Origin of the sequence: Limnohabitans sp. (genome assembly GCF_040401495.1) — a bacterium.
Classification (GTDB): Bacteria; Pseudomonadota; Gammaproteobacteria; order Burkholderiales; family Burkholderiaceae_C; genus Limnohabitans.
This window is the reverse complement of record NZ_JBBAOI010000016.1, coordinates 1-50182: the sequence shown is the minus strand read 5'-3', so window position 1 is coordinate 50182 and position 50182 is coordinate 1. Positions and strand designations below refer to the sequence as shown.

58 protein-coding genes are annotated in these 50182 nt (G+C 51.8%); 34 read left to right on the top strand and 24 right to left on the bottom strand.

Annotated features, from left to right (window positions below; genetic code table 11):
* Positions 1–49 precede the first annotated feature (49 nt).
* The gene (locus AC9UEO_RS10265; protein ID WP_509532822.1) at positions 50–706 is read left to right on the top strand and encodes a hypothetical protein; all 657 of its coding nucleotides are present in this window, start codon (positions 50–52) and stop codon (positions 704–706) included.
* Between the two features lie 7 nt (positions 707–713).
* On the opposite strand, the gene AC9UEO_RS10260 is transcribed toward AC9UEO_RS10265, so the two are convergent.
* Positions 714–2054, bottom strand: a complete 1341-nt coding sequence (locus AC9UEO_RS10260; RefSeq protein WP_509532820.1) for an NAD(P)H-dependent oxidoreductase — start codon at positions 2052–2054, stop codon at positions 714–716.
* On the bottom strand, positions 2051–2932 hold the full coding sequence (locus tag AC9UEO_RS10255; RefSeq protein ID WP_509532817.1) for a phytanoyl-CoA dioxygenase family protein: 882 nt from the start codon (positions 2930–2932) through the stop codon (positions 2051–2053). The genes AC9UEO_RS10260 and AC9UEO_RS10255 overlap by 4 nt, the downstream gene beginning before the upstream one ends.
* A 132-nt stretch (positions 2933–3064) precedes the next feature.
* On the opposite strand from AC9UEO_RS10255, the gene AC9UEO_RS10250 reads away from it, so the two are divergent.
* Positions 3065–3502: a tetratricopeptide repeat protein gene (locus AC9UEO_RS10250; protein WP_509532814.1), complete on the top strand. Its 438-nt coding sequence runs from the start codon at positions 3065–3067 to the stop codon at positions 3500–3502.
* Here the strand turns inward: AC9UEO_RS10250 and AC9UEO_RS10245 are convergent.
* On the bottom strand, positions 3492–3971 hold the full coding sequence (locus AC9UEO_RS10245; RefSeq protein WP_509532811.1) for an Lrp/AsnC family transcriptional regulator: 480 nt from the start codon (positions 3969–3971) through the stop codon (positions 3492–3494). The two genes, AC9UEO_RS10250 and AC9UEO_RS10245, sit on opposite strands and share 11 nt — an antisense overlap.
* A 106-nt stretch (positions 3972–4077) precedes the next feature.
* On the opposite strand from AC9UEO_RS10245, the gene mdeB reads away from it, so the two are divergent.
* On the top strand, positions 4078–6705 hold the full coding sequence (gene mdeB, locus AC9UEO_RS10240; protein WP_509532809.1) for an alpha-ketoglutarate dehydrogenase: 2628 nt from the start codon (positions 4078–4080) through the stop codon (positions 6703–6705).
* Here mdeB and serC read toward each other — a convergent pair.
* A complete protein-coding gene (gene serC / locus AC9UEO_RS10235; RefSeq protein WP_509532806.1) occupies positions 6696–7778 on the bottom strand; it encodes a 3-phosphoserine/phosphohydroxythreonine transaminase in 1083 nt (360 codons plus the stop codon). The genes mdeB and serC overlap by 10 nt on opposite strands.
* Before the next feature lie 5 nt (positions 7779–7783).
* Complete coding sequence (locus AC9UEO_RS10230; protein ID WP_509532803.1) at positions 7784–8785, bottom strand: MerR family transcriptional regulator; 1002 nt, start codon at positions 8783–8785, stop codon at positions 7784–7786.
* 174 nt (positions 8786–8959) lie between these two features.
* On the opposite strand from AC9UEO_RS10230, the gene AC9UEO_RS10225 reads away from it, so the two are divergent.
* The 9 genes from AC9UEO_RS10225 (at position 8960) to AC9UEO_RS10185 (ending at position 17640) form a co-directional block, all read left to right on the top strand.
* Positions 8960–9484 (top strand): RrF2 family transcriptional regulator, encoded by a 525-nt coding sequence (locus tag AC9UEO_RS10225; RefSeq protein ID WP_509532801.1) that lies wholly within the window; start codon positions 8960–8962, stop codon positions 9482–9484.
* Positions 9485–9551: 67 nt separating this feature from the next.
* Positions 9552–10385, top strand: a complete 834-nt coding sequence (locus tag AC9UEO_RS10220; RefSeq protein ID WP_509532798.1) for an ion transporter — start codon at positions 9552–9554, stop codon at positions 10383–10385.
* A 32-nt stretch (positions 10386–10417) separates the two neighbouring features.
* Positions 10418–11329, top strand: a complete 912-nt coding sequence (locus AC9UEO_RS10215; protein ID WP_509532795.1) for an oxygenase MpaB family protein — start codon at positions 10418–10420, stop codon at positions 11327–11329.
* 190 nt (positions 11330–11519) lie between these two features.
* The gene (locus AC9UEO_RS10210) at positions 11520–12941 is read left to right on the top strand and encodes a circularly permuted type 2 ATP-grasp protein (RefSeq protein WP_509532793.1); all 1422 of its coding nucleotides are present in this window, start codon (positions 11520–11522) and stop codon (positions 12939–12941) included.
* Positions 12941–13891, top strand: a complete 951-nt coding sequence (locus AC9UEO_RS10205) for an alpha-E domain-containing protein (RefSeq protein ID WP_509532790.1) — start codon at positions 12941–12943, stop codon at positions 13889–13891. Before AC9UEO_RS10210 ends, AC9UEO_RS10205 begins: the two co-directional genes overlap by 1 nt.
* Entirely contained in the window at positions 13888–14691 is an 804-nt protein-coding gene (locus AC9UEO_RS10200) for a transglutaminase family protein (RefSeq protein WP_509532788.1), read from the top strand. Before AC9UEO_RS10205 ends, AC9UEO_RS10200 begins: the two co-directional genes overlap by 4 nt.
* A gap of 24 nt (positions 14692–14715) precedes the next feature.
* Positions 14716–15429 carry a proteasome-type protease gene (locus AC9UEO_RS10195; RefSeq protein WP_509532785.1) on the top strand — a complete coding sequence of 238 codons (714 nt, stop codon included), beginning with the start codon at positions 14716–14718 and terminating at the stop codon, positions 15427–15429.
* Positions 15430–15457: 28 nt separating this feature from the next.
* Complete coding sequence (gene puuE, locus AC9UEO_RS10190; RefSeq protein ID WP_509532783.1) at positions 15458–16399, top strand: allantoinase PuuE; 942 nt, start codon at positions 15458–15460, stop codon at positions 16397–16399.
* The gene (locus tag AC9UEO_RS10185) at positions 16396–17640 is read left to right on the top strand and encodes a M20 family metallopeptidase (protein ID WP_509532780.1); all 1245 of its coding nucleotides are present in this window, start codon (positions 16396–16398) and stop codon (positions 17638–17640) included. Before puuE ends, AC9UEO_RS10185 begins: the two co-directional genes overlap by 4 nt.
* A 10-nt stretch (positions 17641–17650) precedes the next feature.
* Here AC9UEO_RS10185 and AC9UEO_RS10180 read toward each other — a convergent pair whose 3' ends face one another.
* The 6 genes from AC9UEO_RS10180 to AC9UEO_RS10155 all read right to left on the bottom strand — a co-directional run bounded on the left by AC9UEO_RS10180 (position 17651) and on the right by AC9UEO_RS10155 (position 23280).
* The gene (locus tag AC9UEO_RS10180; RefSeq protein ID WP_509532777.1) at positions 17651–18388 is read right to left on the bottom strand and encodes an aspartate/glutamate racemase family protein; all 738 of its coding nucleotides are present in this window, start codon (positions 18386–18388) and stop codon (positions 17651–17653) included.
* A gap of 6 nt (positions 18389–18394) precedes the next feature.
* Complete coding sequence (locus AC9UEO_RS10175; RefSeq protein ID WP_509532774.1) at positions 18395–19111, bottom strand: GntR family transcriptional regulator; 717 nt, start codon at positions 19109–19111, stop codon at positions 18395–18397.
* Positions 19108–19992 carry an ABC transporter permease gene (locus AC9UEO_RS10170; RefSeq protein WP_509532771.1) on the bottom strand — a complete coding sequence of 295 codons (885 nt, stop codon included), beginning with the start codon at positions 19990–19992 and terminating at the stop codon, positions 19108–19110. Before AC9UEO_RS10170 ends, AC9UEO_RS10175 begins: the two co-directional genes overlap by 4 nt.
* Before the next feature lie 3 nt (positions 19993–19995).
* Positions 19996–20907 carry an ABC transporter permease gene (locus tag AC9UEO_RS10165; protein ID WP_509532768.1) on the bottom strand — a complete coding sequence of 304 codons (912 nt, stop codon included), beginning with the start codon at positions 20905–20907 and terminating at the stop codon, positions 19996–19998.
* 17 nt (positions 20908–20924) lie between these two features.
* Entirely contained in the window at positions 20925–22199 is a 1275-nt protein-coding gene (locus tag AC9UEO_RS10160; protein ID WP_509532766.1) for an ABC transporter substrate-binding protein, read from the bottom strand.
* A gap of 61 nt (positions 22200–22260) precedes the next feature.
* Complete coding sequence (locus tag AC9UEO_RS10155) at positions 22261–23280, bottom strand: ABC transporter ATP-binding protein (RefSeq protein WP_509532763.1); 1020 nt, start codon at positions 23278–23280, stop codon at positions 22261–22263.
* Positions 23281–23506: 226 nt separating this feature from the next.
* Between AC9UEO_RS10155 and upp the strand changes: the two genes are divergently transcribed.
* The 7 genes from upp to AC9UEO_RS10120 are packed head-to-tail and all read left to right on the top strand — an operon-like array spanning position 23507 to position 28080.
* On the top strand, positions 23507–24145 hold the full coding sequence (gene upp / locus AC9UEO_RS10150; RefSeq protein ID WP_509532761.1) for a uracil phosphoribosyltransferase: 639 nt from the start codon (positions 23507–23509) through the stop codon (positions 24143–24145).
* The gene (locus AC9UEO_RS10145) at positions 24145–25023 is read left to right on the top strand and encodes an HpcH/HpaI aldolase/citrate lyase family protein (RefSeq protein ID WP_509532758.1); all 879 of its coding nucleotides are present in this window, start codon (positions 24145–24147) and stop codon (positions 25021–25023) included. Before upp ends, AC9UEO_RS10145 begins: the two co-directional genes overlap by 1 nt.
* The gene (locus tag AC9UEO_RS10140; protein ID WP_509532755.1) at positions 25023–25490 is read left to right on the top strand and encodes a MaoC family dehydratase; all 468 of its coding nucleotides are present in this window, start codon (positions 25023–25025) and stop codon (positions 25488–25490) included. The genes AC9UEO_RS10145 and AC9UEO_RS10140 overlap by 1 nt, the downstream gene beginning before the upstream one ends.
* Positions 25487–26194 (top strand): fumarylacetoacetate hydrolase family protein, encoded by a 708-nt coding sequence (locus AC9UEO_RS10135; protein ID WP_509532753.1) that lies wholly within the window; start codon positions 25487–25489, stop codon positions 26192–26194. Before AC9UEO_RS10140 ends, AC9UEO_RS10135 begins: the two co-directional genes overlap by 4 nt.
* Positions 26191–26472: a cupin domain-containing protein gene (locus tag AC9UEO_RS10130; protein WP_509532750.1), complete on the top strand. Its 282-nt coding sequence runs from the start codon at positions 26191–26193 to the stop codon at positions 26470–26472. The genes AC9UEO_RS10135 and AC9UEO_RS10130 overlap by 4 nt, the downstream gene beginning before the upstream one ends.
* On the top strand, positions 26448–27443 hold the full coding sequence (locus AC9UEO_RS10125) for an ABC transporter substrate-binding protein (protein WP_509532747.1): 996 nt from the start codon (positions 26448–26450) through the stop codon (positions 27441–27443). The genes AC9UEO_RS10130 and AC9UEO_RS10125 overlap by 25 nt, the downstream gene beginning before the upstream one ends.
* Positions 27424–28080, top strand: a complete 657-nt coding sequence (locus tag AC9UEO_RS10120) for a YqiA/YcfP family alpha/beta fold hydrolase (protein WP_509532744.1) — start codon at positions 27424–27426, stop codon at positions 28078–28080. The genes AC9UEO_RS10125 and AC9UEO_RS10120 overlap by 20 nt, the downstream gene beginning before the upstream one ends.
* Positions 28081–28127: 47 nt before the next feature.
* On the opposite strand, the gene AC9UEO_RS10115 is transcribed toward AC9UEO_RS10120, so the two are convergent.
* From AC9UEO_RS10115 to AC9UEO_RS10100, 4 genes are all read right to left on the bottom strand, one after another.
* Positions 28128–28961 (bottom strand): hypothetical protein, encoded by an 834-nt coding sequence (locus tag AC9UEO_RS10115; RefSeq protein WP_509532742.1) that lies wholly within the window; start codon positions 28959–28961, stop codon positions 28128–28130.
* A 130-nt stretch (positions 28962–29091) separates the two neighbouring features.
* Positions 29092–30462: a sensor histidine kinase gene (locus tag AC9UEO_RS10110; RefSeq protein WP_509532739.1), complete on the bottom strand. Its 1371-nt coding sequence runs from the start codon at positions 30460–30462 to the stop codon at positions 29092–29094.
* A gap of 23 nt (positions 30463–30485) precedes the next feature.
* On the bottom strand, positions 30486–31175 hold the full coding sequence (locus AC9UEO_RS10105; protein ID WP_509532736.1) for a response regulator transcription factor: 690 nt from the start codon (positions 31173–31175) through the stop codon (positions 30486–30488).
* Positions 31176–31185: 10 nt separating this feature from the next.
* The gene (locus AC9UEO_RS10100; protein ID WP_509532734.1) at positions 31186–32880 is read right to left on the bottom strand and encodes an N-acyl-D-amino-acid deacylase family protein; all 1695 of its coding nucleotides are present in this window, start codon (positions 32878–32880) and stop codon (positions 31186–31188) included.
* Between AC9UEO_RS10100 and AC9UEO_RS10095 the strand changes: the two genes are divergently transcribed.
* On the top strand, positions 32879–33241 hold the full coding sequence (locus tag AC9UEO_RS10095) for a hypothetical protein (RefSeq protein WP_509532731.1): 363 nt from the start codon (positions 32879–32881) through the stop codon (positions 33239–33241). The genes AC9UEO_RS10100 and AC9UEO_RS10095 overlap by 2 nt on opposite strands.
* Before the next feature lie 19 nt (positions 33242–33260).
* On the opposite strand, the gene AC9UEO_RS10090 is transcribed toward AC9UEO_RS10095, so the two are convergent.
* Positions 33261–34439, bottom strand: coding sequence for an acetyl-CoA C-acetyltransferase (locus tag AC9UEO_RS10090; RefSeq protein ID WP_509532728.1), 1179 nt, complete (start codon positions 34437–34439; stop codon positions 33261–33263).
* Between the two features lie 121 nt (positions 34440–34560).
* Here AC9UEO_RS10090 and AC9UEO_RS10085 point away from each other — a divergent pair, with 121 nt between their 5' ends.
* Positions 34561–34836, top strand: coding sequence for a YlcI/YnfO family protein (locus AC9UEO_RS10085; protein WP_509532725.1), 276 nt, complete (start codon positions 34561–34563; stop codon positions 34834–34836).
* On the top strand, positions 34833–35228 hold the full coding sequence (locus AC9UEO_RS10080) for a type II toxin-antitoxin system VapC family toxin (RefSeq protein ID WP_509532722.1): 396 nt from the start codon (positions 34833–34835) through the stop codon (positions 35226–35228). The genes AC9UEO_RS10085 and AC9UEO_RS10080 overlap by 4 nt, the downstream gene beginning before the upstream one ends.
* Positions 35229–35287: 59 nt before the next feature.
* Here the strand turns inward: AC9UEO_RS10080 and AC9UEO_RS10075 are convergent, their stop codons facing one another.
* Genes AC9UEO_RS10075 through AC9UEO_RS10065 form a run of 3 tightly spaced genes read right to left on the bottom strand, consistent with a single transcriptional unit; the run spans position 35288 to position 36555 of the window.
* Complete coding sequence (locus AC9UEO_RS10075; protein WP_509532719.1) at positions 35288–35500, bottom strand: YgaP family membrane protein; 213 nt, start codon at positions 35498–35500, stop codon at positions 35288–35290.
* A 28-nt stretch (positions 35501–35528) separates the two neighbouring features.
* Positions 35529–35666: a thioredoxin family protein gene (locus AC9UEO_RS10070; RefSeq protein ID WP_509532717.1), complete on the bottom strand. Its 138-nt coding sequence runs from the start codon at positions 35664–35666 to the stop codon at positions 35529–35531.
* A gap of 13 nt (positions 35667–35679) precedes the next feature.
* Positions 35680–36555: an MBL fold metallo-hydrolase gene (locus AC9UEO_RS10065; RefSeq protein WP_509532714.1), complete on the bottom strand. Its 876-nt coding sequence runs from the start codon at positions 36553–36555 to the stop codon at positions 35680–35682.
* Between the two features lie 101 nt (positions 36556–36656).
* Between AC9UEO_RS10065 and AC9UEO_RS10060 the strand changes: the two genes are divergently transcribed.
* The 8 genes from AC9UEO_RS10060 to AC9UEO_RS10025 all read left to right on the top strand — a co-directional run bounded on the left by AC9UEO_RS10060 (position 36657) and on the right by AC9UEO_RS10025 (position 44247).
* Positions 36657–36986 carry an ArsR/SmtB family transcription factor gene (locus AC9UEO_RS10060; RefSeq protein ID WP_509532711.1) on the top strand — a complete coding sequence of 110 codons (330 nt, stop codon included), beginning with the start codon at positions 36657–36659 and terminating at the stop codon, positions 36984–36986.
* On the top strand, positions 36983–37426 hold the full coding sequence (locus AC9UEO_RS10055) for a YeeE/YedE family protein (protein ID WP_509532709.1): 444 nt from the start codon (positions 36983–36985) through the stop codon (positions 37424–37426). The genes AC9UEO_RS10060 and AC9UEO_RS10055 overlap by 4 nt, the downstream gene beginning before the upstream one ends.
* 5 nt (positions 37427–37431) lie before the next feature.
* Positions 37432–37878, top strand: a complete 447-nt coding sequence (locus AC9UEO_RS10050) for a DUF6691 family protein (RefSeq protein ID WP_509532707.1) — start codon at positions 37432–37434, stop codon at positions 37876–37878.
* Positions 37875–39602, top strand: a complete 1728-nt coding sequence (locus tag AC9UEO_RS10045; protein ID WP_509532704.1) for a SulP family inorganic anion transporter — start codon at positions 37875–37877, stop codon at positions 39600–39602. Before AC9UEO_RS10050 ends, AC9UEO_RS10045 begins: the two co-directional genes overlap by 4 nt.
* A 61-nt stretch (positions 39603–39663) precedes the next feature.
* Positions 39664–40710, top strand: coding sequence for an NAD(P)-dependent alcohol dehydrogenase (locus AC9UEO_RS10040; protein WP_509532701.1), 1047 nt, complete (start codon positions 39664–39666; stop codon positions 40708–40710).
* 12 nt (positions 40711–40722) lie between these two features.
* Positions 40723–41601, top strand: coding sequence for a crotonase/enoyl-CoA hydratase family protein (locus AC9UEO_RS10035; protein WP_509532699.1), 879 nt, complete (start codon positions 40723–40725; stop codon positions 41599–41601).
* A 15-nt stretch (positions 41602–41616) separates the two neighbouring features.
* A complete protein-coding gene (locus AC9UEO_RS10030; RefSeq protein WP_509532696.1) occupies positions 41617–43254 on the top strand; it encodes an acyl-CoA synthetase in 1638 nt (545 codons plus the stop codon).
* 21 nt (positions 43255–43275) lie between these two features.
* Complete coding sequence (locus AC9UEO_RS10025) at positions 43276–44247, top strand: NAD-dependent epimerase/dehydratase family protein (RefSeq protein WP_509532693.1); 972 nt, start codon at positions 43276–43278, stop codon at positions 44245–44247.
* A 1-nt stretch (position 44248) separates the two neighbouring features.
* Here the strand turns inward: AC9UEO_RS10025 and AC9UEO_RS10020 are convergent, their stop codons facing one another.
* Positions 44249–45085: an alpha/beta hydrolase gene (locus AC9UEO_RS10020; protein ID WP_509532690.1), complete on the bottom strand. Its 837-nt coding sequence runs from the start codon at positions 45083–45085 to the stop codon at positions 44249–44251.
* A 171-nt stretch (positions 45086–45256) separates the two neighbouring features.
* Between AC9UEO_RS10020 and AC9UEO_RS10015 the strand changes: the two genes are divergently transcribed.
* Together AC9UEO_RS10015 and AC9UEO_RS10010 are read left to right on the top strand one after the other, a co-directional pair.
* Positions 45257–46060 (top strand): hypothetical protein, encoded by an 804-nt coding sequence (locus AC9UEO_RS10015; protein WP_509532687.1) that lies wholly within the window; start codon positions 45257–45259, stop codon positions 46058–46060.
* A 100-nt stretch (positions 46061–46160) separates the two neighbouring features.
* A complete protein-coding gene (locus tag AC9UEO_RS10010) occupies positions 46161–46655 on the top strand; it encodes a CvpA family protein (protein WP_509532685.1) in 495 nt (164 codons plus the stop codon).
* Here AC9UEO_RS10010 and AC9UEO_RS10005 read toward each other — a convergent pair.
* From AC9UEO_RS10005 to AC9UEO_RS09995, 3 genes are read right to left on the bottom strand one after another with little or no spacing between them, the layout of a single operon-like run.
* A complete protein-coding gene (locus AC9UEO_RS10005; RefSeq protein ID WP_509532682.1) occupies positions 46648–46851 on the bottom strand; it encodes a hypothetical protein in 204 nt (67 codons plus the stop codon). The genes AC9UEO_RS10010 and AC9UEO_RS10005 overlap by 8 nt on opposite strands.
* 9 nt (positions 46852–46860) lie before the next feature.
* Positions 46861–48063 (bottom strand): pyridoxal phosphate-dependent aminotransferase, encoded by a 1203-nt coding sequence (locus tag AC9UEO_RS10000; RefSeq protein ID WP_509532679.1) that lies wholly within the window; start codon positions 48061–48063, stop codon positions 46861–46863.
* Between the two features lie 2 nt (positions 48064–48065).
* Complete coding sequence (locus tag AC9UEO_RS09995) at positions 48066–48359, bottom strand: DUF1330 domain-containing protein (protein WP_509532676.1); 294 nt, start codon at positions 48357–48359, stop codon at positions 48066–48068.
* 100 nt (positions 48360–48459) lie between these two features.
* Between AC9UEO_RS09995 and AC9UEO_RS09990 the strand changes: the two genes are divergently transcribed.
* Positions 48460–48726: a hypothetical protein gene (locus AC9UEO_RS09990; protein WP_509532674.1), complete on the top strand. Its 267-nt coding sequence runs from the start codon at positions 48460–48462 to the stop codon at positions 48724–48726.
* Here AC9UEO_RS09990 and AC9UEO_RS09985 read toward each other — a convergent pair whose 3' ends face one another.
* On the bottom strand, positions 48727–48987 hold the full coding sequence (locus AC9UEO_RS09985; RefSeq protein WP_509532671.1) for a DUF423 domain-containing protein: 261 nt from the start codon (positions 48985–48987) through the stop codon (positions 48727–48729).
* Between the two features lie 33 nt (positions 48988–49020).
* Here AC9UEO_RS09985 and earP point away from each other — a divergent pair, with 33 nt between their 5' ends.
* On the top strand, positions 49021–50097 hold the full coding sequence (gene earP, locus AC9UEO_RS09980; protein ID WP_509532668.1) for an elongation factor P maturation arginine rhamnosyltransferase EarP: 1077 nt from the start codon (positions 49021–49023) through the stop codon (positions 50095–50097).
* The last annotated feature ends 85 nt before the right edge of the window (positions 50098–50182 follow it).

The following is a 50182-nucleotide window of genomic DNA, read 5'->3' as shown; positions in this document are numbered from 1 at the left end:
CCTGCCAAAGCCAAATCACATTGATGCACGCAAATTCTGAAAGCACCCCATGATTTGCACCAGTTGCTATTTCATCAACCCAAGCGAAAATGTTTTTTGCCAAAACTGCGGTTCGCAACTGCCGCATGTGCAAAACGAAAAACCCAATATTTCGCCGCTTATTTTGGCCAACACGCTTGACAACAGTTCACTGCTGATCTCGCGTGGCCCTTGGGAAATGCGTCTGGATTTATCCATACCATTTTTGCTGGTGGCTTTGGCCATCTTCCTCTTTAGCGGCAATGCAATTTACGCGTGGGTGGCAGTTGGTCTTGGCTTAGCTTTTGCCTTTTATAAAACTAACGATACGCAGCAGATTATTCGGCAAAGCATTCCAGTTGAACTTATCAACAAAACCATCATTGCCTATGGTCCCGCCAACACGTCCAATCGCTTCACGCTTTCCACGGGTGTTTTGTATTTACTCTCAGACGGCTTGTATTTCAAATCTTTTGACAGCAATGAGGACATCTCTTTTATCCATATCGAGATTTCTTTCACCGAGAGTGCCAAACGAATCAAGGGCTTGTCATTGTTTGCCAACTGGCATGAAATTCAAATGAACAATGGCATGAACGAAAAATTCACCTTCACGGTTCAAAACGGCGGGGAATGGATGCTGCTGATGAAGGTTTTGCGTTCCGAGATGAAGAAAAAATCTTCCTAAGGCCTGCTTAGGCAGCAAAAATATTTTGCATTTCCATTCTGATGCGGTAGGCAGGTAACGTGGTGTCCATGGCCACATCGTCCCAGCACAGGGATTGCCCCTTTTTCACATCACGTATTAACTTCACCTGATGCGCCAAGCCCAAAGGCAGCCCGCCCATGCGTGATGATGTACGGGCGGGGAGCAACTTGCCCCACACGGTGTAACCGCCCTCGCCATCGAGTATTTCTCCCGCTTTCAAATCTCGCTTTGCGGTGGCCACCACATCGGCTTGCCAACCCTGCGCCACACCTGTGGGCTCGCCTCGCAATGCCACACTGGCCACCGACATGCCGACCTCAAGCCCGATCAAATGCCAACGCTTGTACAAAGTGAAATAACGCCCCGTGGGGTCGGTATGCGCGTTGTACTCTTCGAAACAGTTTTTGATGTAATCCGTCTCGGCCTCCACCGTCACCCACACGCCCATTCGAATGTCATAAGGAATGACACGCCCATTGGCTTCGAGTGAAGAAATGACTTCCACCATGCCCTTGTGCTCCAACACACCACCCTCGCTGATGGGGCGTGTCACGAAAGGGATGTCTTCTACGCTGGCCGGTGGGTAGAGCAAGCCATTGCTGGGGACATCCAAACCTGTGGCGTTAGCCACCGCCGTGCTTTCAATAGAAGGTTTAGATCCATCTAAAAAACTATTGAACATTTTGGGGTTCAATCCGCCACGACTGGCTTGCTCTGGGGTGAGTCCGTAGTTGCCCCAAACGGTGTCAGGCGTGGACTCACAAAAATGCGGCAACCATTTGTGACCACGACCCGCCGCCACCACAGGGAAACCGCAGGTGCGAGCCCAATCGACCAAATCGCAAATCAACGCAGGTTGGTCACCAAAGGCCAGCGAATACACCACGCCAGCAAGAGCTGCTTTTCGCGCAAGCAAAGGGCCGCAGAATGCGTCTGCTTCCACCGTCACATTGACGACGTGCTTGCCATGCTCGAACGCAGCAAGGCAATGCTCGACCGCAGCGATGGGGTTGCCGGTGCATTCCACCACCACATCGATGCGCGGGTCACTCACCAAAGAGCGCCAATCTTCTGTGAGGAAAGTCTGTCGTTGCTGGAATGCTTCGTCCAAGGACTTGGCCTGCGATTGATGCTCGCTCCAGCCTACACGGGCCAAATTGGTTTTGGCGCTTGCCAGAGATAAATCAGCAATGCCTGCCAAATGCACCCCAGGGGTTCGCGGAACCTGAGCCAAGTACATGGCGCCAAACTTTCCCGCGCCAATCAGCGCAACGCGTATGGGATTGTTGTCTCGTTCGCGCTGCAGCAGTTGATGGTGCAAACTCATGCGGCTTCTTTGGCTTGGTCAAAAGGGACATCAGTCGTGACCAATGCGCTGGCGGGCAAGCCATTGGCCCAAGGCAAATCCACAGGGTAAGACGTGGATAAGCAATCGTCGGGCAAGCACTCGATGGGGGTGAAGTCTCTGTGCGCAATGAATTCAGGTCGTTTGTGGCGACGAATATGGTTGCTCACCGCACACAAACTCAGGTAGACACTGACACGGTTCCAAGGCGACAAATTGCTAGCAGAGGCATGAACTAAACAGCTGTGAAACAAAATCATCGAGCCTGCAGGGCCCGTGGGGCTGACAATGCCGCCGCGCTTACCGCCTGCGCGTGCAACCAATTGGCTGATCAGGTCGTTGTCCACGGTCCACAGGGGATAGCTGGTGGTGGTCAAATCGTGCTTTGCGTCGATCACACCTTTTTTGTGGCTGCCAGGGATGAACATCAAAGGGCCATTAAATTCATTCACATCATCCAAAAAGATGGCCACATTCATGGCTCGCTCAGTGGGCATCATGTCGTCGTTAAGCCATGTGCCGTAGTCTTGGTGCCATTGCCACACATCACCTTCAAAAGCCATCTTGCCGTTGATCTTGAACTGGTGCATGTAAAGTTTTTCACCAAACAAGTCTTCAACGGGCTCGATCATGCGTGGATGACGAGCCAATTTTGCAAAGGGTTCGCTGTACATATGTGCCGCAAAATTGGTGCGAACCGCGTCCTTGCCCTTTTCGCGCACATTGAAAGCTTCCCGACGGCTGTAAAGGCGAGGCACCTCTTCCACCATGACGCGGGTCTCTTCAGGGTTAAACAAACCAGGGAAAAATAAATAGCCCTCTTTGTCAAACTGAGCGTGCTGCTCTGGGGTCAATTTCATATGCGTCTCCTCTAGACCGGTATTCAGAATTCAACAAATTATCGCTATTTCCTAAAGTCTCTTCCTTTGAGGAATAGCAACCTTGGCCATAATCAGCGTTTTGCTGTCACCTAAGTGCCTGGAGTCTCGCCCATGAAAGCTTTTTTTCATCTTTTTTTCAGCCTGTTGCTATCGACCTCTACGGCATGGGGAGCAGATATTTCGGACGGTAATGCCCCACCCGACCTAGAGTCGGCGAAAGCCTTGATCGCCAAAAAGGACTGGAGTTCTGCCGTTGCAAGCTTGGAAAAATTTGTCAAAACCAATCCCAACAACGCCGATGGCTTTAACTTGCTGGGGTTTAGCTTGCGCAACAGCAAACGCTACCCTGAGGCCATCTTCAACTACAAGGAAGCCTTGCGCATTGACCCCAACCACCGCGGGGCACATGAATACCTAGGGCAAACCTATGTGCAAACCAAGCAAATCGATAAAGCCAAAGAATTGCTTGCCTCGCTTGAAAAAATTTGTGGCTTGCAATGCGAGGAATACCTCGATTTGAAAAAGTCCATTGATAAATTCAAGAAGTAAAAGCAGGCGGCTTCAAGGGTAAAGCAGTTTTATAGCGAACTTGCTTCAATGCAAAGCTGCTTCGAATTTTTTCGACACCTGGGATGGGCGAGAGTTGCTCCAATATAAATTTTTCTAAGGTCGCCATATCGGCAATGGCCACTCGAATCAAGTAATCGGAGTCCCCTGTCATCAGGTAGCACTCCATCACCTCGTCATGGTCAGCAATGCGCTTCTCAAATTCAGCCAAGGTCTGCTTGGACTGCTCTTTCAAGCTGATGGAGATAAAAACATTCAACCCAAGGCCCAAAGCCTTGGGTTCGGTCAGCGCCACATATTTTTGAATCACGCCCGAAGCCTCTAGCGCCTTGACCCGATTCAGACAAGGAGATGGCGAGAGGTGCACCCGTTTGGCTAGCTCGACATTGGTGATGGCGCTGTCTTGCTGCAATTGGTCTAATATTTTGTAATCAATCATATCTAACGACATAAAATTCCTTAAAAAGTAATTTTTTATATATTTTATGCTGATAAATATCGAAAATTGACTATATATAAGAGATTTATTTGGTCGCCTTCTCGCTACATTGGGGGTTATGAATAAAAGACTGGTCAACCCCTCCTTGCCCACAGCGAACATGGATCAAGATCCACAAGAGACCGCCGAGTGGCGTGACGCATTCAACGCCGTCGTGCTGCAACATGGGGCTGAACGTGCAGGTTTTTTGCTTGACCAACTCGTCTCACTGGCCCACCAAAAACAATTGGACTGGTCACCCGAGTTGGTCACACCCTACGTCAATACCATTGCCGTGGATGTTCAAACGCCCTTTCCTGGCGATTTAGCCATCGAAGAAAAAATTGCCTCGCTGATGCGCTGGAATGCGTTGGCGATGGTGGCAAGAGCTAACGCGGCTTACGGAGAACTCGGTGGCCATATTGCCAGTTACGCCAGCGCTGCTGATTTATTTGAAGTGGGGTTTAACCATTTCTTTCATGGCCGCAATCAACAACATGGCGGCGACTTGGTGTTTTTCCAACCCCACAGTGCGCCTGGCGTCTATGCAAGAGCCTTTCTAGAGGGTCGCTTAAGCGAACAGGATTTGGCGCATTACCGACAAGAGCTGAGTGCACCCCAAGCGGGGGCAAGAGGCTTATCGAGCTACCCTCACCCATGGTTGATGCCCGATTTTTGGCAATTCCCCACTGGCTCGATGGGGCTAGGGCCTATCAGTTCGATTTACCACGCCCGATTTATGCGCTACCTGTCGCACCGCCAACTGCTTGACTGCAGTCAGCGCAAAGTTTGGGGCGTGTTTGGCGATGGCGAAATGGACGAACCCGAGAGCATGAGCGCTTTGACGCTTGCGTCCCGCGAAAAATTAGACAACCTGGTATGGGTGGTTAACTGCAATTTGCAGCGCTTGGATGGCCCAGTTCGCGGAAATGGGCGCATCATTGATGAACTGGAAAAACTCTTTCGTGGCGCGGGCTGGAATGTGGTCAAACTCATTTGGGGCAGCGACTGGGATGGCTTGTTTGCCAGAGATACCCAACAAGCCTTGGTGAAAGCTTTTGCCAACACAGTGGACGGGCAAATGCAAACCTTTGCAGCCAAAGACGGGCGCTTCAATCGTGATAATTTTTTCGGACAAAACCCAGAGTTGACCCAACTCGCTCAAGGCCTGAGCGATGAACAAATTGACCGCTTGAAACGAGGCGGCCATGATTTGGTCAAAATCCATGCGGCTTATGCGGCAGCCGCGGTTCACCAAGGCCAACCCAGCGTCATCTTGGCGCACACCAAAAAAGGCTATGGCATGGGGCAAGCGGGTCAAGGCAAGATGACCACCCACAGTCAGAAAAAACTCGATGACACGGCGCTGCTGGAGTTTCGCAACCGCTTCAATCTTCCATTGAGTGACGAACAAGCCAAAGAGCTGGCGTTTTTCAAACCGCAAGACGACAGCCCTGAGATGCAATACCTTCATGCTCGGCGTCAACAATTGGGCGGCTACTTGCCCAAGCGTGAAACTGCTTGCGACACCATTGCCGTACCAGCCTTGAGCAGCTACGCGAACTTCGCAACCCTTGCTGATGGCAAAGAGATGTCGACCACCATGGCATTTGTTCGTTTGCTTGGCAATCTCATGAAAGACCCGCAGCTTGGCACACGCATCGTACCTATCGTGGCCGACGAAGCCCGCACCTTTGGCATGGCGAATCTGTTCAAACAAGTGGGCATTTATTCCAGTGTGGGGCAAAAGTATGAGCCCGAAGATATAGGCTCGGTGCTGAGTTACCGCGAAGCCATGGATGGCCAAATTTTGGAGGAAGGCATCAGCGAAGCTGGTGCGATTGCCAGTTGGACAGCTGCGGCCACGAGTTACAGCGTTCATGGCTTGGCCATGCTGCCTTTCTACATCTACTATTCCATGTTTGGCTTCCAGCGGGTGGGAGATGCGATTTGGGCTGCCGCAGACCAACGTGCCAGAGGCTTTTTACTGGGCGCCACCTCGGGGCGTACCACCTTGGGTGGCGAAGGCTTGCAGCACCAAGACGGCACCAGCCATTTGGTGGCGGCCACCATCCCTAATTGCAAAGCCTATGACCCAGCATTCGCTTGCGAGATGGCGGTCATCGTCGACCAAGGTATGCGAGAGATGATGGTTGACCAAAAAGATGTGTTTTATTACATCACCCTGATGAACGAAAACTATGCCCAGCCGGATCTGAAAACTGGTAGGGAGGCCGAGATTTTGCAAGGTATGTACCTGCTTTCAGATAACCGCTCAGCGGTGCCTCAAGCCACTGCAGAGGTGACGCTTTTGGGTTCGGGTGCCATTTTGCGAGAAGTGATGCAAGCCGCTGATTTATTGGCAAAGGAAGGCATTGCCTCAAAAGTGTTCAGTGTGACCAGTTGGAGTGAACTGGCCAGAAATGGGCAGACTTGTGAGCAGGTAGCCTTGACGGGAGGTGAAAACCTGACCCCGTTTGTCAGCACCCAACTGAGCAACACCCATGGGCCTGTGATTGCTGCCACTGACTATGTCAGGGCTGTCGCAGAAAGTGTGAGGGCCTACCTGCCCCCCAACAGACGCTACATAGCATTAGGCACCGATGGGTTTGGCCGCAGCGACACACGCGCGGAGTTAAGAAACTTTTTCCAAGTGGATGCGCACCACATCGCTAAAGCGGCCCGTGTGGCGCTGGCTCAAGCGTGATGTTTTTCAAACGCAAACATAAAGTCGCGCAGCTTTTGCACCGCTGAAAGCGACATGGCGTTGTAAATGGAGGCTCGCATACCGCCCGCGATACGGTGGCCGCGCAGTTGAACCATGCCTTGGGATTGCGCAACATTCAGGAACTCAGTGTTCAAGGATTCATCGCGCAAATAAAAAGTCACATTCATGCGAGAGCGATCTTCTGGGCGCACACGGTTGCTGAAGAAGCGACTTTGGTCTAAAAAATCATAGAGCAACTGGGACTTTGCAAGATTGCGCTCTTGCATGGCAGGCAAGCCACCTTCGCTTTGAATATGCTGCAAAACCAAACCCATGATGTAAATGGCATAGGTGGGCGGGGTGTTGTACATGGACTCGTTTTCGGCTTGTATTTGGTAGTTGAAGGCTGAGGGCGTTGAGGCCAACGCATGGCCCATCAAATCTTGGCGAACAATCACCAAAGTAACGCCAGAGGGTCCCATGTTTTTTTGTGCGCCTGCATAAATCAGTCCATAACGAGAGACGTCGATGGGTCGGGACATGATGTTGGAGGACATGTCGGCAACCAGAGGTACATCACCTGTGTTTGGCGTCCAATGGCATTCCACGCCACCAATGGTTTCATTGCTACAAAAATGCACATAGGCAGGCTTTTCTGACAACTGCCAAGTGGCTTGATCAGGCATACATGTGAAGCTTTGCGCTTGGGAACTGGCGGCGAGATGGACATGGCCGTAACCAGCGGCTTCTTGCATCGACTTGTCTGACCAATTGCCACTGACCACGTAGTCTGCCTGGCCTGTTGAGCCGATCAGGTTCATGGGCACGATCGCGTTTTGTGCAATAGCCCCGCCCTGCAACAACAACACACTGTAGTTGTCAGGAATGGCCAATAAAGTTTTTATCAGCGACTGTGTTTGGGCCAAGATTTGTGTGAACTCAGGCCCTCGGTGGCTCATCTCCATGACTGACATGCCACTTCCCTGCCAGTCCAGCATATCGCTGGCAGCTTGTCGCAAAACGGTCTCTGGCAAGGTAGCAGGGCCGGAACTGAAATTGATAACGCGGTTCATAGGGCTTAATCTGACAAGTCTATACCTTCTTGCAGCGCCACGCGTTGCAAAGCCTCCTCAAACAAAGCCCTCGCAGTGCCAGAGACCGCAGAGAGATAAGCGTGCAGCTTGGCATCATTGACCGAGCTATTCAAACATTCGCTACTGTATTTTTCAAAACTGCTGAGCTGAGCGATCAACTCGGCCACGTGGCGTGGACATTCGCACAGCACTTGGGTTGAAATAGCTGCAACACGCTGCAATACCTGATCAGAATAACGCCTCGCAGGAATGGTTTTGGTGGTCAATTGAGAAAGATGTCTTGACGGGTCTACGAACAGCACCGACTGCATGATGTCACTTAAATCGGTATCAGACACCGGCTCACGCCGCAAAAGCAAACCAGCGTTCTTCAAGTCTTGTAGGACCTGCTCAGAGGCATAGCGGTAAATCAGCAATCCTTTGCTGACTTTCAAACGCTGTTGCAGACGCAAGATATCGTCCGCGTAGTTGGAAAGCACCGATGATTGACTCAGTACCAGCATGGTGGAGGCGTCGTCCACTGCGGGCATTTCCGCCGAAGACAAAGCGTCTTGCAAATCAGTGAACACCTGCACTACCTTCAAACTGGCATGACCAAAACTCAAGGTGAACTTTTGCGTTTCTAAGCGTGAGGCCAAGTTGTAGCCAACGACCACCAAGGAAATCACTGCCGGCAGCACTTGACGTGCCGCGTGCACCTGCACCGCTTGGCGTGACTCATTCAACAAGCTTTGCAAGGATGAAATATCCAAGTCCGACAAGGTGCTGATGGCGTGCCCTTGTTGCGTCAAGCTTTTCAGCAAGGTGACTTTGAGCACATCTTGGTCACTGTAAAGACGATGGCCGCCATCGGTTTTGGGTGGCGTGACTACCGAGTAGCGGCGCTCCCATACCCGCAAAGTTGCTACAGGCAAACCAGCCAGTTTGGCCACCGCGCCAATTCTGTACCTGCCTTGCATGGGGTCGGTTGAAGTATTACGCTGCATATCGCCCTCTTTTCCGATTGATTGAATAGGTTTTGACCTAATATTAACTCGATAATGACTCATATTTATTCTTTTTTATTGAAATTGTTCTTTTTTAACCTATATTACAACTATGAAATCGATTCATACCACTCTTTAGTGGTTAACACCCTGAGATAAAGTCTGGAGATTGATATGTTTTCTAAACTGACGCAAAACGCGGTCAACACCATGTTGTGGGTATGCAAGCATCAGGACAATGGGCCTGTCACCACCGAAATTGTCAGTAAACGGCTAGGTCTATCGGTGTCTTACTTAGAGTCTTTGTTCTCTCAACTGAAGAAACATGGTTTTGTGGTTTCTTACCGTGGCCCGGGTGGTGGGTATTGCACGCAAGGAAAACCAACTGAAGTTATGTTGTTGGATCTGGTTAAGCATTTCGATTTTCAAGAGCAATCCAAACACCGCCCCCGCGAAGATCAAGGGGAGATGAGCAAAGACGTGATTTCGCACCTGATGAAAAGTTTTTGGGAAACCCATTTGCAGGGTTTGAGTTTGGCCGACGTCATGCACCAATTGCCAGATGATGCTTGGGGCGGCGTACCCTCAACGACTGCATCAGCCAAACTCGATCCTCGGAAATTTAAACCCCTTCAAGTGCCCAAATTACCAACGGGGCCCAATTCGGTTTTCACATTAGCCCATTCTTTAGCCGCCTAAGTACCAGCCTTAGCCAGCAAGGCTATGCGCTAAAGTCTGCATCATTTTAAAAATAAGATGCAGTTCTATGAATCACGTTTACCATTCAAGCAGTCCTTGGAAAAACCGAATTGAAGATTTCATGGAAAACCCATGGATTCAAAATTTTTTGGTTTTCCTTATTTTGCTCAATGCAGTAATCCTTGGCTTAGAAACCGATGCCGACATCATGAGCAGCATTGGTATGCAATTGATTTTGGTTGACCACGCTATTTTGTGGATCTTCATCGCTGAAATCGTGATTCTCATCACAGCAAGAGGTCTTGCTTATTTCAAAGATCCTTGGTGTGTATTCGACTTTGTTGTTGTAGGTATTGCGCTTATTCCTGCTTCGGGCTCTTTATCTGTCTTAAGAGCTTTAAGGGTTTTGCGGGTACTTCGTCTGATCAACAAAGTCGAAAGCATGCGCAAAGTGGTGGGCGGTTTGCTCGGCTCTTTGCCAGGACTGGGCTCTGTTTTTGGTTTGATTTTGATTATTTTTTATGTGGCGGCCGTGATCGCAACGAATCTCTTTCGCCATGATTTCCCCCAATGGTTTGGCGACTTGGGGGCGAGTGCGTTTACTTTGTTTCAAATCATGACCTTGGAAGGTTGGTCACAAGAACTGGCCAGACCCATCATGGAGGTTTTCCCCTATGCCTGGATATTTTTTGTTATTTTTATTCTCATTGCTACTTTCATTGTCTTCAATCTGTTCATCGCAGTCATCGTGGACTCCATCACGGCTGATAAAGAACAAGATAGAAAAGACCACGCACAATTCAACGCCATAGAGCATGAATTGCGCACCGTACACCGTGAACTCAGTGAGTTGCGTCAGTTGCTTGAAAAGCAAACGGCGCAGTCACCACCTCGCTCTTGACCATGCGCAGCTGGCCGCTTCCTCACAACAACATGTTTGAATGCCGTGTTAGGTCAGCCCTGCCTATGCCCGAAGGTTTGCGTCGCCTGATTGGTACGCATATTCGGCAAATGACAGGGTCAACCCAGTCATTGGACAACTTCAAACAACCCCTTGGCGACCCAGGATTGCTAGGACCCGACTCACAGGCTTGGCGGGTCCATGCGCATTTCATCAGCATGATGGTGGGGGGCTTGTCTTCGCTGATGTTGCAAGCTTTGCATCCGCGGGCCTTGGCAGCGGTTTGGGACCATTCAAATTTTCGCCATGACCTTAAAGCACGATTGGGTAGAACCGCTTACTTTGTCGCTATCACCACCTACGGGCCTAGCGAGTTGGCCTTGAAAGCCATAGACCGCGTCAATCGAATTCATGCCAATGTGCATGGCTCCATGCCCGATGGTTCTGCCTATGTGGCCAATGAACCCGAACTGCTGCGCTGGGTGCATTTAGGCGAGGTGAGTAGTTTTTTACGTGCCTACCAAAGTTTTTCACTCAACCCACTTGAGCACGCAGAGGAAGACCGCTACTTGGCCGAAATGACGTTGATTGGCAAACACCTCGGCATAAATGATTTGCCCCAGACCAAGCAAGCCAGCGAACAAGCCCTGCTTGCCTTTTTGCCTGACTTGCGGTTCGATCATCGAACTGCAGAGATCATCAAGGTGATTGAGAACTATCCCAGCACCCTGTGGGAGCGGCCTCTGATCAAGTTGGTGATACGAGCCGCATTTGATGAACTCCCGGATTGGGTCTTGGCCATGCTAGGTCGAACGCCTTCAAGCCCCCTGCACAAACAAGCCGTTCGTCATGCACTTCAGCTTGCAGGCTTACCGCTTCAAGCGGCACTTGACGAAGAAGGTGTCGCTGCTTTTTCGCGTAAAAGAATGGCGCTTCATCGCTGAAAATTTTTGCCCCATGAAGGTGCATTACTCTCTACGCGCACTGTTATCGGGCAATAGTGCTGGCTGCAAGCCCTTGAAAACTTAAAAAAACAGATATTCATTGAGCGTTGCACTGAAAAGTAGCAAAGATATGCTGGGCATAAAGTCTGCTTAAGCATAGGTAACACCTATTCAATCAAGGCGGATCTTCATGGCACACGCCATATTTGATGAAATGCGGCAATCCAACGGATTGGCACGATCGCACTACACCCCCTTTGATACATGGCTGAAAGGTATTTCTGCCGAAACCATCCAGCAAAAACAAAATGAGGCGGATTTGATTTTTCGCCGCACTGGGATTACTTTTTCTTTGAACGGTGACGAGGGTGGTACAGAACGCCTGATTCCCTCTGACTTGATCCCCCGCATCATTGATGCAGGCGAATGGGCCTTGATGGAGAAGGGCTTGGTTCAACGCGTGACGGCCATCAATATGTTTTTGCATGATGTCTATCACCAACAGTCCATCTTAAAAGCCGGCATTGTGCCAAGCGAGGAAGTCTTGGCCAATACACAGTTCATGCCCATGATGTTGGGACTGGACTTGCCCCACCAAATCTACGCGCATATTGCAGGTGTAGACATCATTCGCCATGCAGATGGCAGCTTTTATGTGTTGGAAGATAACCTTCGTGTGCCCTCGGGCGTGTCATACATGCTGAGTAACCGCATCTTGATGATGCGACTCTTCCCAGACCTGTTTCGCCGCTACGCAGTTCGACCAGTTGAACACTACCCTGCACTCTTGCTACAAACCCTCAGATCTTCTAGCTGGGTAGAACAACCAACCGTAGTGCTGCACACACCTGGCCGGTTTAACAGTGCCTACTTTGAGCATGCATTTTTGGCCAAGCAAATGGGCATCGAACTGGTTGAAGGTTCAGACCTGTTTGTCAGAGATGGTTTTGTTTATATGCAAACCACCGAAGGACCGCAACAAGTGGATGTGATCTACCGCCGCGTGGACGACACCTATATGGACCCCTTGTGCTTTCAAGCAGACTCGTACATCGGTGTGCCTGGCTTGGCTTCGGTTTACCGACAAGGCAATGTCATCATTGCCAATGCCTTGGGAACCGGTGTGGCTGACGACAAATCCATCTACCCCTTTGTGCCAGCGATGATTCGTTTTTACCTTCAAGAAGAACCCATTTTGAAGAACGTCCAAACTTGGCAATGTCGTCATGCTGACGAATTGAGCTATGTGTTGGCGAACCTAAAAGACTTGGTGGTCAAAGAGGTGCATGGCGCAGGCGGCTACGGCATGTTGGTAGGTCCTGCATCCACCAAGAGTGAAATTGACGCTTTTGCCAAGCGCATCAAAGCCCATCCGGATAATTACATTGCACAGCCCACGCTGAGCCTGTCGACCTGCCCTATTTTTGTAGACCAAGGCATTGCACCACGACACATCGATTTACGCCCCTTTGTGCTGATGGGAGACAAAACCCGCATCGTGCCGGGTGGCTTGACCCGAGTAGCTTTGAGAGAGGGCTCTTTGGTAGTGAACTCCTCTCAGGGGGGCGGCACCAAGGACACTTGGGTGCTTGAAGAGAGCGAGGCTCACTGATGTTGTCTCGTGTTGCTGCGCAACTCTATTGGATGTCTCGCTACCTTGAACGTGCAGAAAACATGGCGCGAATCTTGGAGGTGGGACAGTCGTTTGCTCTGGTTTCAGCCAGCGACAGCCAAGGCGACGATGTTGATGCCATCAAAGAACCCTTGGTCATCACTGACACACTTGCTGCTTTTGAAACCACTGGCAAACCCTTTCGTTCAGACCAAGTAGCGCAATTCTTGGCATGGGACCAAGACCATCCCTCCTCTATTTTCAATTGCATACAAGCCAGCCGAGAAAATGCACGAGCGGTTCGCGGTGCCATGACGGTAGAAATGTGGGAATGTATCAATGACACATGGCTGGAGTTGCTGACACGCAAAAAGAAAATGCTGCGCAACGATACCGTCGTTGATTCAAGTTTTTTTGAATGGATCAAGCAGCGCTCTCACCTTTTTCGTGGCGTTACCTTTGCTACTGTTCAACGTGACCAGCCCTACCATTTCATTCGACTTGGCACCTACCTTGAACGCGCAGACAATACAGCGCGTATTTTGAGCGTCAAGACACGACGCCAAGCAGAAGAAGGCAACGACATGGTGGACGACTACTACCGGCTTGGCGCAGTGCTTCGATCAGTCAGCGCTTTGGAGGCGTACCGAGATACCTACCGTGACACCATCGATGCCGATCGTGTTGCTGAATTATTGATATTCAATCCAAGGGTTCCACGTTCTCTGCATTTTTGTTTGGATGAGTGCGCTCTCATACTCAGTCAACTTCCTCAGCAAACAGGGCGTGAAGCTCGCAAACGTTGCGCCAACCTTTTGACCCACTTACGCTATGGCGCATTGAAAGAGGTATATGCACTGGGTTTGGAAGATTATTTAGAGAAATTTGTCGAAGAAAACATAGGTCTTGCACAAGCTGTGCAAACCGAGTATTTGGAAGTTTTGTCATGAAATTGCAAATCTTCCACGAAACCACCTATACCTACGATCAGCCCATGCGCCGAAGCATACAAATGCTGCGCATGTCGCCCCCGCAAACCGCAAGACAACAAATCAGTCAATGGCAACTTGTGCTGCCAGTCAAAGCCACGCCATGGACAGATGCCTATGGCAACCAATGTCACTGTTTGGTGTTAGACAAGCCTTTGCAATCGATTGTCCTCAGAGCTCAGGGTGTGATTGAACTCATGCAAAGCGACCAAGGGGAACCCGAGGGGCCCGTACCGCCTGCGGTTTTCTTGCGCATAACGCCACTGACACAGCCGGATTCCGCGATCAAAGCGTTTATAGAACCGTTTCGGCAAACTGTTCGTTCCCGCCCCTACCTTGGCTTGCACGATGTGATGCTGGCCTTGCTCAATCAAATGCCGTATGAAAAAGGTCACACCCAAGTAGGCTTCAGTGCAGCCCAATCTTTTGCAGTCGGCAAAGGCGTGTGCCAAGACCACACGCATGTGTTTTTGGCTTGTGTCCGACACTTAGGTTTGCCCGCTAGGTATGTCAGCGGTTATCTCAATTCAGAGGATCAAGGCCATGTGGCCAGCCATGCCTGGGCAGAAGTTTGGATTGGCGCACGTTGGGTTGGGTTTGACGTCAGTAATTCGGTCGGGGCAGACCAAGGCCATATTCGCTTGGCGCATGGACTTGACTACGATGATGCAAGTCCTGTTCGGGGTGTGCGCATTGGAGGCGGCAACGAAACCTTGGACAGTTTTGCGAAAGTAGGATTGGTTAACTTCACTCAGCAATAAACCGCTATGACCTATTGTGTTGCGATGGCATTGAACGAGGGTTTGTTGTTCGCCTCTGATTCACGCACCAATGCAGGTGTGGATCATGTCTCCACGTTTTGCAAAATGACGGTGTTTGAAACACTGGGCGAAGGTGTGATCGTCATGCTCAACAGCGGTAATCTGGCAACCACCCAACAGGTCGTCAGTCGTATCAAGCATTACGAAAATAAAACTGGCGAATCCTTAACGTCCATGGGCTCCTTGTTCGCTGTCGCAGAGCTGCTTGGCAAAGAGTTGCGTGACGTCATCACTACCACGCAAAACGAAGCACCAGAGCAGTCCTCGGTGGATTTTTCTGCGACATTTTTGTTGGGCGGTCAGCTCAAAGGCGAAGCACCTCGCCTGTTCATGGTCTACCCGCAAGGTAACTTTATTGAGTCCTCTGCCGATACCTCTTTCTTTCAAATTGGCGAGAGCAAGTATGGCAAACCCATCTTAGACCGCGTCATTCAACCGGAGCTGAGTTTGTACAAGGCCGCTAAATGCGCCTTGGTGTCGTTTGACTCCACCATCAAAAGTAATCTCTCCGTCGGACTGCCCATCGACTTTGCAATGGTCAAACGAGATGGTCTATGTGTTTTCAAACGCCACCGCATCGACGAAGGCGATGACTACTTCCGCGATCTGCGCAGCAGCTGGAGCCAAGGACTGCGAAATGTGTTCAACCAACTTCCTGAACCTGATTGGCTGAAATAATCTGTATATTCCAGCTACAGATTGATTCATGACCTACGACACAACCCTCCCTTACCCACGAGACTTGGTTGGTTACGGCCGACAAGCTCCCCATGCCAACTGGCCAGGACAGGCACGTGTGGCGGTTCAGTTCGTGCTGAATTACGAAGAAGGTGGAGAAAACGCCGTCATGCATGGTGACGCGGGGTCTGAGCAGTTTTTGTCTGAAATGTTCAACCCGCCTAGCTTTGCAGCGAGACATATGAGCATGGAAGGCATCTACGAATACGGCTCACGTGCAGGTGTGTGGCGCATACTTCGTGAGTTTGAAAAACGTCAACTCCACTTAACGGTTTTTGGCGTGAGTATGGCGCTACAGCGTCATCCTGAGCTGACCGCAGCACTGATTGCGCAAGGACACGAGATTGCCTGCCACGGTTGGCGTTGGATTCACTACCAAAATATCGATGAAGACGCTGAGCGTCAACACATGCAAACAGGCATGGACATCATCCAAAAGATGACAGGGCAAGCGCCTCTGGGTTGGTACACCGGACGAGACAGCCCGAATACACGGCGTCTGGTAGTGGACCATGGTGGATTTGAATATGACAGCGACTACTACGGGGATGATTTGCCTTTTTGGATGAAGGTCGCCAAGACCAATGGCGAGGTTGTTGCGCATTTGGTGGTGCCTTACACCCTAGACACCAACGACATGCGCTTTTCTTTACCGCAAGGATTTTCCCAAGCAGAAGATTTCTTCATCTACCTTCGTGACAGCTTTGATGCGCTTTATGCTGAAGGGGCAGAATCGCCGAAAATGATGAGTGTTGGTATGCACTGCAGATTACTGGGCCGCCCTGGTCGCATCGTTGCTTTGCAAAAGTTCTTAGACCACATTGCCAAGTTCGACCGCGTTTGGGTTTGCAAGCGTATCGATATTGCCAAGCATTGGAAACAACACCATCCCTATCAGGAAAAAACGTGAGCAATTACAGCCAACTTGACCAATGGATAGATGCCCATTTCGACGAACAGGTGCAATTTTTACAAACATTGGTGCGCATCCCTACAGATACACCGCCTGGAAACAATACCCCCCACGCCTTGAAAACTGCCGCTTTGTTAGAACAAATGGGTTTGCCCTGCCAGCGCTTAGAAGTGCCAGAGGCAGAGGTCAAAGCCCAAGGTCTGACCTCGATCACCAATTTGATTGTCAAACGGCATTACGGTGAAGGTTTGGTGATTGCCCTGAACGCCCATGGTGATGTAGTGCCCCCTGGTGAGGGTTGGACACACGACCCCTATGGCGGTGACATTGTTGACGGCAAAATTTATGGACGAGCCACTGCTGTCAGCAAATGCGATTTTTCTACCTTCACTTTTGCGCTGCGCGCTTTGGAGGCCGTCGCCAAACCCAGCAAAGGTCAAGTAGAACTTCAATTCACCTATGACGAAGAATTTGGTGGCGAAGTTGGCCCTGGATGGCTTTTGTCGCACGGCCACACCAAACCCGACTTGATGATTGCTGCAGGCTTTAGCTACCAAGTGATCACTGCACACAACGGTTGTCTGCAAATGGAAGTCACGGTCCACGGAAAAATGGCACACGCTGCCATACCTGACAGTGGCATAGATGCTTTGCAGGGCGCCGTGGCATTGCTCAACGCTTTGTATGCGCAAAATGCCTTGTATAAAAAAATCACTTCTACAGTTGAAGGCATCAGCCATCCTTACCTGAATGTGGGTTTGATTGAAGGTGGAACCAATACCAACGTAATTCCTGGCACAGTGATTTTCAAGTTGGACCGGCGCATGATTCCCGAAGAAGACCCTGTGCAAGTCGAAGCGTCTATTCGCCAAGTCTTGGAACAAGCCGTCGCTGCTTACAACAGCCAACGTGACGCAGCACACGCCATTCATATCGATATCAGGCGAATGCTGATGGCCCATGCCATGAAACCCTTGCCTGGCAATAAACCTTTGGTCGATGCTTTACAAAAACACGCCAGCACAATTTTTGGCGAACCTATTCCTGCAGTGGGAACGCCCTTGTATACCGATGTTCGCTTGTATGTGGAGCAAGGCATCCCTGGCGTTATTTACGGCGCTGGCCCTCGCACCGTACTGGAATCCCACGCCAAACGTGCCGACGAACGTCTCGACTTAGAGGACCTGCGCAGAGCCACCAAAGTCATTGCACGCAGTTTGTCTGACCTGCTGAGCTAAGCGCAGCCGTTTAACGGTCTATCAGTCTAAAGTCCATCTCGGGCGGCATTTGCGTCCAAGTGGTATCAAAGCCATTGAAAGAACGATGTGAGGCAGGCAACGCCCGTTGCAAATACAGATCAACGCCTGCAGACACGCTGTCAATCAAAGGCAAATCGACCGAGGCTTGCAAGTCTGCCGCATAACCGGCCAAACCTGCGCCACCCAAAATCACCGATTTCACGCCGGTTTGCGCTGCTTTACGGCAGGCCTGAGCCAACACACGCAAAGCAAGCTCACGGTCAGCCAACAACTGTGCGCCTGTCTCAAGAACCAACTCAATATGCTGCAACTGTGACGCAAAACCCAAGCCAAGCGCAAGTCGCTCCAGCATAGGTTTCCAGCGAACGCCTCCCGTCACGATGGCAAAGGGACCCAAGCGAGAAGCTTGTATGAAGGAGGCTTCAGCCAGCCCTGTGACGGGCGCAGCACTGGCTTCGCGCAAAGCAAACAAGCCAGGATCGCCAAAACAGGCAATAACAACACCATCAGGCGCATGGTCTGCCGAGTGCAGATGGTGTGCCCAAGCGTCAAGCAAGGCATGACTGGCCACTGCGTGAGAGGCCTCACAAGCAATATAGGGGGCTCCGAAACGGGCATTGATGCAATCCAATGCGACATCACTTGGCAAAAGGGTTTGCAAGTGGGAAGACAGGCGCTGTGTGGTGGCTTGGCCTGTGTTGGGGTTGATGACGAGTAAGTGACGCACAGCGAATCAGTCTTGCAACAACTGTTCTAAATCCACAGATTGAATTTGAGCCAGCGTGAAATTCAATTGACTTTCAATGGTGTTGAGATGCGCGATGACTTGAAGCGGCGCCTCTGTGGTGTCTCGCAAGCGAATTGCATCTAAGAGTTTTTTATGCTCTTGGCAGCCACATGCGGCGTGCTGCCTGCGCAGTCCTGGGTCTCGGGATCCCCAGGCCATCAAGATCAGAGAATTTCTGGAAATCAATTCACGCATCATTCGGCCAAAGGTTTCATGGCCTGCAATTTCAGAAATATACAGATGAAACTCACCAGACAAACGAATGGCTTTATGCCAATCGCCTGCATCTTGAGCTTGTCCCTCTTGGGTAATCATTCTGGACAAATGGGCAATATCGTGCGCTTGCGCTTTTGCCATGAATCGAAGCACCAGAACGGGTTCAATCAGACGACGGGCTTCAAATACCTCGATGGATTCTTGCTGTGTGGGTTGAGAGACCGAAGCACCACGGTTATGCGTGAGCGTGATGATTCGCTCATTGGCCAGACGAACCAAAATGGGTTTGATTCGGGTTCGCGAGACACCAAAAATACCGCATAAGCGGTCTTCTGTCAAACGGGTACCGGGTGGCAATCGATGATCGAGAACAGACTCCACAATCCGCTCATAAATCGCTTGGTCACTCCACACAACATGGTCTTCCTTGAAGGCCGTACTGCTCATTTTCGCCCTCTTCGAAGCCAAGCACTTGTAGACAATGCAATGCCAATGACGGCAAAAGAAATCAAGGTGGTAACACTGCCCAAGGCATAAATAGCGGGATTGGTGACTGTGGTGGTCAAGCCTTGAAGCTCAAGAGGCAAGGTATTGACGTCGCCAATGGCCTGAGATGTGCGGGCAATTTCATCCCAGCTTAGAGTAAAACCAAACATGCCCACACCCACCACCGAGGGGGCAATAAGTGGAAAAACCACGTGCTTAAAGGTCTGCCAAGGTGTGGCACCCAAGTCTTGTGCGGCCTCTTCATAAGCGGGATTAAAGCGGTTGAAAACCGCAAACATGATGAGCAAGCCAAAAGGCAAAGTCCATGTCAGGTGTGCCCCCATGGCTGAGGTAAATAAGCCCAGCGATGTTCCAAAATTTTCTAAAAGATCGGTCATACCCCAAGCTTCAAGAACAGACTTGATGCCGGTGTCGAGCAAGCGAAATTGAAGACCAATGCCCAAGGACACGATGATGGAGGGCATGATGAGGCTAGCCACCGTGACATAAAAAAGAGCATCGCCACCGCGTAATTTTTTGCGAAACGCCAAACCAGCCAATACTGACATCAGCATGGTGATCAGCATTACCACCGAACCCAGCAACAAGGAGCGTTTAAATGCTGCACCAATGTCTACAACCCCCAAGCCTTCAGCCAATTTGTAAAACCAGTGCAGTGAAACGCCACGCAAAGGAAAGGTCAAACCACCCTCAGGCCCTTGAAAGCTCAAAATAAAAATCGTGATCATCGGCCCGTACAAGAACAAAACAAAGCCGACAAACACGGCAAGCAGTCCCCAAAATCCTGCAGGTTTCTTTTGTGCGTAGGATATTCGAGCCATGGATCAAAGCTCCTTGCGAATATCAACGAGGCGGGTAAGGCCCCAAATAATCATAAGCACCACCAAAAGCAAAATCACTGCGTTGGCCGCAGCCAGTGGAAACTGCAAGAAAGAGGTTTGCACTTGGATGATTTTGCCCACAGAGGCGATTTGCTGCCCCCCCATAACGCCTATGGTGACGAAGTCACCCATGACAATGGTGATGACAAAAATAGATCCAATGATGATGCCGGTTCGTGACAATGGAATCACTACATTCCAAAGCGTTTGCCAAGGCGTTGCCCCCGTGTCGTAGGCGGCTTCAATCAATGAGCGATCAATACGCATCATGGAATTGAAGATGGGGACAATCATGAACATGGTGTAGAGATGCACAAAGGCCAACACCACGGAGAATTGAGAAAACAAAAGCCATTCAATGGGTTGGTTCACCAAGCCCATGTTTTGCAGAGTTTGATTGACCAAGCCGTTGCGACCCAGCAAGGGAATCCAAGAAATCATGCGAATGACATTGGATGTCCAAAAAGGTACCGTGCACAACACAAACAAAAGCGTCTGCGTTGAAGACGACTGAACGCAAAACGCCAAAAAATAAGCGATTGAAAAACCCAGCACCAGCGTAATTGCCCACACCATCAAGCTGATGCTGATGGTGGACCAGTAAGTTTTCAAGGTAACGCAAACATCGCCATAGTCATTCAAGCTGGAACAGCCTTCAAAAATACTGAAGTAACTGTGCAAGGTAAAGGAGGGAATCATTTCATATTCATTGAATTCCCAGAAACTGACCATGAAGATCAGTCCCAAGGGAATCAGAAAAAACAGCAGAAACACCAGTGAATAGGGCGTGGCTTGCCACAGCGCAGAAATGCGCCAAGGTGCCGCTGTTTTCACGGTGTTCTGCTGATGACTCATGGCTTAAACAGAACCCATCAAGCTGCGACGAATTCGTTCCATTTCTTAACCATGTACTCGTTTTCATCCATCACAGCATTCCAGCAAGCGATGCCACCCATACGGGTTTCATAGCTGCCGCCGTCACGCACGCTACCGGCTTTGGCCAACAAGTCGCCATTGGGAGACTTGATGTCTTTGGCCGCAGGTTTGCCTTCCATCCAGTAAGCCCACTCGTAGGCTTCCATTTTGGCTTTAGCTGTTTCCAACACCGCGCTGTAATAGCCTTGGCGATTAAGGTATGCACCCGCCCAGCCGTCCAAGAACCAGTTGATGAACTCGTACACGCCGTCGGCTTTTTTGCCACTCACGGACTTGGGCACACCAAAACCAGCCGCCCACGCACGGTATCCCTCTTTCAATGGCTGGAACACGCAGTCAATGCCTTTGGTACGCACAGCAGTCACTGCGGGTGACCACATGGACTGGATCACCACTTCACCAGAAGCCATCAAGTTGACGGACTCATTGAAGTCTTTCCACAAGGCACGGAATTGACCGGCTTTTTTGGCTTCAATCAAGGTCTTGATGGTCAAGTCGATTTCGGCCTTGGTCATATTGCCTTTGTCGGGGTATTTGTAAATACCTTTGGCTTCAACCACCATAGCAGCATCCATGATGCCGATGGAAGGGATATTCAAAATAGCAGCCTTGCCTTTGAATTCTGGGTTGAGCAACTCGGCCCATGAGCTAATGGGACGCTTAATCAAGTCAGGGCGAATACCTAAAGTGTCTGCGTTGTACACGGTGGGGATAAGAGTCATGTACTGTGTGGGCGTGGCAGAGAAAGTCTTGCTATCGGGTTTGTCCAAGTACATAACTTTCTTAGGCGCGGTACCTTGGTCGCCCACTTTTTTACCAGCCACTTCACCTTTGGTGAACAAGGTGGTGATCTTGTCGGCGTTTTTGATGCGCTTGGTGTCGATACCCAACAAATTACCAGTAGGAACGATTTTCTTCAAAGAGAAGTACTCGGTGTCGATCAAATCAAACGAATTGGGCGCAGTCACTGCACGTTTGGTCACGTCATCAGTGGTGACGGCAACGTATTGAATTTCAATGCCGGTATCGGCTTTGAATTTTTCAGCAATGGCTTTGTCTTGGTTCACAGCTGTACCAAGGTAGCGCAACACAATCTTTTCGCTGGCATGCACAGCTGGGAAGATACCGCTTGCCAAAATAGCAGCAGTACCTTTTAAAACTGAACGGCGACCAGTCGCCAATTGATCTACAGAGGGTTTTTCGTCTTTCATGGTCTTCCTTCTAAGGGGTTAAAAAACCTGAGATCGTCAGGCGGCGAGAGTGAACATGGGTTTAATGGGTTGACAACACATGGCCGTCAGCTTCTTGCCATTGCAAGTGATAGGTTTGTCCTGAAGTCCAATTCGATTTAACGTTTGATTCAGGCAACATCACGCTCATGGTTTCTGTGTGTTGTCCTTGTGGGGCAAATGCCAGCAAGCAGTAACTGCCTTGAAACTCAATGTCGATCAGTGAGGCCTGAACGCCAGGGCTGCTGCCCGCTTGAGACGATTCAAGCACTTCAATTTTGTCGCTTCGAACTGCAACCAAGCCTTGCGAAGTTTTGACAAGGTTGTGACCACCCATAAAACGGGCAACAAATTCTGAAGCGGGACGGTTAAATACTTCTTGGGGTGTACCAGCTTGCTCAATGCGTCCGTGGTTCATCACCACCATGGTGTCTGCCAAGGCCATAGCCTCCTCTTGCGAGTGGGTCACATGGATGAACGTCAAACCCAATTCTTTTTGCCAACGGCGTAATTCAGCTCGCATCTGTATACGCAAGAAAGGGTCGAGGGCTGACAAAGGCTCATCGAGCAAAAGCACCCTTGGCTCCATGATCAGCGCTCTGGCCAAAGCAATGCGCTGCTGCTGTCCGCCTGACAATTCAGAGGGAAAGCGCTGGGCATAAGACTGCATGGCCACACGTTCCAACAAAGCATGGGCACGTTGATGACGCTCAGCCTTGCCGACACCGCGCATCTTCAAACTGAAAGCCACGTTGTCTAAAGAGTTGAGGTGGGGAAACAAGGCATAGCTTTGAAACATCATGGCCGTACCGCGTTCTGCAGCAGTAGCGTTTGTGATATTTCGTCCACCCAAAATCACATCGCCAGAGGTCACCACTTCATGACCCGCCACCATGCGCAAGGTAGAAGTTTTGCCACAACCGGATGGCCCCAACAAGCAACAGTAATGGTTGGTGGGCACCTTTAAATCAATGCTGTCCACAGCAATGCTGTCAGCGCTGTAATGCTTGGACAACGCAATCAATTCCAGGGTGTTGTCACTAACGTATGTGGAGAGAGGCATGCAATTTCCCTAGCAATCAAGATGCCAACCGATTTTTGGCCTGTTTGTATGCAAAGATAATCGAAATTGCATTCAATCGGTGCTGAAATTTGTTTTTGACCGCACAAAATGGGTGCAAAACTAGGGTTAACGATAGGTTCATGGCACCAATTCAGGGCTTGACCAGGCACAAGGTTTCTTGGGAATTTGAAGCGACAATGCATTTGAAAATAACCTCTGTTCGCTTATGCAAAACGACCCCTTTGTCCATGTGATTTCGCATCCCTTGGTGCAACATAAATTGACCTTGATGCGCCGCAAGGACGCCAGCACCAGCAGTTTCAGGCGCTTGCTAAATGAACTATCGATGCTCATGGCCTACGAAGTCACCCGCGACATGGAAATCAGCTACGTGTCTGTTGATACACCTATGGAGACCATGCAAGCGCCCACCATTGATGGCAAGAAATTGGCACTGATCAGCATTTTGAGAGCGGGAACAGGGATTTTGGATGGCATGTTGCAAGTGGTGCCAGGTGCCAGAGTGGGACATATTGGGCTTTATCGCAACCCCGACACTTTGCAGGCCGTGGAGTATTTTTTTAAAGCCCCACAGAACATGCCTGAACGAGATGTGATTGTGGTCGACCCCATGCTGGCGACAGGCAATTCAGCTGTTGCTGCCATTACGCGGATCAAACTCACCCATCCTAAGTCCATCAAATTTTTGTGCTTGCTGACCTGCCCAGAAGGTGTTGCTGCCATGCGAGAAGCCCACCCCGATGTGCACATTTTCACGGCATCGATTGACCGGCAATTGAATGCTGATGGCTACATCCTGCCTGGCTTGGGCGATGCAGGCGACCGCATCTTTGGTACCAAATAATGACGACCCTTCGTTCCTTGCTTTTTGTCCCAGGCGACAGTGAAAAAAAACTGGCCAAATCCACCAGCACCGCTGCTGATGCTTTGATTTTGGATTTGGAAGATTCTGTCGCACCCGAGCGCACAGCAACTGCTCGTGCAATGGTGGCTGAGTTTTTGCAATCCCATCGCCAACGCACCCATCAACAACTGTGGGTGCGTATCAATCCGTTGCAAACCTCACAAGCCTTGGCCGATTTGGTGGCAGTCATGCCAGCACGCCCAGACGGCATCATGCTTCCCAAGCCCTTGAATGCGCTGCATGCCCAGCAACTGGACCATTACTTATCAGCACTTGAAACCCGCGAGGGCCTATTGTTGGGTTCGACTCGCATCATCCCTGTCGCCACAGAAGTGCCTGGTGCTTTGTTCGATTTGCAAAGCTATGCGGGCTCATCCGCTCGTTTACAAGGCTTGACATGGGGCGCAGAAGATTTAGCAACCGCCGTTGGTGCGAGTTCTAACCGCGATGCGTCAGGCGAGTTCACTTTCACCTATAAGCTTGCCCGCTCGCTTTGTTTGTTGGCCTCGGCCCATGCACAAATTCAAGCCATCGATACCTTGTCTGTGGATTTCAAAAACATGCAGACACTGGCGCTTGATGTGCAACAAGCCCGCCGCGAAGGCTTTAGCGGTAAATTGGCTATCCACCCAGATCAGATCGAGGTAATCAACCAAGGCTTCACCCCTTCCACTCATGAACTCAACCATGCGCAACGCATCGTTGATGCGTTTGCCCAAGCAAGCGGCGCAGGGGCAGTGCAATTGGACGGCAAAATGGTGGACAAACCTCACCTCACGCAAGCCTTGCGCTTGCTCGAACTTTCTAGGAAAACCTGATGGCTGGTCTGTATTTCGAAGCGTTTTATGTGGGGCAAGTCTTTCAACATGCGATTCGTCGCACGGTGAGCGAAATGGACAATGTCATGTTCTCTGCACTGACCCACAATCCCGCTGCCTTGCACCTCGATGAGGAGTATTGCAAACACCATACCGAATTTGGTCAACGCATTGTCAATAGCGTTTTCACCTTGGGTTTGATTGTGGGTGTTTCAGTCGGCGACACCACCCTTGGCACCACAGTGGCCAACTTGGGCTGGGACGAGGTAAGGTTTCCCAAACCTTTGTTTCATGGGGATACCGTCCGAGTGGAAACCGAGGTACTTGAGCTACGAGAAAGCCAATCTCGCCCACGCAACGGCATTGTGATTTTTGCCCACAGAGGCTACAACCAACACAATGTACTGATCGCCTCTTGCAAACGCACTGCTTTGATGTTGAAGACACCCACGGACGCCACCGCATGAACTACCTCTTCGAACCTCACACCGTTGTCGGTCTGCCAATTGCAGGACGACCCGAATGCTTCCCAGTCAGACGTGTTTACTGTGTGGGAAGAAATTACGCTGCTCACGCAAGGGAAATGGGGTTTGACCCCGATCGTGAACCGCCGTTTTTCTTTTGCAAAGCCAATGATGCGCAATCGGTCGTTCCAGTACCCGCAGATACAACAGTTTCGATTGCCTATCCTTCTTTAACCAGTAACTACCACTTTGAGATCGAGTTGGTGGTGGCGATTGGCAAGGCGGGTAAAAACATTGCCATCGAACAAGCCAGTGAACATATTTTGGGCTACGCCGTCGGTTTGGACATGACGCGCAGAGACCTGCAAATCAAAATGCGTGAGCAAGGACGCCCTTGGGAGATTGGCAAGGCCTTTGATTACGCCGCCCCGATCGGCGTGTTGCACCTCAAATCTGACACTGGCGAAATCAACGCAGGGGAAATTGGCTTGAATGTGAATGGCGAAGCCAAACAAAAAAGCGATATCTCCCACTTGATTTGGTCTGTGAATGAGACCATTGCCAATCTCTCAACCTTGTTTGAATTGCACCCAGGTGACCTGATATTCAGTGGCACCCCCGATGGCGTGGGACCTGTGAAAGCTGGTGACACCATGCTGGGATTCATTCAAGGACTTTCATCCATCTGCGTAAAGGTAAGCCCATGACCATACCCACCTTAGAGTCCTTCACAGCACAATCCCTTGAAGAGGGGTTTGATGAAATTTTGGTTCGAGAATGGGCCTCGGATTTGAAAATCGACACGCATACCCATCCTTTTGATGTCAGCGCTTATGTCCAACGTGGTGAGTATTGGCTCACAGTGGGAGAAAAAGTCACGCACCTGAAAGCTGGCGACTATTTCCGACTGGCACGCAACATCGAACATGCTGAGCTTTATGGCTCTGATGGTGCCACTGTATGGGTGGCCCGCGCCAACCACTGATGGCCCAGTCGCGCAGATCGACACTGGCCTTGTTGGGTGCTTTAGCCTGCACCCACCACTCTCCCCAAAGCTTCGCACAAGCAACACATGCCCTACCCGTGTTGCGTGTGGCCATTATTTCTAGAACTGTTTTTTATGCGCCTTTATGGGCTGCGCTTGCCCAGCATCTTTTTAGGGATCAGGGCTTGTCGGTCGAGATTACCGTTTTCGACAACGCTGAACGTATCACCCAAGGCCTGCGAGAGGGGCAAATAGACATTGCCATCTCTACCCCTGAGTCCATCATGGTTGACGCCTACAACCATGGGCCTTTGCGAATGGTGGCGGGTAATGCGGAAAAACTGCCGCATCAAATCATTGCCAGACCGCACATCAAATCCGACAAAGATTTGAAAGGCGCCAGGTTTGGGGTCTTGTCCCTCAAGGAAGGGACCGCCTATTTGGTCAAACGCTATGCGCAATCGGTAGGTCTCAAGCCCGACGAATACAGCGTAGTCGCAGTGGGGGGAGCGCCTACACGTTGGAAGCGTTTGCAAGAGGCGAGTATCGATGTGGGTTTTCAGCCCTTCCCTTTAAGCTATGTGGCCGAAGAAGCTGGCTACCCTAATTTAGGCGCCATTGCTTCTTTGGTTCCAGATTGGCTCTTTACCTCGGTGAATGTTCACACGCAATGGGCGCAACAAAATGCGCAAGCTTTGCGGCAATTCTTAAAGGTGCTGCTGTTGGCCCAAAACCAATTAACCCAACAACAACAGGCATTGACACCTATGCTTGCCCTTGAGCTTCAAACCACCCCCGCATTTGCCAGCCGCTCCATAGAACAAGCCCTGCGTTTGCAAATGTTTGCGCCACAACTGCGGGTTTATGAGCCCGCTGCCAAAGCCGTCTTTGAAGCCCTTAAAGATACAGGACAAATAACAGCGCAAACTGCATTCAGCTTGGAGACTTTTTTTGACGCAAGCTATCTCTGAGGCAATACCTGCCAACACCACGCACATGGTGTATGCACATGGCTTTCGCTCCAGCCCTCGTTCATTCAAAGCCCAGTTCATTGGGCAATGGCTGCAAGCACACAGGCCAGACATAGTATGGTTTTGCCCTCAACTGCCAGCCTCACCCAATGCCGCAGCCAAGATGCTCTTTAATACCGTACATGCATGGCCCAAGCATTCGATGGCTGTCATAGGTTCATCTCTTGGAGGGTTTTATGCAACCTGGCTGGGCGCCTTGATGCGTTGTCGCACAGTTTTGCTCAACCCTGCAGTACATCCGGCCAGAGACTTGGTCTCTTACATAGGGACACAAACCGCTTGGCATAACCCGCTTGAACTTGTCACATTCGAACCGCACTTCATTGAAGAGCTGAAAACTTTGTATGTGGGTCTGGGAAGAAAAGCATTGGGAGATATGTCTGCCAGTGAAGATACAGCTCAGCAAGACACCCATAGCTTGCTGAATATGGTTGCAAAGGGTGATGAGGTGCTGAGTTGGCAAGAAATGGTTGCAAGGTACCCTTTGGCCCAACTTCATCTGATTGAAGGCTCAGATCATGGCATATCAGACTTCGAACAGCATTTTTCTGTGGTGAAAAACTACCTTGGACTTTGAAGTACCCGTGCTGCAGTTTGGCAAGCCCTGCTCGGACCTGTAACAAATCAGTTCAAAGAAGAAATCAAGTATTTGTATTTATCCATGCTAACTGCTGTTTCAAATGCGCTGGAAAACTCTTTAGCGGCTCTGATGAGCATTCTTTTGGGAACAAATTCTTTGTATTTCATTTTGTGCAAAGAAAAAAGGATAGGTCCATGACGGGTTCTACTGTCGACCTCCATCATGAAGTTGCCCAATTTTGCATTGGCTTGCTCACTTAAGAATTCAATTTCACGGGTTTGAACCTGAGAGTTCACTGGAAATGCTTGTGCACCAAAGATAATTTCATTCGCTTGCGGATTGACGCGTGCCCAAAAAGGGTAATCAAAACCAGTAGGCACAAACACATCGTTGTGGCTGTCGATGCGAGCCTCTGCCCTGGATCGATTAAACATGGCGCAAATGGATTCATTGGTGACCTCGTGAGAGCGCAATATGTTGGGCTCTGCATCTGCAATCAAGGCACGTGTCTCTTCAATATTTTCAATGATGTAGCTTGCAAGCTTAGGAATTTGCTTCTTTAAAAATCTTTGCTTTTTTAGCACGTCCAGCAAGCAGCTGTAGATATCTTCAAACTGATTGGGCGTGACTTGCAAACCAGGCGGTGCAGTTTGTGAGATGACATCGCGGTAGTATTTTTCTGGCTTGAGAACAACAAAATCCCCATGGATTTTCATGTTCTCATAAATTTTTTCTAAGGAAATACCAAACAAAAAATGCTTGATACTTTTTTGCTCACAAATCGCTTTGTAAAAAGTTTGGGTCGCAGCCTCTACCGACTCTTGAAATGAGGAGAGGTTGTCAGAGTCACTTCGCGGATGATGGATTTTGTCAAGCAAAACAGAGCGTTTCTAAGAGGTGTCATGCAGATAATCGTCAAATCATGACTTAAGTTAAGCGAATAAGTGCCTAAAAACATTACAAAACCATCATTTCAAGGGAAAAACTACATACCCGTCATCAAATAAGTCAACTAAACCATACATCCGACGGATTCAGGGGGGCTGTAAGGGTCACCTTCACCACACTGCCCTGCTCTGTTGTCATTGAAATACGTCCATGGTGCAAATGAATGATTTCAATACAAAGGCTCAAGCCTAGGCCATGGCCATCGACTTGGCGTGTATGCGATGAATCGCCTCGGTAAAAACGCTCAAAAGCGCGTCCAGTGAGGTCTTTCACCACTTCTTGGGTGGGGTTGGAAATTGAAAATTCCAAAGATCCGTTGTGCCGCTTCAATTGAAAATCAATCCACCCATTGGGTACGTTGTAGTTGACGGCATTGACATACAAGTTTTGAATCAGTTGGTAGACCAAGTTTTTGTCGCAGCGCCAAAGGATTTGGGGTTCGATATGGGATTTGATGCTTAAGTTGGATGGAAAAAGCTGGGCATCTTCCACCATTTGGAAAATAACATCGCTGAAATTAATTTGAGTCGTGTCAAGTTTCAAGCTGTCTGAATCTGCACGGGAGAGCAAAAGCAGTTTTTCAGTGATATCAATCAAGCGCTCAATTTCTTCGCCCATCAGGCGCAAGCGAATTTGCGCAGACGAACCACTGGGAAGTTCGGCAATGCCCAACTCCACATGTCCTCGCAAAATAGTTAAAGGGGTACGTAACTCATGGGAAGCGTCGGCAGAAAACCGCTGTGACTGCAAAAAACTGTTGTGCAAGCGTCCACGCAATTCTTCAAAAACTGCCGTGAATGCTTTGAACTCGTTGTAGTCAGCCGTGACTTCCAAAGGTTCATTGAGGTTTTTAGATGAAAGTTTCTGCAAGGTCTGCTTGATACTGTTGATGGGCTTGAGCAGCACAGAAGCCATCAACCAACTGACCACCAGTAGCATCAAGGCAATGACAGGAAATACGTACTGCATGACGCGGTTGCGAATACCCCAAAGCTCATTGGTCGACCTCTTGACCACTGCTTGTTCCACCAAAAGCATTCGAAGGCTTGAGGTTTGCCTAACCGCGGTCCATTCCTCTTGATTCAAGGTGATCAGTGAAAACTCAAAATCTGGGACTGGGCTGCCTTGGATGTCTTCCCACTTCGTAGGTGTTGCATGGGCTTGCTGACACAAGTTAGACAAGCTGCTTGCAGCAGACGGACTTTCGCAATAAATATAGGTAGTGGGCAAACTCTCCATCCAAGATTGCGACCTTGCCGCATCGGCGCAATGTTTGAAATCATCTTTAGTTGCTTGGAGTTGAGTGCATTGCTGCAAAACCTTGACCATGCCCGATTGAATACGCTCGTGCAGGTATTGGGCTGCAAAATATTGGCTTAAGTAACGGTTGAGTAAGGTGACAAACAAGATGCAGACAAGGAACAAGAGCATCAACCGAAGTCTGAATGAATTTCTCACGCCACGCCTTCAAGGTTGATGCGATAGCCCACGCCGCGTATAGATTCAATAGGGAATACTGACTTGTTATTTTTTTCAGAGATCAATTTTTTTCGAATGCGCTGAACACACACATCAACCACGTTGGTTTGCGGGTCAAAATTGAAATTCCAAACATGCTGCAATATTTGTTTGCGTGAAAAAATATAGCCAGGAGAGCGCATCAAGTAGTCAAGTAACAGGAACTCACGCTGGCTAAGCACTGCGCTTTGGTCTTGCCAATCGGCTTTTCGTGTCAACCGATTGAGGGTAATGCCTGCAACGCTGAAAATGTCCTCGTTATGGCTTGCATTGCGTCCCAATAGCGAGCGAATACGTGCAATCAGTTCCTCGATAAAAAAAGGCTTGGCCAAATAATCATCTGCGCCCAAATCAAAGCCATGCAGGCGATCGGGCAAATCGGTCTTGGCACTCAAGACAATCACAGGCGTTGCAATGCCCATGGGCCTGATTTTTTGCAATAACTCAAAGCCGTCCATGCCCGGCAACATGATGTCTAGCACCACCAAATCATGCTGCGCTTGAAGAACGGCCTCTAGCCCTTGCAGACCATTGTCAATGTGATCGACTGCCATGCCGCAAGCACGAAGCCCTTGACAGATAAATGAGGCTATTTTGGGTTCATCCTCAATCAGCAGTATGCGCATGGTCTTTGTTTCAGTTGAATTCCGTCAAAAGTTGGCCTGCAAGCGTTGCCTGCTCTTTCAAGCCCTGCAGGTCGGCGATCTGTTGTCCATTGACCCAAACCCCATGTACCCCTGAGGCCAAGGTATTGAGTCGGGCGGCACCGCCAGGCAAATCAAACACGCGGTGCTTGGGGCCACGACCTACGGTTGTCGGGTCAAAGAGCAACAAGTCTGCTGCAAAGCCCACTTGCAAAAGTCCACGGTCTTTCAAGCCAAGCACCTTGGCTGGTTGCGAAGTCAGTTTATGCACAGCCTGCGTCATCGACATCAGCCCTAGGTCTCTGGCCCAGTGGCCTAAAAGGTGCAAACCAAAGCCTGCATCGTTGAAGAAGGTTAAATGCGCCCCCGCGTCGCTGAGTGACACCAAGCTGTGCGGGTGGTTGAGCAAGCGAGCTACCGCATCGGTATCGCTGTTGAGCAGCTGCGCAGTGAAGACGGTTTGCAGGTCTTCTTTCAGCGCCAAGTCCAGCGCGAAATCCAAGGGGTCTTGGCCCGACCGCTGGGCCAAATGCGCAACACTGTGCTGCTCATAGGCTTGGTGGGCAGCTTGTATGGTCTGCACCACATGCACCTTGTCCCATTCGTTGTTGAACAAGCGGAAAGTGGCGGTTTGGGACAGCTCATCTTTGACCGATTGTCGAAAGAACTTGTCTGCCAATATTACTTTCAGGGCCTCATGCGACAAACCCATGGCAGGTCGCCAACTCACCAAGCCTTCGACGGGGTAGGCAGAGGCAAAGGTGAAGTCCATGGTTAAAGGACAGCACGATACCTGCCCAATCATGTCTATGCCTTGTGCATTGGCTTGGGCGATGGCGTTCATGTCCTTGAACACTGCGTCGGGGTTGGTACTGTTGTGCAGCAAAGCTGCCACCATCACTGGCCTGCCACTGGTTTTTGCGAGCGACTGCAAAAACGACATGGGCATTTGCCCGCCCTTGGTGACCATGTAGACGCCACGGCCAAGGCTAGCCATGGCAAGGGTGAGTTGCATCATTTCTTCATCACTGGCCAAACGCGACGGCATGGGGAAACCTCCCTCCCCGTTGTGCGCCGGGCTGGTGCTGGTGGCAAAGCCCACGGCGCCAGCGGCCATGGCCTCTTTGACGATGTCGGCCATGGCGTCAATTTCTTCCTGTGTGGCTTGTCGTTTGTTAGCTTGCTCGCCCATGACCCAAGTACGAACCGAGGAGTGACCAACATAAGCTGCAATATTGATGGCACACCCTTTTTGCTTGAGCATGGCCATGTACTCGGGGAAAGTTTGAAAACGCCAATCGATGCCATCGCGCAGCACATCCAGCGACATGCCTTCCACCTGGGTGAGGTTGCGCATGGTGAGTTCACGGTCTTGCGGGCGACAGGGCGCAATAGTGAAGCCACAGTTGCCAATGACGGCGGTGGTCACGCCCATGGCGGGTGAAGGGCGCACATAAGAATCCCAAGTGATCTGGGCATCGAAATGGGTGTGCGAGTCGATGATGCCTGGCATCAATGCCAAACCTTGGGCATCAATCGTTTGGCCGGCTTGGGCTTGCAACTGGTCGTCCAGCGCCACAATGCGACCTTCATGCACGGCAAGGTCTTGGACCCGAGGTTCGCTCAAGGTACCATCAAACACCAAAGCTTGGCGGATCAGCAAATCGACTGGGTGGGAAAGCTTCATGGAAATCATCACATCTGAGTTGAATACTTACAAAACCCATCATTATGAAAGCGATGCCATGAAAGCGAAGTCACTTAGGTTCATGCCACTGATGTGCATGCTAGCGTGTATTTGCCTGCCCGCTGCCGCCCATACTGCGCAGTGTGAGGCATGGGAAAGCCAGCTACAAACCGCGATTCGTGCGGCCAACCAGTGCGAGACCAAGCACCAAGCCTGCTTGGCCAAAGAATTTGGCAACCCCATGCGAGAGCTGGATTACTGTAAAAAAGTCTTTAAAAACTGCGAATCCTTGGACGCAAGGCCAGAGTCGGGCAGCTTGCCCAAGGATGTCGCTGACTACAAAAAGCAATGCCAGGGCTGAGCTGGCAGTTCTTAAAGGCTTAGCGCTCTATCGTCAGCGACACGCCCATGCCGCCGCCAATACACAGCGCGGCCAAGCCTTTTTTGGCGCCGCTGCGCTGCATCTCGTGCAACAGCGTCACCAAAATGCGGCAGCCAGATGCGCCTATGGGGTGACCAATGGCAATCGCGCCGCCATTCACGTTCACCCGCTTGGGGTCAATGTCCAAAGCCTGATTCACCGCACAAGCTTGCGCTGCAAAGGCTTCGTTTAACTCAAACAGATCCACATCCGAGGCCTTCCAACCCGCACGCTCCAGCGCTTTGCGTGAAGCTGGCACAGGGCCCATGCCCATGGTGGCGGGGTCTAAGCCCGTGGTGGCAAAAGAGGCGATGCGACCTAAAGGCGTCAAACCCAAAGCCTTGGCTTTGGCAGCGGTCATGACCATGACGGCGGCCGCGCCGTCGTTGAGGCCCGAGGCATTACCCGCGGTAACGGTTCCTGCTTTGTCAAACGCTGGGCGCAAGCCCGCCAAGGCTTGGGCATTGGTTGTCAGGTTAATGAATTCGTCGGTAGCAAACACCACGGGATCGCCTTTTTTCTGGGGCAACAAGACTGGGGTAATTTCGTCTTTGAACTTGCCAGCCGCTTGCGCAGCGGCGGCTTTTTGCTGGCTGGCCAGCGCCAGCGCATCTTGCATATCGCGGCTGATGTTGTTTTGCTTGGCCACGTTTTCAGCGGTGATGCCCATGTGGTACTGGTTGTACACATCCCACAGGCCGTCGACGATCATGCTGTCAATCAACTTCCAGTCACCCATGCGTTGGCCGTCACGTGAATTGGGCAGCACATGGGGTGCAGCGCTCATGTTTTCTTGGCCACCCGCGATGACGATCTCGCTGTCGCCCCAAGCCACCGCTTGGGCGGCCAGCATCACGGCTTTAAGGCCCGAGCCGCATACCGCGTTGATGGTGAGACCTGGCACCTCTTTGGGAATGCCGCCCTTCATCAGCGCTTGGCGAGCAGGGTTTTGCCCTGCACCGGCGGCCAAAACCTGACCCATGATGACCTCGCCCACCAATGCGGGGTCAATGCCAGAGCGGGCCACCACATCTTTGATGATCAAGCCGCCGAGTTCGGTGGCGCTGAGTTTGGCCAAACTGCCGCCAAATTTGCCCACGGCGGTACGGGCGGCTGAAACGATCACGATGTCTTGCATGGTTGGTCTCCTTAAATAATGGCGCAGAGTGTGAACCCAAAAACTTACACCAAAGCCACAAAAGCCAAGAAAATTAATTTGTGTCATACAATTTAATCAGGATGTATGACAAGGAGCCATCATGCTGTCAGTTCGACTCCCCGAAGCCATGGAGCGAGATTTAACGCAGTATTGCGCGGTCCGCAAACTTACCAAATCGCAAGTCGTCCAAGAAGCCTTGGCCGAGTACTTGGTCGCGGCGCAAACGCCGACAGACGCCAAGCCAGCGCCGCAAGCGGATCTGTCGTTTTTGGCGCCTGATGATCCGATTCGTCAATTCATTGGCATTGCCAAAGGTGGCATGAGCACGGATGAACTCATGCGCATGACGCGTGGCGATGATTGGAATCAGCCGTGATTTTGGTGGACACCAATGTGTTGGTCGATGTCATACACAACGACCCCATTTGGCTGGACTGGTCGCTCAGGGCATTGAGCAAGGCCCAAAATCAAACCGTAGTGACCAATTTCGTGGTCTATGCCGAGCTACACACCCACGACACCGCTGGCCCGCACATTGATGTTTTTTTAGATCAGTTGAACTTACAGGTTCTGGATTTATCCAAGCCAGCCGCGCAACTGGCAGCCCATGCGTTCAGGGCTTACCGCCAACGCGGCGGCACCAAAACCGGCGTACTTCCCGACTTTTTTCTTGGTGCCCATGCCCAAGCCGATGGCTACCAACTGCTGACCCGAGATGCGGGGCGCTACAAAACCTATTTCCCCAAAATCAAACTGATTTGCCCCTGATTCCTCAGCAGGTCAAAGCCGTGCCTGCATGATGGGACTAAGAGCGTCGTTGCTTTATCTTATTCAGCGGGGTTATCGGGGTTGGTTTTGATGGCACAGGTGCTCAAACCGAACAATGAGTAAATCATGCAAAGGCGAAACACCCCTGTAGCCATCAGAATGATGCCCAGCCATGCAAATGGGCCCAGCACGCCAATGGCCGCCAAAATGATCAGTGCCAAACCAGCGACGATGCGAAGCATGCGGTCGATGCCGCCAACGTTTTGAATCATGATGTTTCCTTAAAGGTTGTGGGTCGTCTCAGGCCTTGAGCAAGGCAGCGCTGACCCAACGCGCCACATCGGGGGCCGACATCGCCCCAGGCTGTCTGGCAATCTCGCGGCCACCCGCAAAAACCGCCAAAGTCGGAATGCTTCGAATCAAATGCAGAGTGTTCATGACATGTGAGCCTTCAAAGAGCGTTCAAAGGAATTTTGGCGTAGGCAATGCCATTGTCTTCCTTGGGTGGCAACTCACCAGCGCGGATATTGATTTGCACCGCGGGCAAGATGAGCTCAGGCATTTCCAAGGTGGCGTCACGCTTGGTGCGCATCTCCACAAACTGGGCTTCGCTGATGCCGTCATGCACATGGATGTTCTTGGCCTTTTGCTCGGCCACCGTGGTCTCGAAGTTCACGGGGCGGTCGTTCGGTGGGTAGTCGTGGCACATAAATAAGCGGGTGGAGGGAGGCAGGCTCAAAATTTTGCGGGTAGAGGCGTACAAGGTTTTGGCGTCACCACCTGGGAAATCGCAGCGTGCGGTGCCCACATCGGGCATGAACAGGGTGTCGCCCACAAACACCGCATCGCCAAACTGGTAGGCCACGCAAGCAGGGGTATGGCCAGGCACATACAGGGTGTGACCAGTCAGGGCGCCCACGGTGATGGCGTCACCGTCGGCAAACAGGTGATCGAACTGTGAGCCGTCCAACTTGAAGCTGGCCTCCATGTTGAAGATACCCTTGAAGACTTTTTGCACGCCGCTGATGTGGTCGCCAATCGCGGTTTTTCCGCCCAAATGTTGCCTCAAGTAAGGCGCGGCGCTCAAGTGGTCGGCATGGGCATGGGTTTCCAAAATCCACTCCACCTTCAAATTGTTGGCTTTGACGAAATCGATAACTTTGTCAGCAGACTTGTGGCTGGTGCGGCCCGACTTGGGGTCGTAGTCCAACACCGAGTCGATGATGGCGCAAGCAGAGCCTGGCTTTTCGTAAACCACATAGGTGACGGTCCAGGTGGCGGGGTCAAAAATGCCGTGAACAAGCGGGTTGACAGTAGCGGTGCTCATCAAGATTCCTTTTCAGTTAGATACTAAATAATATATTGACATATATATTGTTTGTCAATATACTTTTCACATCTTTTTGATCTACAACAGAAAAACTGTATATGGACACCTCTACTTTAGACCTCGACAAAATGAAAGCATCGGCTGGCAAAGCCTGTCAGATGATGAAAGTACTCTCCAACCCCGACCGCCTGATGCTGCTGTGCCAGCTGTCCCAAGGCGAAAAACGGGTGGGCGAGCTAGAAGAGATTTTGGGCATCGTGCAGCCTACCTTGTCTCAGCAACTCACGGTTTTGCGTGACGAAGAGCTGGTGACCACCCGCCGTGACGGCAAAAGCATTTATTACCAAATCGCCAGCCCCCAAGCGCTGGCGGTGATGAACGTTTTATTCGAGCAATTTTGCGGGCCACTTACAGGAGACAACTCATGACTATCGATTGGATGTATTTCACCCCTTGGGCGTCGCTTGTCGGCGGCCTGATGCTGGGCGTGGCCTCGGCCATGTTCATTTTGCTCAACGGCCGTATTTTGGGCATCAGCGCCATCATGGGCGGCCTCATGCCCCCCAAGGTGGGAGACACCTGGTGGCGCGTTGCTTTTTTGCTGGGTTTGTTTGCTGCGCCCACGGTGTTTCACGCCGTCATGCCAGTTGAATGGGTGACGGCCCCGCGCATTGATGCTGGCGTGTTAAGCGTCATTGGCGCAGGTTTATTGGTTGGTATAGGTACCCGCTACGCGGGGGGATGTACCAGTGGCCACGGCGTGTGCGGTTTGTCGCGCCTCTCCCCTCGCTCATTGGTCGCCACCCTGTCCTTCATGGGTGCCGGCTTTTTAATTGTTTATGTTTTGCGTCACGCTCTTCAAGGATGACACCCATGATTCACAACAACACATTTCACCGCATCAGCGAATTTTTGGTTGGCCTCTTGTTTGGCCTAGGCCTGATGCTCTCGGGCATGACCGACCCCGGCAAAGTCATTGGTTTTCTTGACCTGTTTGGCGTTTGGGACCCCTCCTTGGCGCTGGTCATGGGCGGGGCGATTGCGGTCGGTTTCTTCGCCTTTGGCGTAGCCAAAAAACGCACCACCCATTTTTTCGGTGGCGTGTTGCGATTACCCGCCAACAGCCAGATTGACAAGCCCTTGGTGATGGGTAGTTTGCTGTTTGGCGCCGGCTGGGGGTGGGCCGGTTTTTGCCCAGGACCTGCTTTGGTGTCCATGGCCGATGGTCAGCCTAAAGCCTTGATATTTGTTGCTGCTATGTTGGTAGGTATGTTGGGCTTTGAGTTGATGGACCGTTTCGTCCACTCACCAACAGAATGACGCACCGCTCTGGCTGGCTGCCCTCGGTGCCTCTGCTGGCATGGGGTCGAACTTACAACCGCGACACTTTCACCAGCGATTTGGTGGCGGCCCTCATCGTCACCATCATGCTGATCCCACAAAGCTTGGCTTATGCCTTGCTGGCGGGGCTGCCGCCCGAGGTGGGTTTGTACGCCAGCGTCGCCCCTTTGCTGCTGTATGCGGTTCTGGGCAGCAGCCGCGTGTTAGCGGTGGGCCCCGTGGCCGTGGTGTCGCTGATGACCGCCGCTGCGGTGGCCGAACACGCTGCGGCGGGCACCCATGCTTATTGGCAAGTGGCCATCACCTTGGCGTTTTTGTCGGGCGGCATGTTGCTGATGATGGGTTTGTTGCGGCTGGGTTTCTTGGCGAACTTTTTAAGCCACCCCGTCATCTCAGGTTTTATAACGGCCTCGGGTTTGCTGATCGCTTTGAGCCAACTCAAGACCCTCATGGGCGTGCAAGCCGAGGGCCATAACTTTGTCGAACTGTTGTCTTCGCTGCTGCACCAAGCATCGAACATTCATCTGTTGACTTTGGCCGTAGGCATTGCAGTCACCGTATTTTTGTTTTGGGTGCGCAAGGGCTTGAAGCCTATGCTGATTTCAGCGGGTTTGAAGCCAAAGCTCGCCGATGTGCTGGCCAAAGCCGGTCCCGTGGTGGCAATTGCTTTGACAACAGTTTTGGCATGGTCGCTCGACTGGCAGGGTCAAGGCATGAAGTTGGTGGGCACGGTGCCGCAAGGCTTGCCACCCCTCACCTCACCGCTGTGGGACTTGGCACTCTGGCAAGAGCTGTTGGTTCCAGCATTACTGATCAGCGTGATGGGGTTTGTGGAGTCGGTGTCGGTGGGCCAAACCTTGGCCGCCAAACGGCGTCAGCGCATTGAGCCCGACCAAGAGTTGGTGGCCTTGGGTGCCAGCAATTTGTCAGCCGCTTTCACCGGTGGCTTTCCCGTCACCGGCGGTTTTGCCCGCTCGGTGGTCAACTTTGACGCCGGTGCCGTGACCCCTGCGGCGGGTGTGTTCACCGCAGTAGGCATCACCTTGGCCTCGCTGTTTTTAACCCCCGCTTTGTTTTATTTGCCCCAAGTCACCTTGGCGGCCACCATCATCGTGGCGGTCTTGTCGCTGGTGGACTTCAGTATTTTGAAATCCACCTGGCGCTTCTCCAAACTCGACTTCATGGCGGTGGCCACCACCTTGCTGGCCACCTTGCTGGTGGGTGTGGAAAGCGGTTTGGTGTTGGGCGTGTTGGTGTCTTTGGCGCTGTTTTTGTTGCGGGCCAGCCGTCCGCACATCGCCACCGTCGGTTTGGTGCCTGGCACCGAGCATTTTCGCAATGTGCTGCGCCACGAAGTGTTGGTCAGCCCCAAGTTGGTATGTTTGCGGGTGGACGCCAGCATGTTTTTCGCCAATGCCCGGGGCATTGAAGACCGCATCAACGCCGAGGTGGCGACCCGCCCCGAGTTGCAACACGTGTTGCTGCAATGCTCGGCGGTGAACGACATCGACGCCAGTGCCTTAGAGAGCTTGGAGGCGATTGCCAGCCGCTTGAAAGACTCAGGGATAGCCCTGCACTTCTCAGAAATCAAGGGGCCGGTGATGGACAAGCTGAGCACCACCCACTTTTTAGAGCACTTGCATGGTCGGGTGTTTTTGACCAACTACCAAGCGATTCAAGCCCTTACACCCGAGGTGATCTAGCTCCCAAAGGGGTGATGGCTATAATTTTTTTATAGCTAATTCACTCTAAAGGGGCCACACCTTGGCACATACTTCTTGCTTTGCAGCCCTGTCATCCGATCAACCGCTGGTGGCTCACCACATCGAGCGGCGCACCACGGGTCCGCAAGATGTGGCCATCGATATCGAGTTTTGCGGTGTCTGTCACACCGATTTGCATTTCGCCAAAAACGACTGGGGACGCAGCAACTACCCGCTGGTGCCTGGTCACGAAATTGTGGGCACCGTCAAAGCCGTAGGTTCGCAGGTGAAGAAATTCAAGCTTGGCCAAAAAGTGGCGGTGGGTTGTTTTGTCAATTCCTGTCACACCTGCAGTTCTTGCGCTGTCGACTTAGAGCAGTACTGCCTCAAGGGTGTAACTGGCACCTACAACGCTGCAAGCGTCGACCCTGGCGGCTTCACTTATGGCGGTTACTCCAAAAACATCGTGGTCGACGAGCATTTTGTGCTGCGTATGCCGGACAAGCTCGACCCCGCAGCAGCAGCGCCCTTGCTGTGCGCTGGCATCACCACCTATTCGCCGCTCAAGCACTGGAACATACAAGCAGGCATGACGGTGGGCGTCATTGGCTTAGGTGGTTTGGGACACATGGGCATCAAGTTTGCCCGTGCCATGGGCGCGAAAACCATCATGATCACCACCTCAGCCCACAAGGCCCAAGACGCCTTGCGTTTGGGTGCTGATGGGGTGCTGCTGTCCAACGACGCTGCCGCCATGCAAGCCATGGCCAACCAGTTTGATTTTTTGCTCAACACCATTCCGGTCTACCACGACTACAACGTCTACCTGCCGCTGTTGAAGGTGGACGGCACCCAGTGCATCGTCGGCACGATTGGCATGAACGCCGAACTCAATGCACGTTCACTCATCATGGGCAGACGCAGCATTGCCGGGTCTTTGGTGGGTGGCATCCAAGAAACCCAAGAGATGCTGGACTTTTGCGCCCAGCACCAAATCGTCTCTGACATCGAGATGATTCCCATGAACGGCATCAACCAAGCCTATGAGCGAATGCAGCAAAGCGATGTGAAATACCGCTTTGTGATTGACATGTCCACCCTCGCCTAAACCCTGCACACCATGAACAACTACACCACCTTGCGCTACGAGGTAGCCGAGCACGTCCTCACCCTCACCCTGAACCGCCCAGAGCAAATGAATGCGTTCACGGTGGAGATGTCGCACGAACTGATACACGCCTTCAACCGCGCCAGCGACGACGACACGGTTGCCGCGATTGTGGTCACCGGTGCGGGTAAAGCTTTTTGCGCTGGCATGGACTTGAGCATCGAGGGCAATGTGTTTGGTTTGAATGAACACCTGCATCCCACGCTCAAAGACATGCAAGACAAACTTGATGACCCCGAAATGGTTGACGGGGTGCGGGACTCGGGCGGCAAGGTCACCTTGGCCATGTTCGATTGCAAAAAGCCCATCATCGGCGCTATCAACGGCGCAGCGGTCGGCATAGGCGCCACCATGACCTGCGCCATGGACATACGTTTGGCCTCGGACAAAGCCCGTGTGGGTTTTGTGTTCAATAAAATTGGCATCACGCCCGAAGCCTGTTCGAGCTGGTTTTTGCCACGCTTGGTGGGTTTACAAACCGCCTTGGAGTGGTGCTACACCGGCGACATCCACAGCGCCGACACCCTGCTTTCTGCGGGCTTCGTCAAGGCGGTTGTTCCTTCAGACGCATTGCTTGAAGAAGTCTACAAATTAGCCCGAAAAATGGTGGCACACAGCCCTGTGGCCATTGCCTTGACCCGTCAGATGCTCTACCGTAACGCTGCGCTTGACCATCCCTTGAAAGCACACCAAGTGGATTCACTGGCCATCTTTTACGCCAGCCAAACCAGTGGCAAAGAAGGTGTGGCTTCGTTCCGTGAAAAGCGTGCTCCTGTTTTTACAGACAAAGCCTCCAGCGATATGCCCGACTTTTACCCTTGGTGGTCTTAAAGCCAACGCACACCCATGACCTCTATTTATGAGCAAGACCTGGACAAAACCTCGGCCAATTTCGCGGCCCTCTCCCCCGTCAGTTTTTTAGAGCGCAGCGCAGAGATTTACCCCGACTTGAGCGCTGTAGTTCACGGCGAACGCCGCTACAACTGGGCGCAGGTGCGTGAGCGCAGCGCCCGTCTTGCCGCAGCGCTGCAGGCGGTTGGTATTCAACGCGGTTTCACCGTGAGCGTGATGCTCTCCAACACACCCGAGATGCTGGAGGCTCACTATGCTGTTCCAGCGGTGAATGCAGTGTTACATGCGCTCAATACACGGCTAGACGCCGCGCTGATTGCTTGGCAGATGAACCATTGCGAGGCCAGCATCCTCATCACCGACCGAGAGTTCTCTGCCACCATGAAGGAAGCGTTGAGCATTCTTCGAGGTCAATACCAACGTGATGTGCTGGTGATCGATGTGGACGACAGCGAGTACACCGGCACGGGTGAGCGTCTGGGTGAATTGGAATACGAAGCTTGGTTAGCCAGTCACTCCCCTGTAGCCCACTTCAGCGCCCCGCAAGACGAGTGGGATGCGATTGCCGTGAGTTACACCTCGGGTACCACCGGCGACCCTAAGGGCGTGGTGACCCACCACCGAGGCGCTTACCTGAATGCAGTCAGCAATGCAGTGACTTGGCACATGCCCAACTTCGCTCGCTATTTGTGGACCTTGCCGATGTTTCATTGCAATGGCTGGTGCTTTCCTTGGACCATCGCCATGCTAGGCGGTGTGCATGTGTGTTTGCGCAAAATCGACGCCGCCTTGATCTTGCAAGCCATGGCGGAGCACCACGTCGACCATTACTGCGCCGCCCCCGTGGTGCACAACCTGTTGATACAAGCCTCTGCGCATTTGCAAGCTGCAGTAACGCACAGGGTTAAAGGCATGGTGGCGGGTGCCAGCCCGCCTGCTTCCATGCTGGAGGGCATGGCCAAGTTGGGGTTCGATATCACACACGTTTATGGTTTGACCGAGGTCTATGGCCCCGCCTCGGTGTGCGTCAAGCGAAGCGATTGGTCTGCCCAAAGCTTGGACAAGCAAGCCACGCTGAATGGGCGACAAGGTGTGCGCTATCCCTTGCAAGAGGGAATGACCTTGAAAGACCCGCAAAGTTTGGCTGACACGCCCGCTGATGGGCAAACCATGGGTGAAATCATGTTTCGCGGCAATATCGTCATGAAGGGCTATTTGAAAAACCCACGAGCCACCGCAGAGGCCTTTGAAGGCGGCTGGTTCCATTCCGGCGACTTGGGCGTGATCGATGCCCACGGCTACATGAAGATCAAAGACCGCAACAAAGACATCATCATCTCGGGCGGCGAAAACATCAGCAGCATTGAGGTAGAAGATGCGCTGTACCGCCACCCAGCGGTGCTGGCCTGTGCAGTGGTGGCCAAACCTGACGATAAATGGGGCGAAACGCCGCTGGCTTTTGTGGAACTGCACAACGGACACGACGTCGACGCCGAGCAACTTCAAGCGCATTGCAAGACGCTGCTGGCGGGCTACAAAGTTCCCCGTACATTTGTCTTCGAAGCCATACCCAAAACATCCACCGGCAAGATTCAAAAATTTCAACTCAGAGAAAAAGCCAAAACGCTTTAGGCCTCACCACTGGAGATAACCATGCTTGACCACTTCCCCCTGTCCGCCTCTGAATTTGACGGCCCCGTGTTGGTCACGGGTGCTGGTGGTTGTATCGGCAGCTGGGTATTGGCGCTGCTCACCCACGCAGGTGTGCCCGTGTCCGCTTTCGATTTGAAAGCCGACACCCGCCGCCCCGCTTTGCTGATGTCCGAAGCAGATTTGAAGAAAGTGCATTGGTACGAAGGCGACATCGCCGACACCGCTGCAGTCAAAGCCGCGGTGCAGCACAGCAAGGCCCGCGCCATCATCCATTTGGCGGCGCTGCAAGTGCCTTTTTGCCGCGCTGACCCCGTGGGTGGTGCTTTGGTGAATGTGGTGGGCACGGTGAATGTGTTTGAAGCCGCCAAGGATGCTGGCATCAAGCGCCTGAGCTATGCCAGCTCGGTGGCGGCCTACGGCGCCTTGGAAAACGGCGCAGCGATGGCCACGCTCTACGGTGCTTACAAGTACTGCAACGAACAAACCGCAAAGGTGTATTCAGAGGAAAACGGCGTTCACAGCGTGGGCATACGCCCGGGCGTGGTGTACGGCGTGGGCCGTGACCAAGGCATGACCTCTAAAACCACCGTGGCTTTGCTGGCCGCTGCCGCCCATCAAGCCTATGACATTCCTTTCAGCGGCCATGTGTCATGGTTGTTCGCTGCTGAGGCTGCCAGCGCTTTCATTCGCAGCGTAGCCAAAGAGCGTGTGGGTGCGCCGGTGTTTGACTTGAACGGTGTTTACGCCTCGGTGGAAGAAGGCATGGCTATTTTGAAAACCATCGCACCTGACGCCAAGCTAGGTATTAAGGGCGAACCGCTGGCGTTTCCCATGAATAAATCGGATGAACCATTAAAGGCATTCATTGGCGACTACGGCCAAATGCCCTTGGCCCAAGGCATAGAAGCCACCTACAAGGCCTTTGCCCAATTGCTTCAAGACAAGCGTATCAGCGTGGCAAATATTGCTTGAGTCAGGCCAAGTCTTGTAAGAGGCGGCAAAGCGCCTTGGGCGAGGTCACCATGGCATCGTGGCCAGCGCCCATCTCTAAGTACTGCCAATCGCTTCGGGTCTTGGCGTACTCGCGCGAGGCGGTGGTGGCCAAGTAATGCGGGATGACGGCGATATAAGTGGCTGGCAAGCCATTGCCCAAGGCATGGGTCAAGGTCATCTTGCTTTCATAGGTCGACAAAGGATGAGGTGTGCATTGGCTTTTCACCCATTGAGCGTCTTCGGCCTCGGTCACCCCAAAGACAGAAGGCTCAGGCGCTGGCAGTGAGACGCCCCCTGAGGTCTGCTGGGCCAAGGCTCGTCTGGCTTGCACCATCTCTGGCGGAATAATGTCAAACACGCTTTGACCGTTTTGCAGCAACAAAGCATCAAGGTAGACCAACTGGCTTATGCGCTCAGGCATTCGGTCTGCCACGCCGCTGATGCTGATGCCTGCAAAGCTGTGCCCCACCAGCACCACGTTGTGCAGGTCATGCGCGGTGAGGAAGTCTGTAATGTCTTGGATGAATGTCTCTAGACTGATGTCTTTGGAGAGCAAATCAGCCTTTTCACCCACACCAGTTTGGGTGGGGGTGTAAACCTCTAAACCTTGCGCTATTAGCAAAGGAACCAACTTGCGCCAGCACCACGCTCCATGCCAAGCACCATGTACCAAAACAATGGGCGAATTTATGCTGGGAATGGATTGCTCCTCAGGTTTGTCTTCAGGCTTGGCGGACTTCCAAGCAATAGCTCGCCATGTACGGATGGCTAGTAACAAGCATACTCGCTTGAGTTCGCCGTTTTGGCCTTGTCGCAACAGCTACCACTGAATTTTTGACCCTTATCAAACCTGATACAAAAAGAATAAATAATTATTCAAACATCCCCTTTTCGTGACGATACTGAAGGTGTAAAGAGGTTTTTTGAGCTCCGAATTTAATAGAATCACGATCATTACAAAACTGTCATTAATGAAGAAAGTTACCGCATGCAACTCATGGATACGCCAGACAACAAAGAAAAGTTGGTCGATGCCATCAAATTGTTTTATGACAACGTTATGGAGCAAAAAGACCTTCGCCACTTTTTCTTTGGCATGACCATAGAAAAGCTCGTCAAAGATATCGAGCTGTACCAAGATTTTTTCATGCCCAAGCCTGAGCGCTATTACAGGGAATCTTTTTCCCAAACGTCCCCCTCCGCTATTCAAATCAAGGCACCCCAATTTGATGAGCTGCAAATTACTTTGCAAACCTCTTTGCGCTCGGGCGGCTACCTCAAATCTCAAATACCTGTTCTGTCAGCCAAGTTGCTTGAGATGTTTGAAGAATCGCGCGCCCAAATGGCTGACGAAAACATCAAGGTATGGAAAACTTTTGAGGTGAGCAACCAATTGGTGTGCGACCTCTACAACGCCAACCGCACAGATGCCAGGTTAGAAAAAAATGGCGATGTTTACGGCTCGCGCGGTTTTTTCTACCCGTTTTGGACAAGGGTGGCGGGCGACACCAAACAACTGATCTTCATTGGCCAAGGTTTCTCCACCAGTGTGGACACCCCTTTGTCGACTGTTGAGGCGTTTTGCAACAATGTGAATGAAAAATTCAGCCACCAAAAATTCCAAATTCGCCAAAGCCCCAAGGGGCCTGTTCTTTTTGCGCGTCACGCCATCTCCTATGCCCACGGCGTTCCCACACGAATGCTCATGCGGGCAGCCAAACAATTTGCCACGACTTTTGAAGGGGCAATGAACATGGACAACGACAAGCTGCTGAAAAATATCATTCGTTAATTTTGTTGTTTTTGATAAATTTTTAGTCGATTATTGTTTTCGTTTAAGATGATTAGTAACGATGTAGTTCGTTTTAATCTATTTTTTGAAAATAATAACCATGTGGGACTTGAGTTTGTTAGATTGGGCGTTTTTAACAACCATTCTTTGTTCCATCGCTATTGGAGCCTACCGAGGCTGGTTACCGCAGGCTTTGTCTATGCTGGGTTTTGTCGCAGCCTTTGTGGCGGTCGTGAAACTTGGCCCCTCTATTGGCGCTTGGTTACCCCTTGGCGGCCCAGGTGAGGCACTGCGTGACGATATGGGCGCACTCATCGCTTTGATCGTTACTTTGTTACTAGGCCATCAAGCGGTGGTCTTGCACCGCCAATTGTTTACCCGCAGCGGACCTCAACCGGCGCACCGTACCTTGGGTGGCGTCTTTGGCATGGTGTCAGGGGTGTTTGTGTTGCTGCTGGTGTCAGCCATGATTGACCTCACCGCTTGGCGAGAATCGAGTTGGTGGAAAGGCACTGCAGAGGAAAGCGTGACGCGCTTTTTGCTGGATCACATGAAGTCCAGCGTCAAACCCAGCGAGGCCAATCCGTCTACTTGACGGACTCTTGCATATAAGTCTGGGTGGTTTTCACCGCTTTATCCAACACCGATGCCGCACCGCTGACCCCCACGGTGGCGACAAATATGCCGAGTAAAAACGAAATCAGGTAGCCCATGCTGGTGCCTTCAAAGTGGGTAGACGTTCCTTGCGAACCTCTTGACCACTGATACATCGGCACCAATTGGCAGAACATGAACAGGCTTTAAACGCTGTTTTTGCTGATGAAGTCGCCCATGCGTTGCAAACCTGCATGAATGGCTTCATCAGACGCCGCGTAGCTGAAACGAATGTGCTGACCGTCGCCCGGCACCCGTGGGCCAAAGTGAATGTCTGCCAACACAGCAACACCGGCTTCTAGCAATAAACGCTTGCGAAATTCCTCAGAGTCTGCACAACGCGTCAAACGGCAAGCCTCGGTGACATTGGGCCATGCATAAAAAGCGCCGCCTGGGCTTTGGCACTTCACGCCAGGGAGTTGGTTGAGCAAACTCACAATCAGGTTGCGACGCTTCAAAAACACCTCACGCATATGGTGGGCATCGTCTTGCGGGCCATTCAACGCCGCCACACCCGCCCACTGGGTGATGTGGGAGGCACACGACTCGGTGTTGGTGATCCAGTTGGTGAAATACGGCGCCAACTTTTTATTGGCGGTAAAGCCCAAACGCCAGCCTGTCATGGCCCATGTTTTAGAGCAACCGTCCGAGATGATGGTGCGCTCTTGCATACCAGGCAAAGAAGCGATGGAGTTGAACTCGCCGTCATAGACCAGCTGGCCATAAATTTCATCGGCGAACACCCAGACTTGGGGATGCTTGCGCAATATTTCTGCAATTGCTTCAAGGTCGGCTTTGGGAATGATGCCACCTGTCGGGTTTTGCGGTGAATTCAAAATCAAGAGCTTGGTTTTGGGTGTGATTTTGTCGGCCAGCTCTTGCGGATCAAAACCAAAATTGCGCGATTCACGCAGGTAAATAGGCACCCCCACTGCGCCATTGGCCTTGATTTGCGAGTCATAAATCGGGAAACCCGGCACGGGGTAAATCACCTCGTCACCCGCACCGTGGTCAGTCACCGACTGAATGGTGTAGCCAATGAAAGGTTTTGCACCGGCACCCACCACCACGTCGTCGGCGTGCACCTGAATGCCACGGGTGCGTGAAAAATAGTCTGCTGCGGCTTGGCGCAACTCGGGAATGCCTGCCGAAGGCGTGTAGCCATGCTTGCCTTGTTGGATGGCCGCGATGCCTGCATCTTGAATGTGTTGGGGTGTTGCAAAGTCGGGTTGACCTATGCAAAACGAAATGATGTTGCGCCCTTCACGAATCAGCTTGTTGACCTCGGCCAACACCACAAAGGCATTTTCTGTACCCAAGCTTTGGGCACGTTGACTCAAAGCGGCCATGCTCAGACGCCTTCGATGATGCGCATGTCCCGCACCACAGCGTTTTTGCCCAAAGCGACCAAGGCCTCTTGGTAGCCGGGGCTGTCATACACCGCCATCGCAGTGGCAAGGTCAGCAAATTCGATGAGCACGGTGCGCTCCATCTTGCCGTTTTCTTTCACAGCGGCTGGCATGCCACGGGCCAAAAAAGTCCCTCCTGCCGCTTGTATGGCGGGTAGCGCCAACTTGGCGTAGGCGGCGACAGCGTCGGTGTCTTTGATTTCTTGGTAGACGCTTAACAAATAGGCTTTAGGCATGATGAAGTCCTTGAAAGAATACGGCAAGAGAAAGAGTGGCTTAGAGTTTAGAGCCAAACTCCCTCAGGGTAGACCCCAAGTTCTCGGCGAGAATAAAAGCATGAACTGGCTGGTCAAAATCATTTTTCTATTTTTCGCCATCGTGCTGCTGTCAGTGGTGTTGCTGTTGTCCTTGCTGGGCCTGCTGCTAGGCCTGCTGCGCTGGTTGATCACGGGGCAAAAACCGCAAATGGCGGTGATATTCAGCACTTACCGTCAATGGCAAAAGCAAGCAGCACAACAGATGCGTGGTCGCAGATCAGATGAGGACATCATTGAAGCCGAGGTGCGTGAAGTGCCCAGTGTGCGCTTAGAAGACAAGCCCTGATCAGTTCAATCTAAACCGCCAAGCCCATGCCGCCAAGGCTAGCCATCCAGCGACATAGCTTGGCAGGTGCAGCAGCGCCAATGCACAAACCCCCGCCAAGGCCAATGCATGGATTTGCTGCATTTGCAAAGCCGACTGCAGGGACTTTAAAGCCGATGGGCTGAGCGCCTCGCCCATGTGCGCCACATAGGCGGCCAACAATACCGATGCCGCGGAAATCACGCAGGCGACAACAAACAGAACACGGCTAGCGTTTTTCATAAAAGGAATGCAAAGCAGAAGGTAGAGAGGGTTATGATTTTTGACATGACAACATCTCGCCCATTACATCATTGGGCAATCTTTTGCAGGGTAGTGGATAACCATGGCGACCTTGGCATGTGCTGGCGGCTTGCATCCCAGTTGGCAAATAAGGGCAAACATATCACGCTGTATGTGGACGACGCCAGTGCCTTGGCGTGGATGGCACCTGTTGGCTGCAAGGGTGTGAGCGTCAAGCCTTGGCCTACAGAGGCTGGCGCATACAACCCGATGGTGCCGCCCGATGTGGTGATCGAGGCCTTTGGCTGCGAATTGCCACTGCATGTGCAGGCAGCCATGGCAAGCCAAACCAAGCCCTCTGTGTGGATCAACTTGGAGTATTTCAGCGCCGAAGCTGTCTCAGTACGTAACCACGGTCTGCCCTCGCCCATCATGAGCGGTCCGGCCAAGGGTATGACCAAATGGTTTTTCTACCCTGGGCTGGATGTGCACAGCGGCGGCTTGCTGCGCGGCATTCCTCTTTCTACGACAAGCCATGCACCAAAGCCAACTTCACACAACAGCTTGCAGCCCTTGCGCATCAGCCTGTTTTGTTACGAACCCGCCAGCATGGCGCTGTGGCTCGAGCAGTTAACCCAACTGCCTCAAGCGGTGCAGCTGAGCGTGACCGCAGGCCGCGCCGCACAAGCGGTGCGTCGCGCCCTGCAACAACAGGAACACCATCCCACGCTTGAAGTCACTGCCTTGCCCTATCTTTCACATGCAGCGTTTGACGACATGCTGAGTAAGCAAGACTTGAATTTAGTACGTGGTGAAGATTCTTTGGTGCGTGCCATTTGGGCAGGCAAAGCATTTCTCTGGCAAATTTACCCGCAAGACGACGGGGCACATATCACTAAGCTGCAGGCCTTTTTAGATGCCACCCATGCGCCTCCCGTGGTGGTGCAAGCCCACTTGGCGTGGAATGCAGACCAAGCCACACCCTTACCCGTTTTAAACCCTGAGGTCTTGCAGGTATGGACCCATTGGGTATGTGCTTTAAGAGGGCGTTTAGCAGGTCAAACCGACTTGCTAACGCGCTTAGAAAGCTTTGCAGCGGCGCACGGCTAAAATAACTGCTTTTCCAAGCCCCTACCTTTATGAAAATAGCTCAAGAAATTCGCGCCGGCAACGTCATCATGCACGGCAAAGACCC

What these genes read in the sequence shown, in the direction of transcription:
- AC9UEO_RS10010 (WP_509532685.1), top strand. Translation starts at nt 46,161, where the DNA reads ATGTGGGACTTGAGTTTGTTAGATTGGGCGTTTTTAACAACCATTCTT.
- AC9UEO_RS10195 (WP_509532785.1), top strand. Translation starts at nt 14,716, where the DNA reads ATGGCATTGAACGAGGGTTTGTTGTTCGCCTCTGATTCACGCACCAAT.
- AC9UEO_RS10220 (WP_509532798.1), top strand. Translation starts at nt 9,552, where the DNA reads ATGAATCACGTTTACCATTCAAGCAGTCCTTGGAAAAACCGAATTGAA.
- AC9UEO_RS10170 (WP_509532771.1), bottom strand. Translation starts at nt 19,992, where the DNA reads ATGGCTCGAATATCCTACGCACAAAAGAAACCTGCAGGATTTTGGGGA.
- AC9UEO_RS10070 (WP_509532717.1), bottom strand. Translation starts at nt 35,666, where the DNA reads ATGAACACTCTGCATTTGATTCGAAGCATTCCGACTTTGGCGGTTTTT.
- AC9UEO_RS10165 (WP_509532768.1), bottom strand. Translation starts at nt 20,907, where the DNA reads ATGAGTCATCAGCAGAACACCGTGAAAACAGCGGCACCTTGGCGCATT.
- AC9UEO_RS10100 (WP_509532734.1), bottom strand. Translation starts at nt 32,880, where the DNA reads ATGAAGCTTTCCCACCCAGTCGATTTGCTGATCCGCCAAGCTTTGGTG.
- AC9UEO_RS10090 (WP_509532728.1), bottom strand. Translation starts at nt 34,439, where the DNA reads ATGCAAGACATCGTGATCGTTTCAGCCGCCCGTACCGCCGTGGGCAAA.
- AC9UEO_RS10135 (WP_509532753.1), top strand. Translation starts at nt 25,487, where the DNA reads ATGAACTACCTCTTCGAACCTCACACCGTTGTCGGTCTGCCAATTGCA.
- AC9UEO_RS10225 (WP_509532801.1), top strand. Translation starts at nt 8,960, where the DNA reads ATGTTTTCTAAACTGACGCAAAACGCGGTCAACACCATGTTGTGGGTA.
- AC9UEO_RS10105 (WP_509532736.1), bottom strand. Translation starts at nt 31,175, where the DNA reads ATGCGCATACTGCTGATTGAGGATGAACCCAAAATAGCCTCATTTATC.
- upp (WP_509532761.1), top strand. Translation starts at nt 23,507, where the DNA reads ATGCAAAACGACCCCTTTGTCCATGTGATTTCGCATCCCTTGGTGCAA.
- AC9UEO_RS10210 (WP_509532793.1), top strand. Translation starts at nt 11,520, where the DNA reads ATGGCACACGCCATATTTGATGAAATGCGGCAATCCAACGGATTGGCA.
- AC9UEO_RS10060 (WP_509532711.1), top strand. Translation starts at nt 36,657, where the DNA reads ATGGACACCTCTACTTTAGACCTCGACAAAATGAAAGCATCGGCTGGC.
- AC9UEO_RS10260 (WP_509532820.1), bottom strand. Translation starts at nt 2,054, where the DNA reads ATGAGTTTGCACCATCAACTGCTGCAGCGCGAACGAGACAACAATCCC.
- AC9UEO_RS10145 (WP_509532758.1), top strand. Translation starts at nt 24,145, where the DNA reads ATGACGACCCTTCGTTCCTTGCTTTTTGTCCCAGGCGACAGTGAAAAA.
- AC9UEO_RS10025 (WP_509532693.1), top strand. Translation starts at nt 43,276, where the DNA reads ATGCTTGACCACTTCCCCCTGTCCGCCTCTGAATTTGACGGCCCCGTG.
- AC9UEO_RS10140 (WP_509532755.1), top strand. Translation starts at nt 25,023, where the DNA reads ATGGCTGGTCTGTATTTCGAAGCGTTTTATGTGGGGCAAGTCTTTCAA.
- AC9UEO_RS10250 (WP_509532814.1), top strand. Translation starts at nt 3,065, where the DNA reads ATGAAAGCTTTTTTTCATCTTTTTTTCAGCCTGTTGCTATCGACCTCT.
- AC9UEO_RS10110 (WP_509532739.1), bottom strand. Translation starts at nt 30,462, where the DNA reads ATGCTCTTGTTCCTTGTCTGCATCTTGTTTGTCACCTTACTCAACCGT.
- AC9UEO_RS10175 (WP_509532774.1), bottom strand. Translation starts at nt 19,111, where the DNA reads ATGAGCAGTACGGCCTTCAAGGAAGACCATGTTGTGTGGAGTGACCAA.
- puuE (WP_509532783.1), top strand. Translation starts at nt 15,458, where the DNA reads ATGACCTACGACACAACCCTCCCTTACCCACGAGACTTGGTTGGTTAC.
- AC9UEO_RS10265 (WP_509532822.1), top strand. Translation starts at nt 50, where the DNA reads ATGATTTGCACCAGTTGCTATTTCATCAACCCAAGCGAAAATGTTTTT.
- AC9UEO_RS10200 (WP_509532788.1), top strand. Translation starts at nt 13,888, where the DNA reads ATGAAATTGCAAATCTTCCACGAAACCACCTATACCTACGATCAGCCC.
- AC9UEO_RS10005 (WP_509532682.1), bottom strand. Translation starts at nt 46,851, where the DNA reads ATGTTCTGCCAATTGGTGCCGATGTATCAGTGGTCAAGAGGTTCGCAA.
- AC9UEO_RS09990 (WP_509532674.1), top strand. Translation starts at nt 48,460, where the DNA reads ATGAACTGGCTGGTCAAAATCATTTTTCTATTTTTCGCCATCGTGCTG.
- AC9UEO_RS10035 (WP_509532699.1), top strand. Translation starts at nt 40,723, where the DNA reads ATGAACAACTACACCACCTTGCGCTACGAGGTAGCCGAGCACGTCCTC.
- AC9UEO_RS10125 (WP_509532747.1), top strand. Translation starts at nt 26,448, where the DNA reads ATGGGTGGCCCGCGCCAACCACTGATGGCCCAGTCGCGCAGATCGACA.
- AC9UEO_RS10000 (WP_509532679.1), bottom strand. Translation starts at nt 48,063, where the DNA reads ATGGCCGCTTTGAGTCAACGTGCCCAAAGCTTGGGTACAGAAAATGCC.
- AC9UEO_RS10075 (WP_509532719.1), bottom strand. Translation starts at nt 35,500, where the DNA reads ATGATTCAAAACGTTGGCGGCATCGACCGCATGCTTCGCATCGTCGCT.
- AC9UEO_RS09995 (WP_509532676.1), bottom strand. Translation starts at nt 48,359, where the DNA reads ATGCCTAAAGCCTATTTGTTAAGCGTCTACCAAGAAATCAAAGACACC.
- AC9UEO_RS10055 (WP_509532709.1), top strand. Translation starts at nt 36,983, where the DNA reads ATGACTATCGATTGGATGTATTTCACCCCTTGGGCGTCGCTTGTCGGC.
- AC9UEO_RS10015 (WP_509532687.1), top strand. Translation starts at nt 45,257, where the DNA reads ATGCAACTCATGGATACGCCAGACAACAAAGAAAAGTTGGTCGATGCC.
- AC9UEO_RS10085 (WP_509532725.1), top strand. Translation starts at nt 34,561, where the DNA reads ATGCTGTCAGTTCGACTCCCCGAAGCCATGGAGCGAGATTTAACGCAG.
- AC9UEO_RS10130 (WP_509532750.1), top strand. Translation starts at nt 26,191, where the DNA reads ATGACCATACCCACCTTAGAGTCCTTCACAGCACAATCCCTTGAAGAG.
- AC9UEO_RS10095 (WP_509532731.1), top strand. Translation starts at nt 32,879, where the DNA reads ATGGAAATCATCACATCTGAGTTGAATACTTACAAAACCCATCATTAT.
- AC9UEO_RS10230 (WP_509532803.1), bottom strand. Translation starts at nt 8,785, where the DNA reads ATGCAGCGTAATACTTCAACCGACCCCATGCAAGGCAGGTACAGAATT.
- AC9UEO_RS10160 (WP_509532766.1), bottom strand. Translation starts at nt 22,199, where the DNA reads ATGAAAGACGAAAAACCCTCTGTAGATCAATTGGCGACTGGTCGCCGT.
- AC9UEO_RS10065 (WP_509532714.1), bottom strand. Translation starts at nt 36,555, where the DNA reads ATGAGCACCGCTACTGTCAACCCGCTTGTTCACGGCATTTTTGACCCC.
- AC9UEO_RS10155 (WP_509532763.1), bottom strand. Translation starts at nt 23,280, where the DNA reads ATGCCTCTCTCCACATACGTTAGTGACAACACCCTGGAATTGATTGCG.
- mdeB (WP_509532809.1), top strand. Translation starts at nt 4,078, where the DNA reads ATGAATAAAAGACTGGTCAACCCCTCCTTGCCCACAGCGAACATGGAT.
- AC9UEO_RS10050 (WP_509532707.1), top strand. Translation starts at nt 37,432, where the DNA reads ATGATTCACAACAACACATTTCACCGCATCAGCGAATTTTTGGTTGGC.
- AC9UEO_RS10255 (WP_509532817.1), bottom strand. Translation starts at nt 2,932, where the DNA reads ATGAAATTGACCCCAGAGCAGCACGCTCAGTTTGACAAAGAGGGCTAT.
- serC (WP_509532806.1), bottom strand. Translation starts at nt 7,778, where the DNA reads ATGAACCGCGTTATCAATTTCAGTTCCGGCCCTGCTACCTTGCCAGAG.
- AC9UEO_RS10205 (WP_509532790.1), top strand. Translation starts at nt 12,941, where the DNA reads ATGTTGTCTCGTGTTGCTGCGCAACTCTATTGGATGTCTCGCTACCTT.
- AC9UEO_RS10030 (WP_509532696.1), top strand. Translation starts at nt 41,617, where the DNA reads ATGACCTCTATTTATGAGCAAGACCTGGACAAAACCTCGGCCAATTTC.
- earP (WP_509532668.1), top strand. Translation starts at nt 49,021, where the DNA reads ATGATTTTTGACATGACAACATCTCGCCCATTACATCATTGGGCAATC.
- AC9UEO_RS10045 (WP_509532704.1), top strand. Translation starts at nt 37,875, where the DNA reads ATGACGCACCGCTCTGGCTGGCTGCCCTCGGTGCCTCTGCTGGCATGG.
- AC9UEO_RS09985 (WP_509532671.1), bottom strand. Translation starts at nt 48,987, where the DNA reads ATGAAAAACGCTAGCCGTGTTCTGTTTGTTGTCGCCTGCGTGATTTCC.
- AC9UEO_RS10245 (WP_509532811.1), bottom strand. Translation starts at nt 3,971, where the DNA reads ATGTCGTTAGATATGATTGATTACAAAATATTAGACCAATTGCAGCAA.
- AC9UEO_RS10215 (WP_509532795.1), top strand. Translation starts at nt 10,418, where the DNA reads ATGTTTGAATGCCGTGTTAGGTCAGCCCTGCCTATGCCCGAAGGTTTG.